The 57,671-nt window shown below is 68.5% G+C and carries 43 protein-coding genes, 8 pseudogenes and 1 riboswitch; of the genes and pseudogenes, 36 read left to right on the top strand and 15 right to left on the bottom strand.

Annotation, left to right across the window (positions count from 1 at the left end; all coding sequences use genetic code 11):
- Positions 1-120: 120 nt before the first annotated feature.
- Positions 121-1,725 carry a malate synthase gene (locus tag AC2W7K_RS10465; RefSeq protein ID WP_211978304.1) on the top strand — a complete coding sequence of 535 codons (1,605 nt, stop codon included), beginning with the start codon at positions 121-123 and terminating at the stop codon, positions 1,723-1,725.
- A gap of 156 nt (positions 1,726-1,881) precedes the next feature.
- Here the strand turns inward: AC2W7K_RS10465 and AC2W7K_RS10460 are convergent, their stop codons facing one another.
- Positions 1,882-2,487: a DinB family protein gene (locus AC2W7K_RS10460; RefSeq protein WP_211978303.1), complete on the bottom strand. Its 606-nt coding sequence runs from the start codon at positions 2,485-2,487 to the stop codon at positions 1,882-1,884.
- An 89-nt stretch (positions 2,488-2,576) separates the two neighbouring features.
- Here AC2W7K_RS10460 and AC2W7K_RS10455 point away from each other — a divergent pair, with 89 nt between their 5' ends.
- Together AC2W7K_RS10455 and AC2W7K_RS10450 are read left to right on the top strand one after the other, a co-directional pair.
- Positions 2,577-3,536 carry a helix-turn-helix transcriptional regulator gene (locus tag AC2W7K_RS10455; protein ID WP_211978302.1) on the top strand — a complete coding sequence of 320 codons (960 nt, stop codon included), beginning with the start codon at positions 2,577-2,579 and terminating at the stop codon, positions 3,534-3,536.
- Positions 3,537-3,580: 44 nt separating this feature from the next.
- Positions 3,581-3,970 (top strand): universal stress protein, encoded by a 390-nt coding sequence (locus AC2W7K_RS10450; RefSeq protein ID WP_140955366.1) that lies wholly within the window; start codon positions 3,581-3,583, stop codon positions 3,968-3,970.
- Between the two features lie 65 nt (positions 3,971-4,035).
- Here AC2W7K_RS10450 and AC2W7K_RS10445 read toward each other — a convergent pair whose 3' ends face one another.
- A complete protein-coding gene (locus AC2W7K_RS10445) occupies positions 4,036-6,963 on the bottom strand; it encodes an FAD-binding and (Fe-S)-binding domain-containing protein (protein WP_249120936.1) in 2,928 nt (975 codons plus the stop codon).
- Between the two features lie 332 nt (positions 6,964-7,295).
- On the opposite strand from AC2W7K_RS10445, the gene AC2W7K_RS10440 reads away from it, so the two are divergent.
- The 6 genes and pseudogenes from AC2W7K_RS10440 to AC2W7K_RS10415 all read left to right on the top strand — a co-directional run bounded on the left by AC2W7K_RS10440 (position 7,296) and on the right by AC2W7K_RS10415 (position 12,997).
- On the top strand, positions 7,296-7,511 hold the full coding sequence (locus AC2W7K_RS10440) for a hypothetical protein (RefSeq protein WP_140955364.1): 216 nt from the start codon (positions 7,296-7,298) through the stop codon (positions 7,509-7,511).
- A gap of 376 nt (positions 7,512-7,887) precedes the next feature.
- A complete protein-coding gene (locus AC2W7K_RS10435; protein ID WP_211978300.1) occupies positions 7,888-8,892 on the top strand; it encodes an inositol monophosphatase family protein in 1,005 nt (334 codons plus the stop codon).
- A gap of 151 nt (positions 8,893-9,043) precedes the next feature.
- A pseudogene (locus AC2W7K_RS10430) lies at positions 9,044-10,020 on the top strand (siderophore ABC transporter substrate-binding protein); the annotation flags it as partial.
- 194 nt (positions 10,021-10,214) lie between these two features.
- A pseudogene (locus AC2W7K_RS10425) lies at positions 10,215-11,155 on the top strand (ABC transporter permease).
- A 1-nt stretch (position 11,156) separates the two neighbouring features.
- Positions 11,157-12,248, top strand: a complete 1,092-nt coding sequence (locus AC2W7K_RS10420; protein WP_211978298.1) for an iron chelate uptake ABC transporter family permease subunit — start codon at positions 11,157-11,159, stop codon at positions 12,246-12,248.
- Positions 12,245-12,997: an iron ABC transporter ATP-binding protein gene (locus tag AC2W7K_RS10415; protein WP_486006122.1), complete on the top strand. Its 753-nt coding sequence runs from the start codon at positions 12,245-12,247 to the stop codon at positions 12,995-12,997. Before AC2W7K_RS10420 ends, AC2W7K_RS10415 begins: the two co-directional genes overlap by 4 nt.
- A 63-nt stretch (positions 12,998-13,060) precedes the next feature.
- Here the strand turns inward: AC2W7K_RS10415 and AC2W7K_RS10410 are convergent, their stop codons facing one another.
- A complete protein-coding gene (locus AC2W7K_RS10410) occupies positions 13,061-13,558 on the bottom strand; it encodes a hypothetical protein (protein ID WP_211978296.1) in 498 nt (165 codons plus the stop codon).
- 60 nt (positions 13,559-13,618) lie between these two features.
- Positions 13,619-14,506 (bottom strand): CPBP family intramembrane glutamic endopeptidase, encoded by an 888-nt coding sequence (locus AC2W7K_RS10405; protein WP_211978295.1) that lies wholly within the window; start codon positions 14,504-14,506, stop codon positions 13,619-13,621.
- Positions 14,507-14,528: 22 nt separating this feature from the next.
- Here AC2W7K_RS10405 and AC2W7K_RS10400 point away from each other — a divergent pair, with 22 nt between their 5' ends.
- Positions 14,529-16,391, top strand: a complete 1,863-nt coding sequence (locus AC2W7K_RS10400; protein WP_198500373.1) for an amidohydrolase — start codon at positions 14,529-14,531, stop codon at positions 16,389-16,391.
- A gap of 155 nt (positions 16,392-16,546) precedes the next feature.
- Here the strand turns inward: AC2W7K_RS10400 and AC2W7K_RS10395 are convergent, their stop codons facing one another.
- Both AC2W7K_RS10395 and AC2W7K_RS10390 read right to left on the bottom strand, forming a co-directional pair.
- The gene (locus AC2W7K_RS10395; RefSeq protein ID WP_211978294.1) at positions 16,547-17,032 is read right to left on the bottom strand and encodes a DUF1990 family protein; all 486 of its coding nucleotides are present in this window, start codon (positions 17,030-17,032) and stop codon (positions 16,547-16,549) included.
- Positions 17,029-17,625, bottom strand: coding sequence for a TetR/AcrR family transcriptional regulator (locus tag AC2W7K_RS10390; protein WP_211978293.1), 597 nt, complete (start codon positions 17,623-17,625; stop codon positions 17,029-17,031). Before AC2W7K_RS10390 ends, AC2W7K_RS10395 begins: the two co-directional genes overlap by 4 nt.
- Before the next feature lie 257 nt (positions 17,626-17,882).
- Between AC2W7K_RS10390 and AC2W7K_RS10385 the strand changes: the two genes are divergently transcribed.
- The 17 genes and pseudogenes from AC2W7K_RS10385 (at position 17,883) to AC2W7K_RS10305 (ending at position 38,890) form a co-directional block, all read left to right on the top strand.
- Positions 17,883-19,766 carry a class I adenylate-forming enzyme family protein gene (locus tag AC2W7K_RS10385; RefSeq protein WP_376904152.1) on the top strand — a complete coding sequence of 628 codons (1,884 nt, stop codon included), beginning with the start codon at positions 17,883-17,885 and terminating at the stop codon, positions 19,764-19,766.
- Positions 19,763-20,542, top strand: a complete 780-nt coding sequence (locus AC2W7K_RS10380) for an SDR family oxidoreductase (RefSeq protein ID WP_376871147.1) — start codon at positions 19,763-19,765, stop codon at positions 20,540-20,542. The genes AC2W7K_RS10385 and AC2W7K_RS10380 overlap by 4 nt, the downstream gene beginning before the upstream one ends.
- Positions 20,539-21,881: pseudogene (locus AC2W7K_RS10375) on the top strand (acyl-CoA dehydrogenase family protein). Before AC2W7K_RS10380 ends, AC2W7K_RS10375 begins: the two are co-directional and overlap by 4 nt.
- The gene (locus AC2W7K_RS10370; RefSeq protein WP_376871141.1) at positions 21,878-22,960 is read left to right on the top strand and encodes a phosphotransferase family protein; all 1,083 of its coding nucleotides are present in this window, start codon (positions 21,878-21,880) and stop codon (positions 22,958-22,960) included. The pseudogene AC2W7K_RS10375 and the gene AC2W7K_RS10370 overlap by 4 nt, the downstream one beginning before the upstream one ends.
- Before the next feature lie 237 nt (positions 22,961-23,197).
- The gene (locus AC2W7K_RS10365; protein WP_344250859.1) at positions 23,198-24,550 is read left to right on the top strand and encodes an MFS transporter; all 1,353 of its coding nucleotides are present in this window, start codon (positions 23,198-23,200) and stop codon (positions 24,548-24,550) included.
- Between the two features lie 199 nt (positions 24,551-24,749).
- Positions 24,750-24,859, top strand: a riboswitch (glycine riboswitch).
- Positions 24,860-25,001: 142 nt separating this feature from the next.
- Positions 25,002-27,934: pseudogene (gene gcvP, locus AC2W7K_RS10360) on the top strand (aminomethyl-transferring glycine dehydrogenase).
- Positions 27,934-29,162 (top strand): annotated as a pseudogene (gcvT, locus tag AC2W7K_RS10355) (glycine cleavage system aminomethyltransferase GcvT). The pseudogenes gcvP and gcvT overlap by 1 nt, the downstream one beginning before the upstream one ends.
- Positions 29,163-29,263: 101 nt before the next feature.
- Positions 29,264-29,653: a glycine cleavage system protein GcvH gene (gcvH, locus tag AC2W7K_RS10350; protein ID WP_137826247.1), complete on the top strand. Its 390-nt coding sequence runs from the start codon at positions 29,264-29,266 to the stop codon at positions 29,651-29,653.
- A 209-nt stretch (positions 29,654-29,862) separates the two neighbouring features.
- Positions 29,863-30,275: pseudogene (locus tag AC2W7K_RS10345) on the top strand (serine dehydratase beta chain); the annotation flags it as partial.
- Between the two features lie 372 nt (positions 30,276-30,647).
- Positions 30,648-31,573 (top strand): annotated as a pseudogene (locus AC2W7K_RS10340) (L-serine ammonia-lyase); the annotation flags it as partial.
- A gap of 274 nt (positions 31,574-31,847) precedes the next feature.
- Positions 31,848-33,086 carry an MFS transporter gene (locus AC2W7K_RS10335; protein ID WP_486006121.1) on the top strand — a complete coding sequence of 413 codons (1,239 nt, stop codon included), beginning with the start codon at positions 31,848-31,850 and terminating at the stop codon, positions 33,084-33,086.
- A gap of 2 nt (positions 33,087-33,088) precedes the next feature.
- On the top strand, positions 33,089-33,871 hold the full coding sequence (locus tag AC2W7K_RS10330; protein WP_486006120.1) for a cyclase family protein: 783 nt from the start codon (positions 33,089-33,091) through the stop codon (positions 33,869-33,871).
- Positions 33,868-34,869, top strand: a complete 1,002-nt coding sequence (locus AC2W7K_RS10325; protein ID WP_486006119.1) for a fumarylacetoacetate hydrolase family protein — start codon at positions 33,868-33,870, stop codon at positions 34,867-34,869. The genes AC2W7K_RS10330 and AC2W7K_RS10325 overlap by 4 nt, the downstream gene beginning before the upstream one ends.
- 124 nt (positions 34,870-34,993) lie before the next feature.
- Positions 34,994-35,605, top strand: a complete 612-nt coding sequence (locus AC2W7K_RS10320; protein ID WP_486006118.1) for a TetR family transcriptional regulator — start codon at positions 34,994-34,996, stop codon at positions 35,603-35,605.
- Positions 35,606-36,338: 733 nt separating this feature from the next.
- Entirely contained in the window at positions 36,339-36,833 is a 495-nt protein-coding gene (gene ectA / locus AC2W7K_RS10315; protein ID WP_486006117.1) for a diaminobutyrate acetyltransferase, read from the top strand.
- A gap of 201 nt (positions 36,834-37,034) precedes the next feature.
- Positions 37,035-38,324, top strand: coding sequence for a diaminobutyrate--2-oxoglutarate transaminase (gene ectB, locus AC2W7K_RS10310; RefSeq protein WP_486006116.1), 1,290 nt, complete (start codon positions 37,035-37,037; stop codon positions 38,322-38,324).
- 164 nt (positions 38,325-38,488) lie between these two features.
- Positions 38,489-38,890 carry an ectoine synthase gene (locus tag AC2W7K_RS10305; protein WP_198500388.1) on the top strand — a complete coding sequence of 134 codons (402 nt, stop codon included), beginning with the start codon at positions 38,489-38,491 and terminating at the stop codon, positions 38,888-38,890.
- A 585-nt stretch (positions 38,891-39,475) separates the two neighbouring features.
- On the opposite strand, the gene AC2W7K_RS10300 is transcribed toward AC2W7K_RS10305, so the two are convergent.
- Positions 39,476-40,963 (bottom strand): alanine/glycine:cation symporter family protein, encoded by a 1,488-nt coding sequence (locus AC2W7K_RS10300; protein ID WP_198500389.1) that lies wholly within the window; start codon positions 40,961-40,963, stop codon positions 39,476-39,478.
- A 626-nt stretch (positions 40,964-41,589) separates the two neighbouring features.
- On the opposite strand from AC2W7K_RS10300, the gene AC2W7K_RS10295 reads away from it, so the two are divergent.
- Positions 41,590-42,405, top strand: a complete 816-nt coding sequence (locus AC2W7K_RS10295) for a glycerophosphodiester phosphodiesterase (protein WP_198500390.1) — start codon at positions 41,590-41,592, stop codon at positions 42,403-42,405.
- Positions 42,406-42,457: 52 nt separating this feature from the next.
- On the opposite strand, the gene AC2W7K_RS10290 is transcribed toward AC2W7K_RS10295, so the two are convergent.
- The 4 genes from AC2W7K_RS10290 to AC2W7K_RS10275 form a co-directional block, all read right to left on the bottom strand.
- Positions 42,458-43,351, bottom strand: a complete 894-nt coding sequence (locus AC2W7K_RS10290; protein WP_486006115.1) for a hypothetical protein — start codon at positions 43,349-43,351, stop codon at positions 42,458-42,460.
- Positions 43,352-43,389: 38 nt separating this feature from the next.
- The gene (locus tag AC2W7K_RS10285; protein ID WP_376911630.1) at positions 43,390-43,536 is read right to left on the bottom strand and encodes a DUF2000 family protein; all 147 of its coding nucleotides are present in this window, start codon (positions 43,534-43,536) and stop codon (positions 43,390-43,392) included.
- A complete protein-coding gene (locus AC2W7K_RS10280) occupies positions 43,520-44,377 on the bottom strand; it encodes a hypothetical protein (RefSeq protein ID WP_486006114.1) in 858 nt (285 codons plus the stop codon). Before AC2W7K_RS10280 ends, AC2W7K_RS10285 begins: the two co-directional genes overlap by 17 nt.
- Positions 44,378-44,451: 74 nt before the next feature.
- Positions 44,452-44,922 (bottom strand): pyridoxamine 5'-phosphate oxidase family protein, encoded by a 471-nt coding sequence (locus AC2W7K_RS10275; RefSeq protein WP_198500393.1) that lies wholly within the window; start codon positions 44,920-44,922, stop codon positions 44,452-44,454.
- Positions 44,923-45,099: 177 nt separating this feature from the next.
- Between AC2W7K_RS10275 and AC2W7K_RS10270 the strand changes: the two genes are divergently transcribed.
- Positions 45,100-47,499: a thioredoxin domain-containing protein gene (locus AC2W7K_RS10270; protein ID WP_198500394.1), complete on the top strand. Its 2,400-nt coding sequence runs from the start codon at positions 45,100-45,102 to the stop codon at positions 47,497-47,499.
- Between the two features lie 21 nt (positions 47,500-47,520).
- Here the strand turns inward: AC2W7K_RS10270 and AC2W7K_RS10265 are convergent, their stop codons facing one another.
- Positions 47,521-48,762, bottom strand: a complete 1,242-nt coding sequence (locus AC2W7K_RS10265) for a P-loop domain-containing protein (protein WP_486006113.1) — start codon at positions 48,760-48,762, stop codon at positions 47,521-47,523.
- 62 nt (positions 48,763-48,824) lie between these two features.
- A pseudogene (locus AC2W7K_RS10260) lies at positions 48,825-49,223 on the bottom strand (ABC-ATPase domain-containing protein); the annotation flags it as partial.
- A 96-nt stretch (positions 49,224-49,319) separates the two neighbouring features.
- Here AC2W7K_RS10260 and AC2W7K_RS10255 point away from each other — a divergent pair.
- The 3 genes from AC2W7K_RS10255 to AC2W7K_RS10245 all read left to right on the top strand — a co-directional run bounded on the left by AC2W7K_RS10255 (position 49,320) and on the right by AC2W7K_RS10245 (position 51,547).
- Positions 49,320-49,829: a toxin-antitoxin system HicB family antitoxin gene (locus tag AC2W7K_RS10255; RefSeq protein WP_198500396.1), complete on the top strand. Its 510-nt coding sequence runs from the start codon at positions 49,320-49,322 to the stop codon at positions 49,827-49,829.
- Positions 49,817-50,665: a DUF4097 family beta strand repeat-containing protein gene (locus AC2W7K_RS10250; protein ID WP_198500397.1), complete on the top strand. Its 849-nt coding sequence runs from the start codon at positions 49,817-49,819 to the stop codon at positions 50,663-50,665. The genes AC2W7K_RS10255 and AC2W7K_RS10250 overlap by 13 nt, the downstream gene beginning before the upstream one ends.
- A gap of 156 nt (positions 50,666-50,821) precedes the next feature.
- A complete protein-coding gene (locus AC2W7K_RS10245) occupies positions 50,822-51,547 on the top strand; it encodes an ABC transporter ATP-binding protein (protein ID WP_486006112.1) in 726 nt (241 codons plus the stop codon).
- Here AC2W7K_RS10245 and AC2W7K_RS10240 read toward each other — a convergent pair.
- On the bottom strand, positions 51,525-51,887 hold the full coding sequence (locus AC2W7K_RS10240; RefSeq protein WP_486006111.1) for a hypothetical protein: 363 nt from the start codon (positions 51,885-51,887) through the stop codon (positions 51,525-51,527). The two genes, AC2W7K_RS10245 and AC2W7K_RS10240, sit on opposite strands and share 23 nt — an antisense overlap.
- Before the next feature lie 38 nt (positions 51,888-51,925).
- Between AC2W7K_RS10240 and AC2W7K_RS10235 the strand changes: the two genes are divergently transcribed.
- Complete coding sequence (locus tag AC2W7K_RS10235) at positions 51,926-52,756, top strand: ABC transporter permease (protein WP_486006110.1); 831 nt, start codon at positions 51,926-51,928, stop codon at positions 52,754-52,756.
- A 60-nt stretch (positions 52,757-52,816) separates the two neighbouring features.
- Here AC2W7K_RS10235 and AC2W7K_RS10230 read toward each other — a convergent pair whose 3' ends face one another.
- Positions 52,817-53,776, bottom strand: a complete 960-nt coding sequence (locus tag AC2W7K_RS10230) for an amidohydrolase family protein (protein WP_198500400.1) — start codon at positions 53,774-53,776, stop codon at positions 52,817-52,819.
- A gap of 493 nt (positions 53,777-54,269) precedes the next feature.
- Here AC2W7K_RS10230 and AC2W7K_RS10225 point away from each other — a divergent pair, with 493 nt between their 5' ends.
- From AC2W7K_RS10225 to AC2W7K_RS10215, 3 genes are all read left to right on the top strand, one after another.
- Complete coding sequence (locus AC2W7K_RS10225; RefSeq protein ID WP_198500401.1) at positions 54,270-56,420, top strand: TRAP transporter permease; 2,151 nt, start codon at positions 54,270-54,272, stop codon at positions 56,418-56,420.
- 101 nt (positions 56,421-56,521) lie between these two features.
- The gene (locus tag AC2W7K_RS10220; RefSeq protein ID WP_486006109.1) at positions 56,522-57,232 is read left to right on the top strand and encodes a TAXI family TRAP transporter solute-binding subunit; all 711 of its coding nucleotides are present in this window, start codon (positions 56,522-56,524) and stop codon (positions 57,230-57,232) included.
- Entirely contained in the window at positions 57,229-57,513 is a 285-nt protein-coding gene (locus AC2W7K_RS10215; RefSeq protein ID WP_486006108.1) for a TAXI family TRAP transporter solute-binding subunit, read from the top strand. Before AC2W7K_RS10220 ends, AC2W7K_RS10215 begins: the two co-directional genes overlap by 4 nt.
- Positions 57,514-57,671 lie beyond the last annotated feature (158 nt).

Here is a 57,671-nt window from a genome sequence, read left to right as displayed (position 1 = left end):
ACGGTGTTTTCACGGGGTTTGCACCGCCGATCCGCGCCGGCACCTCCTACTTCCCCAGCCCCGCACCATCACCATCTCATCAGTCCCGCACAGCACTCACGACGAGTGAGGAGAAGTCCCATGTCACGCATCACGATCAACGCCCCTCTCGACTCCGGTTCCGACGCGATCCTCACCGCAGACGCGCTCGACTTCGTCGCCGACCTGCACGAGAAGTTCGGTGACCGCCTCGGCGCTCTGCTCGCCAAGCGCGACAACCGTGCGGCCGTGATGAACGACGGCACGCTGCCCCGGTTCACCCCCGACTACGCAGCCGTCCGCGCCGACCGCACCTGGCAGGTCGCCGGGTCGACGAGCGCCCCGGGACTCGAGGACCGCCGCGTCGAACTCGTCGGCCCGGTGACCGAACCCGAGGTCGTCGCAGCGCTCAACTCCCAGGCCAAGGTGTGGCTCGCGGACTTCGAGGACTCGACGTCCCCGACGTGGGCGAACATGATCGGCGGTCAGCACGCCCTGTACCTCGCGATCCGCGATCGGCTGCCCGGGGTGAGCAACCGCAACCAGCCGACGATCGGCATGCGCCCCCGCGGCTGGCACCTGCCGGAGAAGCACCTCATCGTCACCGCTGAGAGCGGCGAGCAGTCGCCGGCGATCGGGGCGCTCGTCGACTTCGGCCTCTACTTCTTCCACAATGCGAAGCAGCTCATCGACTCCGGATCGGGACCGTACTTCAACCTCCCGAAGCTCGAGTCCTCGCTCGAGGCCCGCCTGTGGAATCAGATCTTCGTCTTCGCCCAGGAGGCACTCGGCATCGACCAGGGCACGATCCGCGCGACCGTGCACATCGAGACGATCGACGCCGCGTTCCACATGGAGGAGATCCTCTGGGAGCTGCGCGACCACTGCGCCGGCCTCCAGGCCGCCGGCTGGGACTACCTCTTCTCCGTCGTCAAGAACCTCCGCCACTCCCCGGAGTTCGTCCTCCCCGACCGGGAGCGCCTGACGAACGCGCTGCCGCTGATGAAGGCGTTCACCGACCGCCTCGTGTGGACGTGCCACCGCCGCGGAGCCCACGCGATCGGCACGATGAGCAACCTCATGACCGACCACCCGGACGAGGCCTTCGTCGCCTCCGAGTTCGCGCGGATGCGCGAGGACAAGGCCCGGGAGGCCTGGCAGGGATTCGACGGCACGTGGGTGGCCGATCCCGGCCTCGTGCCCGCCGCGCTCGCCGTCTACGATGCCGCCCTCGGTGAGCGTCCGCACCAGTTGGACAACCTGCGACCCGACGTCCGCGCGTGCGCCGAGCATCTCCTCGACATCACCGGTCTCGAGCCGATCGTCACCGAGGAGGGGGTGCGGGTCAACATCCGCGTCGCCATTGGCTACCTCAACGAGTGGCTCGGCGGCAACGGCAACGTCGCGCTCGAGAACCTCCTCGAGGACGTCTCGACCGCGGAGATCTCCCGTTCGCAGATCTGGCAGTGGATCCACCACGAGGTGACCCTCGACAACGGACAGCAGGTGACCCGTGAGCTCGTCGAGCGCTACCTCGGTGAGGAGCTCGCCGTCCTCGAGCAGCAGCCCGCTGACCACCTCGCCGAGGCGGTCGAGATCTTCCGTGCCAGTGCCCTGACCGACGAGTTCCCCGAGTACCTCACGGTCCCGGCCTACACCGAGCACCTCGTCGACCGGGTGGCCAAGGGCGCCGTCCACGCCGCCTGAGCCCTTCGGCTCGACCGGCCCCGTTCAACCGGCCCGGTTCGACCGGCCCGCACAACTGAAGAGCTCAGCCCCGATCCGCATCGGCACCCTGAACCCGTCCGACTCGTCCTGCACAGCGAGTCGTCACGGGGCGCGGGTGCCGATGTGCGTCGGGGCTCAGCTCTCGTCTCCGCCCCAGCCCTCCGGCGGCCACGGCTGGCCCTCGGCCTGGGCGTTGAGCTGGTAGGAGATCGCACCGTCGAGGGATTCGCGGATGATGTCGGCATGACCGGCGTGCCGGGCGATCTCCGTCGTCAGGTGGTTGAGGATCCAGCGCAGACTCATGTCGAAGTCCGGCGGCATCCACGGATTGGCCACGGTCACCCGTGTGTCGAGGTCGATGCCGGAGTCCGCGACGTCGCGGCGGGCGGCGGCGATCTCGGTGACGGCGCGGTCGAAGGCGGCGAGCACCTCGGCGAGTGTCTGGTCCGGCAGGGTCCCGCCGTCGAATGAGCCGGAGAGCCCGAGCTCCGCATTGAACGCGGCGTAGTCGGCCTCGGTGGGGACGAAGTCCGGACGGCGGACCTGCTGCAGCCAGCTGTAGACGACCTGGGCGCTGTGGGCGAGCAGCCCCATGATCGACAGGGCGCTGACCGTGGGCGTGCTGCGCGCCTGCTCCTCGGTGAGGTCGAGGGCGGTGAGCCGCAGCTGCCCGCACTGCTGCTCGAGGAACGAGAAGAGGGCGTCGGCTTCGGTGGTCACGGACGGGGCGAAGAACGGCATGGCTGACTCCTTGGCGGTTGAGCGGTCGGACAGTTGGCACTGATCGAACACCACAAGCGTCTGCGGTTTTGCGGACATATGATGTCCGCATGCGAACCGAGGTCAGACTGCTGCGCATGCTCGCGCTGCTGAGCTCCGGGCGCGGTCTCACCGCGGCCGAGCTCGCCGCCGAATTCGGCGTCACCACACGCACGGTGCGCCGGGACATCACGGCGCTGCGTGATCTCGGGTATGCCATCGACGCGGCGCCCGGCGTCGCCGGCGGCTACCGTGCGCACAGCCGGACCCTGCTCCCGCCGCTGCAGCTGGCGGCCGGGGAGGCGATGGCCACCGGCCTCGGACTCGCCCTCCTGCGCGGGGCCGGACTGAGCACGGCGACCGCCGAGTCGGCCGGGCGGAAGCTGACAACGATGCTGCCGCCGACGATGGCCGCGACGGTCCGTGCCGTCGAGACCGCGGTCACCGTCGCCCCCGGCCACGCACCCGACGTCGACCACGAGACCGTCGTGACGATCGCCTCGGCGATCTCCTCCCGCCACCGCGTGACGTTCGCGTATGCGAAGCCGTGGACCGACGCCGAGGCGGAGCAACGTCGCGTCGAACCCGCCCAGCTCGTCGTGCTCGGGGCCCACTGGTACCTCTTCGGCTGGGACCTCGACCGCGAGGACTGGCGCGTCTTCCGCCTCGACCGGATGAGCGCGGTCCGGGCGACGACGTTTCCGATCCCGGCCCGCACGGTCCCCGACGCCGAGGCGGCCGTCCGGCGCGCCGTCACCGCCGCCGCGTACGAGCACACGGTCATCCTCGACGTCGATGCTGTCAAGAGCGAGGCCGAGTCCTGGTTCCCGACCCGGGCCGCGACGATCACCGAGGTGCCCGGCGGTGTGCGCATCGAGTTCGGGGTCACCGACCTGCGATGGGCGGCCGCGCTGACCGGGAGCATCCCCGCCGCCTGCCGGATCATCGCGCCCGGTGAGCTCATCGCCGAACTGCGCGCGCTGCGAACCCGGGTCGACGCGATGTGCAACGCCGAGGTGTCCGGGAAGTGACCGCGCGGTGAACCGCCCGTGCGGTCATCCATATACTTGAACCCATGACGATACTCATCGGCTATCTTCCTGCCCCGGAGGGCGAAGCGGCACTGCGTGCGGGATTCGCGGAGGCGGCACTGCGCTCCTCGAGCGCGGTCGTCGTCAACTCCCAGCGACGCGGAGCCAGCGGCGCTCCCACCGAGATCGACCAGGACGACATCGATCGCATCGTCGCCCTCGGCGAGGAGTCTGGTGTCGCCGTCAGCGTCCTCCAGCCCGACCACGAGGACGACGTGCCGGGCACCCTCAACGACCTCGCCGCCGAGCATGACGCCCAGCTCATCGTCATCGGGCTGCGGAAGCGCTCGGCGATCGGGAAGTTCATCCTCGGCTCACAGGCTCAGCGCATCCTCCTCGAAGCCGAAGTCCCCGTCCTCACCGCGAAGGCCTGAGTCTCACCGCAAAGGCCTGAGTCTCACCGCGAAGGCCTGAGCCCGACTGTCCCCGGAGGCACAGCTCACGGGCGGGGTGTGTCGAGGCCGTGACCCCACGCGAGGAGTTCGGCGAGTGAGACGCCCTGAGCGTCGCTGAGATCGGCGATCTGCGTGCGGCACGAATAGCCGTCGGCGAGGACGACGATGAGCTCGCGGTCTGCTCCGCCTTCTGCTCCGCCGTCGCCTGCGTCGCGCAGCGCCGGGAGCAGGGCCACCTCGGCGACGGCGACCGAGGTCTCGTAATGGCCCTCCTCGACTCCGAAGTTCCCCGCCAGCCCGCAGCACCCGCCGAGGAATCGCGCCGTCGCCCCGGCCCGGGAGAGCAGCTCGCGATCGGCGGCGGTGCCGAGCACCGCGGACTGGTGGCAGTGCGGCTGCACGGTCGCACTCACCCCGCGCAGATCCGGCAGTTCGGCTCCGACGGAGAGGAGGAACTGCGCGAGCGTCTGCACGCGCGATCCGACCCGGGCGGCGGCCTCCCCGCCGAGGAGTTTCTGCGCATCGTCTTTCAGCGTGGCCAGACACGAGGGCTCGACCCCGACGATGGGAACGTCGCCCGTCGCATCGAGGGCCGCGATGGTCTCACCGAGGTTCGTCCGCGCGACATCGAGCTGACCGGTGGAGATGAGCGGCAGACCGCAGCACACCGTCTGCTCGACGACCCGGACCGTGACGCCGGCGTGCTCGAGGACCGCGACGGCCGCACCGAGGATCCGCGGGGAGAAGTGATTCGACCATGTGTCCGCGAAGAGGACGACCTCGCCGAGGCGGTCCGCACGGGCCGCGGCGCCCGCACGGGATCTGCCCGCCCCCGCCTCGGCGAGGGAGGACCACCACGACCGGAATGTCGTCGACGCGAACACGGGAATCGTCCGGCGGGCGTCGATCCCGGCCAGCCGCTTGCCCACCGTGCCGATCCCGGGCAGCCGCGCCACCCGGTTGACCAGGGACGCGAGCGGGGTCACGGCCCGCGCCAGCTGCGGGAGGAACCCGAGCGAGTAATGCGAGCGCGGCCGCAGCCGTCCCCGGTAGGACTGGTGGAGGACCTCGGCCTTGTACGTCGCCATGTCCGTGCCGGTCGGGCATTCGCTGCCGCACGCCTTGCACGACAGGCACAGGTCGAGCGCCTCGGCGACGGCGGGGGAGTCCCACGCGGTGGCGAGCAGATCGCCGGAGACCATCTCCTGGAGCACCCGTGCCCGGCCCCGCGTCGAATGCTTCTCATCCCGTGTGGCCTGGAACGACGGGCACATGGTCCCACCGGTCGCGGCGGAATCCGCGCGGCATTTGCCCACCCCGGTGCACCGGTGGACGGCTGAGGCGAAGCCGTCGGCGTCCCCGGGATAGGCGAACGCGAGCTCACCGGGGAGCCGCTCGCGCTCGGGCAGCCGGGTCAGCCGGATCGCTGCGTCGAGCGGATCGGGATCGACGATGACGCCGGGGCCGAGGAGATGCCGCGGGTCGAAGAGCTCCTTGACCGCGCGGAAGAGGTCGATGACCTCGGGCGGGTAGAGGAGCGGCAGCAGCTCCGACCGGGCCCGTCCGTCGCCGTGCTCGCCGGAGACCGACCCGCCGTAGCGGGCGACGAGCCGCGTCGCGGCGACGAGGAAGTCCCGCATCACCGTCGTCCCGCCGGCCGCCTCGAGCGGGAAGTCGACGCGCATGTGCAGGCACCCGTCCCCGAAGTGCCCGTAGGGGATGCCCCACAGACCGTGCTCGTCGAGCAGATCCATGAGATCCCGGAGATAGTCGCCGAGGTGCTCGACCGGGACCGCGGAATCCTCCCACCCCGCATGGGCGTCCCGTCCGTCGGGGGTGCGGGAGACGAGTCCGGCCCCGTCGGCGCGGATCGCCCACACCTCGGCAGCGGCCTCGGCATCGAGGACTGCGGCATCGCCGGCACGCGCCTCGGCGATGAGCCGCTGCGTCTGACCGGCGAGCACGGCCTCGTCGTCGCCGGTGAGTTCGACGACGAGCCAGCCCGCGCCGTCCGGCAGCGCGGGAACCGCCTCGGCGCCCTTGGCCGCGACGACGCGATCGAGCATCCGCGAATCGAGCCCTTCGCACGCGGTGACGGGGAAGTCGCTCAGCAGCGGCGCGTCATGGGCGGCGGCGACCATGTCCGGGTACCCGAGGACGACCGCTGCGGTGTGGGCCGGTTCCCTGACGAGCTGCATCTTCGCCGCGAGCACGATGCCCCACGTGCCCTCGGAGCCGGCGAAGGCGCGACGGACGTCGAAGCCGTTCTCCGGCAGCAGGGCCTCGAGTCCGTAGCCGGAGACCTGCCGGGAGAACGTGCCGAGATGGGTGCGGATGACGCCGAGGCGGTCGGCGACGAGCGCGTGGAGGCGCGGGAAGAGCGCTTCCGGGTTCGTCTCGTCGAGGTCGACGATCGTGCCGTCGACGAGCATGACGGTGAGCGCCAGGAGGTTCGCGCCGGTCCGGCCGTAGCCGAGCGCGCGCGGGCCACACGCGTTGTTGCCGATCATGCCGCCGATCGTGCAGCGCGTGTGCGTCGAGGGGTCGGGTCCGAAGCGCAGACCGTGGACCCGGGCTGCCGCCTGCAGGGTGGCGTGGACGCAGCCGGGCTCGACCCAGGCCGTCTGCGCGGCCGGATCGAGGTCGAGGACCGCGGTCATATAGCGGGAGAAGTCGAGGACGATCCCGGTGCCGATCGCATTGCCGGCGATCGACGTGCCCGCACCCCGACTCGTCACGGGCACGCCGAGGCGGCGGGACACCGCGAGGACCGCCGCGACGTCGTCGGCACCCCGCGGGAAGACGATGGCCGCCGGCACGAGACGGAAGAGCGAGGCGTCGGAGGAGTAGGCGGCCCGGTCGGCGGGATCCGCCGTGACCTCGAGACCGGCCCGGGCGAGTTCGGCGACGATGTCCGCGACGGCGGGAAGAGCGGCAGACTGCCCGGTGAGCGGGCGCTCCGAAGTCGTCATGGTGTGCATTCTGCCACCGTCAGCGCAGGCGATCGAGTGCACCGAATGGGCAAATAGCGTTGCCATAAGGTGCAATTGCACTCCGTTACCGTTTTGTAACTATTCGGTGGAGCATAAGCTCCCCCGCTTCCAGTATTCGGGAAAAATTGGCGTCGCATAGGCGTCGTGGTATTTAATGGAAGGACATTTTCCTGTGGCGGTGGGCCACATGTGCAGGCAAGGAAAGAACAATGTCACGTCGCGCTCGTGAATTAACAGTAGATCAGACAGCCCTGGTTGCGGCTGTGAGGAGAATTTCCCGACAGCGGACCAAGATCAACACGAATTACGTCATGTCGATCCTCCGCGCTCGCGAGGAGGGAGCGACCTTCGGCGCCATCGCCGAGGCCGCCGGCACCTCGTCTCAGGCGGTGCAGGAGATCGTGCGGCGTCATGGTCGCGTCAAACGCGCAGAGAACTCTGGTGAGAAGGCCGGATCGCAGGCCGGAGCGGCTGGCTCCGGTGCCTCGGTCCCGGCCGCTGAGACATCGGCCGTCGCTGCCGAGTGAGTCATGTGAACGCGTGAAGCGCGGGGCCGCCGTCGGCGACCCTGCGCTCGCGCGCGCTCTCCGGCGCCCGGTGCGGCGCGGAGGCGGCACCGCGGGATGCGGAAATCGACAGTTCCCATGTATTGTCCCGGAATAATCTCTCCGAGTTTTCCGAATTGATATTTACACGGTAAAGCAGGATTAATTCTCGGCGTTAAACTAACCCATTCCGCTGGACTTTGAGTGGACGGAAGCTGAGCGTTCGATCCATGTCAGGTGAACGATAGCGTCGCGGAGATTCCGCGCGTCCGAGAATTTCCGATTGTGATGATCGTGTGACATTCGGCGGGCTCGGGCGGCCCGGCATGCGCGTGCGACCGCGCGTTAAGGTGGCCGCATGACAGCATCCGGTTCGCTGCCGCGCAGCCTCTCCGATCACCCGCTCGTCCGCATCGCGGCAGATCTCTCCGTCATCGCCTGGGAGCAGATGTCCCAGTGGCGTGCCGTCCTCGGCGCCGACCTCGATGCCTCGGTCGTCGACACGAAATCGTCTCCGAACGATCTCGTCACGGCCGCGGATGCCCAGATCGAAGCGCTCGTGCGCGGATATCTGCGCGCCGTGCGCCCGGGTGACCTGATGATCGGCGAAGAGGGCGCCGAGGCGATCGGCCCTGTCGACTTCTTCGGCCGCGTCCTGCTCGGGCGGCTGAGCTTCTTCGACCCCGGAGCCGGCGCGCTCGTCGCGGCCGACCTCGATGGCGATCAGCAGCTCGAGTGGCACGTCGACCCCATCGACGGCACGGTCAACTTCGTGCGCGGCATCGAGCACTTCGCGTTCTCCGTCGGCGTGCGCCGCGGTGCCGACGCGAACTTTGAGGGCACTGACCCTGAGGCCGCTGTGCCCGGAAGCGAGGACGAGGGCTGGCTGATCGGGCTGGTGGCGTCCCCGGGACTCGGGGCGACCTGGCTGGCCGGCCGCGGACACGGTGCCTACCGCGTCGACGGCCGCCTCGTCGATCGGCTCCCGGAGCCCGGCGACTCCGCTGCCGTGATTCCGGCGACCCGTCTGACCGGTGAGCCTGCGGGCTTGAGCGGGAGACTGCTCGCGACGGGATTCGCCTACACGGAGGAGGGGCGGGCGGCCCAGCTGGCGAAGCTGCCCGAACTCCTCTCCGGCTACAACGACATCCGCCGGTGCGGATCTGCGGCGATCGACCTCTGCATGGTCGCCGAAGGCAAGGTGACGAGCTACGCCGAGCGCGGACTCGGGATCTACGACTACGCCGGGGGAGCGCTCATCGCCGAGGAGTCCGGCGCTGCTGTGCGCCGGGGAGGCAGTCGCGGCGCGACCGCTGCCGCGGATTCGCCCGCCGAGCTCGACCGCCTCCTCGCCGTGGTCTGAACCCTGCCGGAGTCTGAGGATCCCGCGCGGGAAACTGTGACCTGAATAACGCAATATCGACGTCGTCTATTTCTTGAAGCTTAGGCTAAGCTAATGCGCAGATGGTTCACATCTGACCACGCACGCTGTCCCCTGAAGGAAGTAGAACACGATGATCTCGACCCGCCTCCGCCTCGGTGCCGCTGTCGGCGCCCTGGCCCTGGCCCTGTCCGGTTGCGCTGCCAGCGCCGAATCCAGCGAGCAGAGCACCTCGGGTGCCGGCACGTCGAGGTCGAGGACAACAACGGCACGCAGACCGTGACGACCCCGCCGACCTCCGTCGTGGCCACGGACAACCGCACGTTCGAGACCCTCGACTCGTGGGGCGTCGAGCTCAGCGGCGCCGCCGTCAGCCTCATGCCCGAAGGCCTCTCGTACACGACGGACGAGACCATCAAGAACCTCGGCAACCACCGCGAACCCGACCTCGAGCAGGTCGCTGCCGCGAAGCCCGACCTCATCGTCAACGGGCAGCGCTTCGCCCAGTACCACGACGACCTGCAGAAGCTCGCTCCCGAGGCCGTCGTCCTCGAACTCGATCCGCGTGACGACCAGTCCTTCGACGAGGAGCTGCGCCGCCAGACGACGACCCTCGGCGAGGTCTTCGGCAAGCAGGACGAAGCAGCCAAGCTCGTCGAGGACTTCGACGCCTCGATCGAGCGCGCGAAGGCCGCGTACAACGGCAGCGACAAGGCCATGGGCCTCATCACCACCGCCGGCGAGATCGGCTACTCCGCACCCGGCGTGGGACGCACCGTCGGCCCGGTCTTCGACATCCTCGATCTCGAACCGGCCCTCGAGGTCGAAGACGGCAGCGATGTCGACAAGGGCGACGACGTCTCCGTCGAGGCGATCGCCCAGTCGCAGCCCGACCTCATGCTCGTCCTCGACCGCGACGCCTCCTTCGCTCCCGACGAGCGCGAGAAGGGCTCGGCCCCGGCGGCCGAGGTGCTCGAGAAGTCCGAGGCGCTCAAGGACGTGCCGGCGATCAAGGACGACAAGATCGTCTACTTCCCGCAGGACACCTACCTCAACGAGGGCATCCAGACCTACACCGAGTTCTTCAACTCCTTCGCCGACAAGCTCGAAGCGGCGAAGATAACGGCAGGCCGCCGCGGCACAACGGGAAACGGCAGGATGACGACACCAGAGAACACGTCCCGGTCACGGGTGACGGCGACCGCCTCGGCAATGGGGATTCCCCCGCCGAGGCGGTCGCCGCCGTCGCCGGTCCACGCCCCATCCGATCAGCCGGGTCCACCGGCACCGCGGGCGGGAACCGGCTGCTGAGCTGGAAGCTCGTGCTCGCGACGATCGGGGTGCTCGGGCTCATCGCCGCCTCCCTGCTCACCGGGGTCTACGACATCTTCGGCGCCGCCGACGGTGCGGAGATGTTCCAGATCACCCGGGTGCCGCGCACGATCGCGCTCATCCTCGCGGGCGCGGCGATGGCGATGTGCGGACTCGTCATGCAGCTGCTCACGCAGAACCGCTTCGTCGAACCGACGACGACCGGCACGACCGAGTGGGCGGGCCTCGGCCTCATGCTCACCGTCATCATCTACCCCGACGCGACGATCGTGCAGCGGATGATCGGCGCGATCCTCGCCGCATTCATCGGCACGATCGTCTTCTTCCTCTTCCTCCGCCGCGTCTCGCTCAAGTCCTCCCTCATCGTCCCGATCGTCGGGATCATGCTCGGGGCGGTCGTCGGGGCGGTCTCGACGTTCATCGCGGTGCGCACGACATGCTCCAGAGCCTCGGCATCTGGTTCGCCGGCAGCTTCACCTCGATCCTCCGCGGCCAGTACGAAGTCCTCTGGATCGTCGCCGTCGTCGTCGTCGCCGTCTTCATCACCGCCGACCGCTTCACCGTCGCGGGCCTCGGCAAGGACATCTCGACGAGCATCGGACTCAAGTACAACCAGGTCATCCTCATCGGCACGATCCTCGTCGCGATCGCCACCGGCGTCGTCACCGTCGTCGTCGGCTACCTGCCGTTCCTCGGCCTCATCGTCCCCAACGTCGTCTCGATGGTCCGCGGCGACGATCTGCGCTCGAACCTGCCGTGGGTGTGCCTGCTCGGCATCGCGATCGTCACCGTCTGCGACCTCATCGGCCGGGTCATCATCGCCCCGTTCGAGGTCCCGGTCTCACTCATCCTCGGCATCGTCGGCGCGGCCGTCTTCATCGCCCTCCTCCTGCGTCAGAGGAGGCGCGGCTGAAATGAGAGACACGAGCATGAACGCCCCCGACCCCCGTCCCCGGCTCAGCGCGGAAACGGTCCCGGGCCCCGCCTCGGCGCCCAGGACGACACCCCGGCACTCCGGTGCGCTGACGACCCCACGGGCCCGGCGCCGGTACTGGACGATCATCGCAGTCCTCGCCGTCGCCGCGATCGCGATCGCCTTCGGGCTCCTCGCGTGGGACAACCCGCTGCCGATCACCGACGAGGGATTCTGGCTCATCGCGGGCCTGCGGGGGCGCAGCCTCGTCGTCCTCATCATCGTCGCCCTCTGCCAGGCCTTCGCCACCGTCGCCTTCCAGACGGTGACGAACAACCGGATCATCACGCCCTCGATCATGGGATTCGAGTCGCTCTACGTCGCGATCCAGACCTCGGCGATGTACTTCTTCGGGGTCACCGCCATCGTCGAACTCCGCGGCCTCGTGCCCTTCACCGTCCAGCTCGTCGTCATGGTCGGGCTCTCGCTCGCCCTCTACGGCTGGCTGCTGTCGGGGAGGTACGCGAACGTCGAGGTCATGCTCCTCGTCGGCGTCGTCATCGGCGGCGGGCTGGGATCGGTGGCGACGTTCATGCAGCGGACCCTGACGCCGAGCGAATTCGACGTCCTCTCCGCCCGCCTCTTCGGGTCGATCGCGAACTCCGACGCCTCGTACCTGCCCGTCGCGATCCCGCTGTGCCTGGTCGCGTGCGCGGCGATCTACCTCCGCTCCTCGCGCCTCAACGTCCTCGCCCTCGGGAAGTCCGTGACCGGCAACCTCGGGCTCAGCCATTCCCGCGAGACCATCACGATCCTCTTCTTCGTCTCGATCCTCATGGCCGTGTCCGTGTCGATGATCGGGCCGATGATCTTCCTCGGGTTCCTCGTCGCGATGCTCGCCTACCAGCTCTCCGACACCTACGACCACCGGTACGTCCTGCCGATGGCCGCCCTTCTCGGGTTCGTCATCCTCGGCGGCGCGTACTTCATCCTCAAGAACATCTTCTACGCCGAGGGTGTCGTGTCCATCATCATCGAAGTCATCGGCGGAGGCGTGTTCCTCTTCGTCATCATGCGGAAGGGTCGACTGTGATCACACTGTCCGGCGTTGCCAAGAACTACAGCGAAGCCACGCAGATCGGCCCCGTCGACCTGCAGATCCCCCGCGCGGTGACCGCCCTCGTCGGCCCGAACGGGGCGGGGAAGTCGACGCTGCTGACGATGATCGGGCGCCTCCTCGGCCTCGATGCCGGAGCCATCGAGGTCGCCGGGTTCGACGTCGCGGCGACGAAGTCGAAGGATCTTGCGAAGATCGTCTCGATCCTGCGCCAGGAGAACCACTTCATCACCCGGCTGACGATCCGCCAGCTCGTCGGCTTCGGCCGCTTCCCGTACTCGAAGGGCCGGCTCACCGTCGCCGACGAGGAGATCGTGTCCCGGGCGATCGACTTCCTCGAGCTCGGCGAGCTCGAGGACCGGTTCATCGACGAGCTCTCCGGCGGCCAGCGGCAGCGCGCTTACGTCGCGATGGTGCTCGCCCAGGACACCGACTACGTCCTCCTCGACGAACCGCTCAACAACCTCGACATGAAGCACTCGGTGCAGATGATGCAGCACCTGCGCCGGGCGGCCACGGAGATGGGGCGCACGATCGTCATCGTCATCCACGACATCAACTTCGCCGGCCACTATGCCGACCACATCTGCGCGGTGAAGAACGGCGCGGTCGTCGAGTTCGGAACGCCGGAGGAGATCATGACCACCGAGGTGCTCAGCCGCGTCTTCGACACTCCCGTCGAGGTCGTCGACGGTCCGCGGGGGCCGCTTGCCGTTTACTTCTGAGGGGGACTGCCCTTAGCGCCGCCCTCAGCGGGGCCGTTGTTCTCGGGCTTTCGCGCGTCTCCGTCAGCGGTTCGCGGTCGGAGCGGTCGCCTCGGCGGGGGCGGGGATCGAGGTCCGCACGGCGAGGATGACGAGGGCGATGAGCCCGACGATGAGGAGTCCGTCGGCCGCGATGTAGGCGAGATGGAGTCCCGACCCGCCGTCGTCGACACCGGCGAGGACGGCATCGGTGCGCTCGTTGAGCAGCGGTCTGATGGCCGCGACCTTGACGATGAGGACGCCGATGACGGTGCAGGTGAGCGCCCGGAACGCGGTGCCGACACCGTCTTTGAGGATCGCCCAGAGCAGGACCGCGGCGATGACGATCTCCACCCAGTTCATCGCCGTGAAGACGAGGCGGCCGATGCCGAGCCCGAGCGGGATCGTGATGCCCGGCGCCTGGAACTTCAGCGGCGCCTCGATGAGCGAGATGCCGATGATGAGGCCGAGCCACACGGCCGGCAGCACGACGCGCGCACCCGCGGACAGTCGCGAATCTTGGGGACCGAGAACATTGACCATGCCCAGGATTCTACTCCGCGTAGAAAACCGGTCGGCTTGTGTCTCACAGGTCGACGGCGGTCAGTTCGCAGCGGTCGGCGAACCGCCTCGGCGCCGCCAGAGGATGACGCCGAGGACCAACGCGCCGAGCGCGAAGAACGGGGTCGACGCGAGATCGGGGAACGAGAGGTTGTCGGGATCGGCGACGTCGCGGAGGCCGAGGCCGCGCTGGCCGACGGCGAAGAAGACGACGTTGTAGCCGCCGTGCACGCCGATCACACCCCACAGGTGTCCCTGGATGATGACGAGGAGGGCGGCGAAGAGCGCGAAGACGATGACGAAGAGCGCATAGAGCGGGGTCATCGTCGGATTGCCGAGGTGGAGGGCGACGAAGAGGAGCGCCTGGACGGCGACGGCGGGCCACAGTCCGATCCACCACGCCGTGCCGCGCAGGAGGAAGCCGCGGGAGACGATCTCCTCGCCGGCGCCCTGGAGGACGTAGGTGAGCAGGTAGAGCAGTGCGACGAGGACGAGTGCGGCGCCGCCGGGCATCTCCGCCGGCTGGGTGGGCCGGACGAGGTCGCTCGACCAGGCGATCGCGGTGCCGAGTCCGCTGATCGCCGCCCCGAGGAGGAGGCCGGTGGCGAAGGCGCCCCAGCGCGGTCGGCTCAGACCGATCGACGCGAGCCCGACCCCCAGACGCGCCCGCAGGTAGATCGCGATGACGGCGACGGTGCCGAGCACGCCGACGAGATAGCCGATGGCGCGGGCGGAGGCGTCGGTGAGCGACCACGGCAGCGGGTCGATGACCCCGGCGGCGAGGAACGGGATGAGGCCGATCGCGTTGAACGCGAAGCCGAAGACGGATAGCACGGCGGCGATGATGAGGATCTCGGTGACGCCGAGCACGCGGCGGGGGAGTCGAGCGTCGGAGGCGGCCGCGGGGATGGGGAGGGGAGGGGCGGTCATCGGCCCATCATAGACTGAGCGCATGCGTCTGTTCTCCCACGCCGTCGTGCGCACTCTCGACCCTCCCGCGCCGACTCCGACCGCACCGGCGGACGCGATCCTCGTCGACGGGGGAACGATCGTCGCGATCGGGACGCGGGACGAGCTGCTCGCCCTCGCGACCGCCGGAGCCGAGGCGGCGACAGGGGTGCTGACCTCGGACGATGGCGGGGCGACCGCCTCGGCGGGGGCCGCTGCGGGGGTCGAGGAGATCGACTGCGGGGGACGGGTCATCCTCCCCGGCCTCGTCGATGCGCACATGCACTCCGTCGCGTATGCGGCCTCGCTCGTCGACCTCGATCTGTCGGGGACGACATCGCTCACCGAGGCGGTCGCAGCCATCCGCGAGCGCGCGCAGACCCTGCCGGTGGGCACCTGGGTGGTCGGCTCCGGCTGGGACCTCAACCGCTGGGCGGACCCGCGGTATCCCGACCGCGCGCTGCTCGACGCCGAGGTGCCCGACCACCCGGTGGCGATGTGGTCGATCGACCTCCACACGGTGTGGGCGAACGGGCACGCGCTCGAGATCGCCGGCATCGACGAGGCGACCCCCGATCCGTCCGGAGGTGAGATCGTCCGTGACGCCGAGGGCATCGCCACGGGTCTCATCAGGGAGGACGCTGCGGATCTGCTCATTCGCTTCATCCCGGAGGTCTCCCGGGAGGAGCAGGTCGAGATGCTCGACCGGACGCAGCGGCTCTTCCTCTCCCTCGGGCTCACCGGGATCCACGACTTCGACGGCATCGCCTCGACGCTGGGGTGGAACGATCTGCGCGAGGCCGGCCGGCAGGACATCCGGGTGACGAAGTTCCTCCGCGGGCCCGAGGTGCCGTGGGCGATCGAGACCGGGTGGCAGACCGGCGGCGGGGACGACTGGCTGCAGCACGGCGGGCTCAAACTCTTCGCCGACGGGGCGCTCGGCTCGCACACGAGCCACATGTCCTCACCGTTTCCGGCACCGGAGCCGGCCGGGGTGGGCGTCCACGGCGCCGAGGCGCGGGAGGCGGCAGCCGATTCGGCCGTCGCGTCAACCGGTGCGGGGACGGCGGCGCCGGTGGCCGAGACCCACCTCAACTACGGCATCGCGCAGATGAGCGAGGACGAGCTCTTCGAGCAGGCGCGGATCGCGACGGAGGCGGGGATCTCCGTGGCGATCCATGCGATCGGCGATCAGGCGAACCATCATGTGCTCGGCGTTTTCGAGCGGCTGCGGCCGATCACGCTCTCAGTCGAGGCGCGTCTGGGCAGGCGCCTGCGGCACCGGGTCGAGCACGCGCAGTTCATCCAGCCGGCTGATGTCGCGCGGTTCGCCGCCCTCGACGTCACCGCGTCGATGCAGCCGCGCCACTGCATCTCCGACCTCCACCTCCTCCACCTCATCGACGAGTCCGCGCAGCTTGCCGCGTATGCGTGGCCGGATCTCGTGCGGGCCGATGCCGCGGTGATCTTCGGCTCCGACGGGCCGGTCGAGCATGCGAATCCGTTCGCGGCGATCTACGCGGCGATGACGCGGGCCGACATCGCCGGCGATCCGACGACGACGTTCCAGCCCGAGCGGCGGATGTCGGCCGTCGAAGCGCTGCGACTGCACACCCGGGCACCTGCGGTCGCCGCCGGCCTGGGCGAGCGGCGGGGACGGCTGGCACCGGGCATGGATGCCGACTTCATCGCCGTCGACACCGATCCGTATGTCGCCGACGGCCTCATCGACGCCGAGGCGCCGGCCGGTCCCGTCGGTCTGCTCGGCTATGTCTCGGAGGCCGCGCTCTTCGCCCACGCCGAGGCGATCCGCGACACCCGTGTCACCCTCACCGTCGTCGGCGGCGAGGTCAAGCACTCCGCGTGAGGCGCGCTGGCTCGGGAGGCGCGTCGCCACGCCGGCTCATGTCGGCCAAAAGTGAAATTGCCACTCGACTGGTCGAGCGCATTTGCACTTCTGGCCGACAGACACCGCGTGTCGCGCCGCGCCGCCGCTCATGGTTCGTCACCGACCGCCGCCGCTCACCCCGCCGCCCGCTCCACCAGCCGCTCGAGGGCGGCGGCGTAGCGGGCGGCCATCATCTTCTGGGAGGCCACCGACACGGGTTCGACCGCCTTGAGCAGCGGGTTGCCGGGCACCGACCGTGCGGTGATCGAGGCGATGAGGCGCTCGTCGTCATCGATCGAGACGAGGAACGTCTCCACGCCCGTCTCGAGATGACCGGGCAGCGTGCGGTAGACGAAACCCGCCTGCCGGTCGGTGTCGATGACGTCCTCGACGATGCACGAGCCGACCGGCACGATGAGGTCCTCACCGCGCAGCCGCCTCGGCGGGGCGGGCCAGAGCGGATTGAGCCAGAGGTCGACGATCATCCCCTGACGCACGGGCCGCTGCGGGCGGACGATGACGCCGGCACCGGCCTGCAGCTGCCACGAGAGGATCGCCTCGCGCGCGATCGGGAAGCCTGCGGCCGGGCCGATGTCGCGGATGTGCTCGAGAGCGTTCACGGCGCCACCCCGGCCGCGTCGCGGCAGATGTCGCCGTAGCGGGCGGCGACCCCCTCGGCGTCGAGTTCCCCGCCCGGGCGATACCACTGCGCGACACCCGTGCAGATCGTCGTGATCGCCCGCGCGGCATCCCGCGGGAACGGCGTCGTGAACACGCCCGCGGCCACGCAGGCGGCTACGGCATCGTCGAGGAGCTTCTGCTGGCGGTCGCGGGCGGCGATGTGGGACTCCCTGGCATCGGCGGGCAGGCTGCGGATCTCACTGAACGCGATGAACGCGATGTCGGCCTGGTGGGCGTGGAAGAGGAGGAGGTTCTCGACGAGGCGGTCGAACCGCGAGAGCGGATCCTGCGGGCCGTCCGCGAGCGCCGCAGTGCTCCGCGCCCACAGATCGGACATGGCCAGGCGGTCGATCTCCGTCAGGATCGCCTGCTTCGAGGCGAAGTGATGGTAGAGACCGGGCACCGAGAGGCCCGCGGCCTGCGCGACCTGGCGGATCGAGGTGCCGTGGAAGCCGCCGCGGACGAAGCAGTCGAGAGCAGCGGTGAGGAGGGGAGGGAAGAGGGGAGTGTCGTAGGTTCTCCAGGCGGCCACGTCGTCATCCTTGTCTTGAGCCGGCGGGTGGGGCGCCGGCGAGCGTGCGCGAAGCAGCCCGAATCCGGTGCTGCCTCCGACACCAATCTACGTCCCCGGTGCCCGGTCGGCGGAGTAGGGGAGCAGGAATGTCGCCGAGGCGGTCCGGCGGATCCGAGAACGACCCTTGTGCCGGACCGGAATGTGACCTAAGCTACATCAGTAACCGAGCGAGCGCTCGGTCGGGCAGGTGCCCGAGACTGCGAAGTGGAAGTTCGATGACGAGTCAGCAAAGCGGATCAGCCCTCAGCGCTCCCGTGTGGACGCAGCTCTACCCGGATCGCGTCGACGTCGACCTCGACGTCCCCTGGGAGTCGGTGGCCCACGCGTGGAACGCCCGGGTCGCCGCCGCCCCCGCCCAGACCGCCGTCCTCTACCGCGGACGGGCCATGACGACGACGGAGGTCGACACCGACGCCGAGGCGCTCGCCGCGGGCCTGTTCGACCTCGGCTGCCGGGCCGGGACGATCGTCGGCTTCTACCTGCAGAACGTCCCGCAGTTCGCCATCGCGCTGCTCGCGGCGTGGAAGATCGGCGCCGTCCCGCTCGTCCTCAACCCGATGTACCGCGGACGTGAGCTGTGCGCCCTCATCGACGACTCCGGGGCCGCCGGCCTCATCTGCGACGCCTCCGACGCCGAGGCGGTCACGACGACCCTGTCGGACAGCTCCGTCTCGTGGGTGCTCACGACGACCGACGTTGAGTATTCCCCGCCGGCTGTCGATGACAACGCGTCTGCGGCCGGGGTCGAAGTCACGCCAACAGACGAGCTGACCGCGACGGTGAACGAGGGTGCGATCACCGTGATCGCCTGGGCGGATCTCCTCGACCGCCACCGCCCGGCCTCGGCGAACAGCGCCGCCGACCCCGCCACCACCTCGGCGGACTCACCCGAGCACCGGGCCGATCTCCTTCCCGGACTCGACGATCCGGCGCTGCTCACCTACACCTCGGGGACGACGGGCCCCGCGAAGGGGTCGGTCGCCACCCACTGGAACGTGCTCTCCGTCGCCCTCGGGTACGGGCAGTGGCTCGGCCTTGCCGACGGTGACGTCATGCTCGCCGTCGCGCCCCTCTTCCACATCACCGGCGCCGTCGCGTGTGCGGCGACCTCTCTCGTCTTCCCCGTCGCCCTCGACTTCATCGGCCGCCCCGACGCCGAGTCGATCGTCTCCGCCGTCCGCGACGACGGCGTCACCGTGACGATCGGATCGATCACCGTCTTCAACGCGCTCCTCGAACACCCGAGCGCTGCCGCAGCCGACTTCGCCTCCATCCGGTACCTCTATTCCGGCGGGGCACCCGTCCCACCGGCCACGGTCGAGCGGTTCCGGGACCGGTTCGGGCACTACATCCACAACATCTACGGGATGACGGAGACCGCCTCGGCGGTCATCGGGGTCCCGCCCGACACCGCCGCGCCGGTCGACCCAGCCACGGACACGCTCGCGATCGGGGTGCCGTTCCCGGGCCTGAGCGCCCGCGTCGTCGACGTCGCCACCGGCGCCGTCATCACCGACGGGACCGCCGGCGAACTCGAACTCCGGGGACCCCAGGTCACCCCCGGCTACCTCCACAACCCCGAGGCGAACGCGCGGGCCTTCGACGACGGCTGGCTGCGCACCGGCGACGTCGCCGTCATCGACGCCGCCGGATGGATCTACCTCGTCGACCGGATCAAGGACCAGATCAACGTGTCCGGGTACAAGGTGTGGCCGCGCGAGGTCGAGGACGTCCTCTACGAACATCCTGCCGTGCTCGAAGCCGCCGTCGTCGGCCAGCCCGACGACTACCGCGGCGAGACCGTCGTCGCGTTCGTCTCCCTGCGGGCCGGGGAGACGACGACGCCGGCCGACCTCATCGCCTTCGCCAAGGAGCGCCTGGCAGCGTACAAGTATCCGCGCCGCATCCACATCATCGGCGACCTGCCGAAGACCCACACCGGCAAGATCCAGCGGCGCCTGCTCCGCGATTCCGGCACCGAGGCGGCCCCACCAACGGACACAACCGCAGACCCGGCCGGCTCAGCCAACCCGCCGACATCGACTGCAGTGCCATCGACCTCGACGACATCCACCCCGACGACAGAGGAGACATCATGACCGAACCCACGAGCGGCCGCCGATTCGACGGTGAGGTCGCACTCGTCACCGGAGCCAGCCGCGGCATCGGACTCGGCATCGCGCAGCGCCTGGCCGCCGAAGGCGCCACCGTCGTCCTCACCGCCCGCAAACCCGACCCCCTCGCCGAGGCGGTCGCAGCCTTCCCAGAGGGCACCGCGGTCGGCATCGCCGGGAAGTCCGACGACCCGGCCCACCGCGCAGAGGTGTACGACACGATCGCCGAGCGCTTCGGCCGCCTCGACGTCCTCGTCACCAACGTCGGCATCAACCCCGTCTACGGGCCGACGATCGACATCGACCTCGACGCGGCGCGGAAGATCCTCGACGTCAACGTCATCGGCACCCTGGCCTGGGTGCAGGGCGCCGTCCACCACCCCGGGCTGCGCTTCCGGGAGAACCGGGGGCGGATCGTGAGCATCTCATCGGTCGCCGGAATCGTCCCGAGCCCCGGCATCGGGTTCTACGGGGTCTCGAAAGCCGCGGTCTCCCACCTCACGCAGACCCTCGCCGTCGAACTCGGCCCCGACATCCGCGTCAACGCCGTGGCCCCGGCCGTCGTCAAGACCCAGTTCGCCGCCGCCCTCTACGAGGGCCGCGAAGCCGAGGTCGCACAGACCTATCCCGCCGGTCGCCTCGGCACGCCCGAGGACATCGGCGCGGCCGTCGCCTACCTCGCCTCCGCCGACGCCGACTGGATCACCGCCCAGGTGCTCACCGCCGACGGCGGACTCGTCACGGCAGGGGGAACGGCATGACCACGCTGCCCCCGGACGTCGAAGCGCTGCGGGTGCGGACGCGGAACTTCATCCGCGACATCGTCATCCCCGCCGAACCGAGACCCGGCGTCTACCTCGCCGAGGAGGTGCTCTCCGACCTGCAGGCACAGGCCAAGGCCGCCGGTGTCTTCGCCCCGCACGTGCCGACCGAATGGGGCGGCCAGGGGGTGCCGATCGAGCACTGGTCGCCGATCTTCCAGGAAGCCGGCTACTCGCCGATCGGTCCGGTCGTGCTCAACTGCATGGCCCCCGACGAGGGCAACATGCACATGCTCGCCCGCATCGGCACGCCCGCGCAGAAGGAGCGGTACCTGCGCCCGCTCGCGGCCGGGGACATCCGCTCGAGCTTCGCGATGACCGAACCCCATCCCGGTGCCGGGTCCGATCCCTCGGCCCTGGCGACCCGGGCGGTGAGAGACGGTGACGACTGGGTGATCACCGGCGACAAGCGGTTCATCTCCGGCGCCGAGGTGTCCGGCTTCTTCATCGTCATGGCCGCCACCGACCCGACTGGAGGCACCCCCGCCGAGGTGGCTGCCGGATCCGGGTCTGCGCAGGAGCGGCGCGGGCAGGCGGCGACGATGTTCCTCGTCGATCGCGACACCCCCGGCGTCGAGGTCGGACGGTCGATCCGCACCGTCGATCGCACGATCGCCGGCGGACACCCCTATGTCCGCTTCGAGGGTGTGCGGGTGCCGTCGTCTGCCGTCCTCGGCGAACCGGGCAGGGGGTTCGCGTACGCGCAGGTCCGCCTCGCCCCGGCGCGTCTGACCCATTGCATGCGCTGGCTGGGCCTGGCCCGGCGCGCCCTCGACATCGCCCTCGACCGGGCAGAGCATCGGGAGGTGTTCGGCGCGGTCTCGCCCGTCAGGGGCTCGCCCAGGAGCTCATCGCGCAGTCGGTCATCGACATCGAGACCGCGGACGCGATGATCACGAAGACCGCCCTCGTCCTCGAGGGCGACCAGGCCGAAGCGAACTCGCTGTCGTCGATCGCAAAGGTGTACTGCTCCGAAGCCGTCTACCGCGTCATCGATCGGGCCGTGCAGCTGACCGGCGGGGACGGGGTCTCCGACGAGCTCCCGCTCATCCAGTACCTCAACGAGGTGCGGCCGTTCCGGATCTACGACGGGTCGACCGAGACGCACAAGTTCGCGATCTCCCGCCGTGCGTCCTCGCGGCGGCGCCGAGAGGTCGCCGCCGGCGCGCCGCGCCAGGACCTCGTCGCCGGGCCGGGTGCCGCTGGCGCTGACGACTATGGACCTGGCTCGGTCGGGTCGGAGGCCACTGATCCTGCCACGACGGAGGTCGCACGATGACCGCGCAGCTCGTCGACGTCGTCGAGACCTCGGCCCAGGCCGCCGAACTCGACGCCCCGCCGCTGCTCGTCCTCGACGCGGTCACCGATCACCTCGATGCGCGCGGCATCGGCACCGGGCCCGTGCGGTGGGAGCGGATCGGGGAGGGCCAGTCGAACGTCACGTTCCGGATCCGCCGCGACGACGTCGACATCGTGCTCCGGCGCGGGCCGCGTCCGCCGATCCCGCGCTCGACCCATGACATGGTCCGCGAGGCGAGGATCCAGACCGTGCTCGGCGGGCAGGGCATCGCGGTGCCGATGATCGTCGACGTCTGTGAGGACGAATCCGTCCTCGGCGTGCCGTTCTATCTCATGGACTTCGTGCCCGGGACGGTCGTCACCGACACTCTGCCGGCGGTGCTCGAGAGCCCGGACCGGCGCCGCCGGTTCGGCGAGGCGCTCGTCGACCAGCTGGCGGCCCTCCACGACGTCGACGTCACCGTGCCTGCGGTCGCCGCCCTCGGCCGACCCGAGGGCTACCTCGAGAGACAGGTCGCGCTCTTCTCCTCCCTGTGGGAGAAGAACACCCGGCGTTCGCTGCCCGCGGTCGGCCGCCTCGGCGCCTGGCTCGAGGCGAATCGCCCGGACACGCAGCGTCATTCCGTCGTCCACGGCGACTATCGGGCGGGCAACGCGATGATCGCGGCCCAGCCGCCGGTCGCCGTCGCGGCGATCCTCGACTGGGAGATGTCGACGCTCGGGGATCCGCTCGCCGATCTCGGGTACTTCCTCGCGACCTACTCCGACGGGCGGCATCCGCGCACGGTCATGGACCTCACCCCGGTGACCGGGCAGCCCGGCTTCCCCTCGCGGGCCGACCTCACGGCGCGCTACCGGGACCGGGCGGGCCTCGATCTGACGAGCCTGCCGTGGTACCAGGCGCTCGCCCTGTGGAAGGCGGCGATCTTCTCCGAGGCGATCTACACGCGCTGGCTCGCCGGTGAGGCCCCGGCGGCCGGTGACTTCACGGGCACGCTCGAACACGGGGTGCCCGCCCTCCTCGACGCGGCATCGGAGGTGGCGGCGACGCTGAGGTAACCCGCGCACGACCGGACACGCACCACCTCGACGCCGCTGCCGCACATCACCACCGCGGCGCACCAACATCGCCGGGCACCACCTCGGCGCGCACCACCTCGGCGCGCACCACACCAGCACGACGGCAGCTGCGTCGCGCCCACGCACATCGCATGCACCACCTCCGCGCCCCGAGCACCCCGTGCTCGGGCGGGGACGGTGGCCGACCGAACCGGAACACCCAGTGGAAGGACTGACATGACCGCACAGATGGCGGGGACGACGGTGTCCCTGCGCGAGAAGAGGAAATCGGTGGCGGCGAGCACCGTCGGCAACATCCTCGAATGGTACGAGTGGAGCGCCTACGCGGTCTTCACCCCGTTCATCGCCGCCGCGATGTTCAACAGCGAGGACAGCGTCTCGGCGGTGCTCGCGACCCTCGGCGTCTTCGCCGTCGGCTTCCTCATGCGACCCCTCGGCGGGATCGTCTTCGGACGCATCGCCGACCGGAAGGGGCGCAAATTCGTCCTCATCACGACGATGCTCATCATGGCAGCGGGATCGCTCATCATCGCGGTCATGCCCGGCTACGCGCAGATCGGCGCCGCAGCCTCCTTCGTCCTCCTCCTCGTGCGCGTCGCCCAGGGCTTCGCCCACGGCGGGGAGTCGGCGACGGCGAACTCCTACATCGCCGAGATCGCGCCGGCCCACCGCCGCGGCCTCTGGGGCAGCATCGTGTTCATCGCGATCTTCGGCGGCTCCGTCCTCGCCTACACCGTCGGCGGGGCCGTGACCAACCTCTTCTCCGCGGACGCCGTGTCCGAGTGGGCGTGGCGGATCCCCTTCGCCCTCGGCGCACTGCTCGCCCTCGTCGCCCTCTACATGCGGCGCGGAATGATCGAAAGCGACGTCTTCGCGGCCGCGGGCGTCGGCGGTCAGGACGGCGCCGCTGCCGCAGTCGGCAGTGCGGGTGCCGGTGACGCCGCTGCCGGTCGTTCCGTCACCGAGGCGGCTCCGCTCGATCGCGGGCGCGTGACCCGGTCGATCATCCTCATCGTCCTCATGACCTCCGGCATCACCGCCGCCCACTACACCTGGTCGTCCTACGCCTCGACGCTCGCGATCACCGAGCGCGGCATGGATCCGCAGGCGGCCTACTGGGCGACGGTCGGGGCGCAGGTCATCGCGCTCATCTCGCTGCCGTTCTGGGGTGCGCTGTCCGACCGGATCGGCAGGCGTCCCGTGCTCATCGGATTCGGGGTCCTCATGGCGGTCCTCCAGTACCCGCTCATGGGCATGATCACCTCGGCGGGATGGACGCTCTTCGCCGCCTCGGCGATCGCCCTGCTCGTCGTGTCGATGGCAGGCGCCCTGCTCTCGGCGGTGCTGTCCGAGGCGTTCCCGACGAAGGTGCGCACGCAGGGGATCGGCTTCGCCTACTCCGTGTCCGTCGCCGTCTTCGGCGGCACCGCGCCCTACCTCAACGGGCTCTTCAACTCCCTCGACCTCCGGTGGCTCTCGAGCGGCTGGGTCATCCTCCTGTGCCTGGCCACGATCATCGCGGTCGCGCTCCTGCCCGAGACGAAGGGCAAGGACCTCGGCGAGATCTGACCCGTCACCACGTGAAGGGTGCTCTGCGCGGCGGTTGCGGCAGAGCACCCTGCGGGGTGCCGGGAGACCCGCGCCGTCACGTGGATGGGTGGCCGTGCGGGACGGCTGCGGCAGGTGCTCGCGTCCGTGAGCGCGCACCCCGGTTGTCGCCGCGTGCTCCGGGTCATACAATGGGTGCGGACAATTTCATACGCCGTTACGACATGACGTGGGAGAGCTGCCGGAGCTCCGCAAGGAACTCGCCAGGGCAGCGCCGTAGGTGCAATTCCCTCCCCGGGAAACTCTCAGGCCCAGTACCACCGAATGCAGGCATATCTGGAGGACTGCCGCACGCCGCCGCGCAACCCGCGACCGCGTCGCTGCAGAGCAGATCCGACAGATCGGGGAGGACTCTGCACCGCTCAGTGCGTCCTCCCACCGGAGGGCGCCGGACCGAAGGACCAGAACGGCAATGACCAGTTCACTCGCCCACACCACGCAGGCCACGGGAGACACGGCGCGACCGTTCTCCGACCGTCACATCGGACCCCGCGCCGACGACACCGCGGAGATGCTCGCCGAACTCGGCTATGACTCCCTCGAAGCACTCTCCGAGGCGGCCGTCCCCGCCTCCATCCAGATCGACGGCCTTGATCTGCCCGGCGGTAAGACCGAGACCGAGGTGCTCGCCGACCTCCGCGACCTCGCCTCCCAGAACGTCATGCGCAAGCAGATGATCGGCCAGGGCTACTACGACACGGTCACCCCCGCCGTCATTCGCCGCAACCTCGTCGAGAACCCCGCCTGGTACACCGCGTACACCCCCTACCAGCCGGAGATCTCCCAGGGCCGCCTCGAAGCGCTGCTCAACTTCCAGCAGGTCGTCGAGGACCTCACCGGCCTCGACATCGCCAACGCCTCCCTCCTCGACGAGGCGACCGCCGTCGTCGAAGCGGTTCTCCTCATGCGCCGGTCCGTGAAGAAGGGCTCGACGGTCGTCCTCGACTCCGAGCTCCACCCGCAGGTCATCGCCAACGTCCACGTCCGCGCCCGCGCGCTCGACTTCAACGTCACGGTCGCCGACCTCTCCCAGGGACTCGTCGGCGAGGACGTCTTCGGCATCGTCTGCGCCCAGCCCGGCACCACCGGCGTCATCCGCGACTTCTCCGCCGCAGTGGCAGGCGCGCACGAGCGCGGCGCCCTCGTCACCTTCGACTCCGACCTCCTCGCCCTCACCCTGCTCAAGGACCCGGCCTCGCAGGGGGCCGACATCTCCGTGGGCTCGGCCCAGCGCTTCGGCGTCCCCCTCTTCTTCGGCGGACCGCACGCGGCGTTCATGGCCGTGAAGTCCTCCCTCCAGCGCCAGCTGCCCGGCCGTCTCGTCGGCGTCTCGAAGGACGCCCAGGGCAAGCCCGGGTACCGCCTGGCCCTGCAGACCCGTGAGCAGCACATCCGCCGTGAGAAGGCGACGAGCAACATCTGCACCGCCCAGGCCCTGCTCGCCAACGTCGCCTCGATGTACGCCGTCTACCACGGCCCCATCGGCCTGACCCGCATCGCCTCCCGCATCCACCGCCTCGCGCAGGCGTTCGCGACCGCCGCCGACACCGCCCCCGGCGCCGAGGTGGTCTCCCGGGAGTTCTTCGACACCGTGGCCCTGCGCGTCGCCGACGCCGAGGCGGCCCGCACCGTCGCCGAGGCCGCGGGCTTCAACATCCGCGTCATCGACCCGACGACGGTCGGCGTCTCCTTCGGCGAATCCCACACCGTCGCCGATGCCAACGGCCTGCTCGAGGCCCTCGGCATCATCGCCCGGATCGATGCCGATGACTACGAGGCCGCCTCGGCGGGAACCTTCGGAGCCAACCAGGTCCCGGCCCCGCAGTTCGCCGCCGACCTCCACCGGGACACCGAGTTCCTCACCCACCCGATCTTCAACACGCACGGCTCCGAGACGTCATGATGCGCTACCTGCGCACCCTGGCCGACCGCGACCTCGCACTCGACCGGACGATGATCCCGCTCGGCTCGTGCACGATGAAGCTCAACTCGGCCATCGAGATGGAGCCGATCACGTGGCCGGAGTTCGCGACGATCCACCCGTTCGCCCCGATCGAGCAGACCCAGGGATGGCGCACGCTCATCGGCCGCCTCGAGGACTCCCTCGTCGAGGTCACCGGCTACGACCGGGTCTCCCTCCAGCCCAACGCCGGCTCCCAGGGCGAGTTCGCGGGCCTGCTGGCGATCCGCCTCTACCACCGTGAGAGCGGCAACCCGCAGCGCACCGTCTGCCTCATCCCGCAGTCGGCCCACGGGACGAACGCCGCCTCCGCGGTGCTCGCCGGACTCGAGGTCCAGGTCGTCGCGACCGCCGAGGACGGGTCGATCGACCTCGACGACCTCGACGCGAAGATCGAGAAGAACGGCGACCGCCTGGCCGCGATCATGATCACCTACCCGTCGACGCACGGCGTCTTCGAGTCCGAGGTTCGCGAGGTCTGCGACAAGGTCCACGCCGCCGGCGGTCAGGTCTACGTCGACGGGGCGAACCTCAACGCCCTCGTCGGACTGGCCAAGCCCGGCGAGTTCGGCGGCGACGTCTCCCACCTCAACCTCCACAAGACCTTCTGCATCCCGCACGGCGGCGGCGGTCCCGGCGTCGGTCCGGTCGCGGTCCGCGAGCACCTCGCCCCGCACCTGCCCGGCAACCCGGTCAACCCCGACCTCGTCTCCGGGGACATGTCGACGACCGACCTCCCGGTCTCCGGATCGCTCTACGGCTCGGCCGGAGTCCTGCCGATCAGCTTCGCGTACCTCGAGCTCATGGGCGGCGAGGGTCTGCGCGAGGCGACCCGGGCGGCCCTCCTCGGCGCGAACTACATCGCGAAGAAGCTCGGCGACGTCTTCCCGGTCCTCTACTCGGGTGAGAACGGGCTCGTCGGCCACGAGACGATCCTCGACCTCCGGGAGATCACCGCGAAGACCGGTGTGACCGCCGAGGATGTCGCCAAGCGCCTCATCGACTTCGGCTTCCACGCCCCGACGCTCGCGTTCCCCGTGCCCGGCACCCTCATGGTCGAACCGACCGAGTCCGAGGACAAGGTCGAACTCGACCGGTTCATCGAGGCGATGCGGACCATCCGCGCCGAGATCGACGCGATCGGCACCGACTACGAGTACGCGGAGTCGCCGCTCAAGGCGGCCCCGCACCCGGCGACCGTCGTCATGGACGACTGGGACGGCAAGTACTCGCGCGAGACCGCGGTCTTCCCCGTGCCCGGCCTGCGCCTGACGAAGTACTTCCCGCCGGTCAGCCGCATCGACGGCGCGTACGGCGACCGCAACCTCGTCTGCTCCTGCCCTCCGCCGGAGGCCTTCGAGACCACCGACACCGAGGAGAAGTGATGACAGAGACCGACACCCAGGCAGCCGGCCAGATCAAGGAGACGCCGCTGCATGATGCGCATGCGGCGCTCGGGGCGAGCTTCACCGACTTCGGCGGCTGGGACATGCCCCTGAAGTACGGTTCCGAACTCGCCGAACACCGCGCCGTGCGCGAAGCGGCGGGGATCTTCGACCTCTCCCACATGGGCGAGGTCCGGGTCACCGGCGCCGTGCCGCGGCCTTCCTCGACTACGCGCTCGTCGCGAAGTACTCGACGATGAAGGTCGGCAAGGCGAAGTACGGGGTCATCGTCAACGCCGAGGGCTACCTCCTCGATGACCTCATCACCTACCGGATCGGTGAGGAGGAGTTCCTCATCGTCCCCAACGCCTCGAACACGCCGGTCGTCGTCGCCGCCCTCACCGAGCGTCTCGAGAATTTCCTCACCGAGGTCGAGCCTGGCGCGGACGTGCGCATGGTCGACGAATCCGGGGACACCTCCCTCATCGCCGTGCAGGGACCGAACTCGCAGGACATCATCCTCACCGCCCTCGACAAGGGTGCCGACGGAACCTTCGGACCGCGGACCACCTCGGCGGATGCAGCCGATGACGCCGAGACCCGCACGGTCGGCGAAGCCGTGGCCGAACTCGGCTACTACGCGTGGATGCCGGTGACGATCGCCGGCATCGACCTCGTGCTCGCCCGCACCGGCTACACCGGCGAGGACGGGTTCGAACTCTACGTCCCCAACATCGCCGCGACCCGCCTGTGGGACACGCTGATGACCGCCGGCGCCGGCCACGGGCTCGTGCCCGCAGGCCTTGCCGCCCGCGATTCGCTCCGCCTGGAAGCGGGCATGCCGCTCTACGGCAACGAGCTGACGCTCACGACGACGCCGTTCGACGTCGGCCTCGGCCGGATGATCGGCTTCAAGTCCAAGGGCGATTTCGTCGCCCGCGAGGCACTCGCCGCGCTCGGGGAGACCGAGCCCAGCCGCGTCCTCGTCGGGCTCGTCTCCGACGGCAGGCGCGCCGCGCGGTCGGGATCGGCGATCATCTCCGACGGTGCGGAGGTGGGTGTCGTGACCTCGGGGCAGCCCTCGCCGACGCTCGGCCATCCCATCGCGCTCGCTTTCGTCGACCGTGAGCTCAGTGCTCCCGGCACCGAGGTGGCCGTTGACATCCGCGGCAAGTCACACGATTTCACCGTGGTCGAACTGCCGTTCTACAAGCGTTCGGGAAACTGATGCTTATCGACCAGTGAGACTTGTCCGGATGACTCGTACACTGGTCACACCTGCTCGCCACAACCGCTGTCCCACAGCAGAAAGGGAAGATCATGGCTGATCTGCCAGCACTTCCGAAGGACTTCTCCTACTCCGCCGAACACGAATGGGTCAACCAGGGTCCCGACACCATCGCCGGGCAGACCGTGAAGATCGGCATCACCGCGGTGGCCGCCGACGCCCTCGGCGAGGTCGTCTACCTCAACCTGCCGAGCGTCGGCGACGGCGTCAAGGCTGGGGAGACCTGTGGTGAGGTCGAGTCGACGAAGTCGGTCTCCGACCTCTACTCGCCCGTCGGCGGCGAGGTCACCTCGATCAACGAGAAGGTCCTCGACTCCCCGGGTCTCGTCAACTCCGATCCCTACGGCGAGGGCTGGCTCTTCGAGGTCAACGTCGACGAGGTCGGCGTCGTCATGGACGCCGACAGCTACGCGAAGAACAACTCGCTGTAACGCGTTCTCGCCGCCTCGTCGTCGCTGGTGACGGCGTTGGTGGCTCAGCAGTGTGACATACCGACGGGGTCGGTCATATCCGAAGAAGTCCGGATGGGACCGACCCTGTCGTCTGTCCGAAACGCCCTCCCCTCACCCCGTCATCCCCCTCGTCCCGCCCCGTCATCCCTGTCACGAATGCTCCCTCCTCAAGAAACGGTGGACCCACCATGCCACTGAGCGTCTTCGATCTCTTCACCGTCGGCATCGGCCCCTCGAGTTCGCACACCGTCGGCCCGATGCGCGCGGCCGTGAGCTTCCTCGATCTCATCGGCGATGACCTCGACTCCGTCGCGAGCCTGCGCGTCGACGTCTTCGGCTCGCTCGCCGCGACCGGCGCCGCCACGGCACCTTCGACGCGATCCTCCTCGGCCTCGAGGGCTGCCGCCCCGACGCCGTCGACGGCAACGAACTCACCGCCCGCCGCACCCGGATGGCCGAGACCGGTGAGATCATCCTCGGCGACTCGACCGGCAACGGCGTCGAACTCGAGTTCACCGAGACTGACATGGTCAAACGCCCACTGACCGTGCTGCCGCGGCACACGAACGCCCTCACCCTGGCCGTCTTCGACGAGGCGGGTCAAACGCTGGCCGAGGAGACCTACTACTCCGTCGGCGGCGGCTTCGTCACCTCGGAGACCGAGTTCGTCGAGAAGGAGCAGGCCGCCGAGGCGCTCGTGTCCACCGAGACCGCGCTCGCCGAGGCGGCTGCCGACGAGGGCGCCGGCGGGGACGCCGTGAGCGGGGCCGGAGGGGTCGGTGCTGCTGGTGCTGGAGGTGGTGCTGGCGGTGCCGGCGGTGGCCTTACCGGTGGGGAGTCCGACGATCTCGACGTCGCGGCGCTCACCGACGATTCGCTCTACGTCGAGGACGCCGACGATGCCGATGAGGGCTTCGACGACGAACCCGATGACCCGTCGAATGCCGACGAGGACCAGGTGTTCGCCGTCGCCGAGGCGGTCGTCGACGCCGAACTCGAAGCCGCGAGCGAGGAGCTGCCCTTCCCGTTCCACTCCGGCGTCGAACTCCTCGAGCAGTGCCGGACCAACGAGCTGTCGATCGCGGAGCTGATGCTCGCCAACGAGCGGACGATGCGCGATGAGGACGAGATCCGCCACGGCCTCCTCCACATCTACTCCGTCATGGAGGAGTGCGCGTCCAACTCGCTCGACCGGTCGGGTCATCTGCCGGGCGGGCTCAAGGTGCGCCGACGCGCCCACGACTGGTACCTCAAGCTCAAGGCCGAGGATCCCGACCGCGATCCGAAGTTCTACCTCGAATGGGTCAACCTCGTCGCGATGGCCGTCAATGAGGAGAACGCCTCGGGCGTCGGGTCGTCACCGCCCCGACGAACGGCGCGGCCGGCATCATCCCCGCCGTCCTCCACTACGCGCTCAACTACGTCGACGAGGTGACCGCCGGGGGAGAGGCCGCCAAGCACGACGCGATCATGACGTTCCTCCTCACGGCCGCCGCGATCGGCGTCCTCTACAAGGAGCGGGCCTCGATCTCCGGCGCCGAGGTGGGCTGCCAGGGCGAGGTCGGATCAGCCTCGTCGATGGCCGCCGGGGGACTGGCCGCGGTCATGGGCGGCACCCCGGAACAGGTCGAGAACGCCGCGGAGATCGCGATGGAGCACAACCTCGGGCTGACCTGCGACCCGATCGCCGGACTCGTCCAAGTCCCGTGCATCGAACGCAACGCGATCGCCGCGGGCAAGGCGATCAACGCCTCCCGGATGGCGCTGTGGGGCGACGGGCAGCACCGAGTGAGCCTCGACGAGGTCATCGAGACGATGCGCCAGACCGGTGCCGACATGTCCTCGAAGTACAAGGAGACCGCGCTCGGCGGGTTGGCCGTCAACGTCGTCGAATGCTGAGGGCAGGGCGTTGAGAGCGGCGCGCTGCGGGCAGTGCGCTGAGGGCGGCGTGCTGAGATCAGCGTGCTGAGGACGGCCGGTGGCGCGGGGGCGTCCGCCTGTCGTTTGTGGTCACAGAACCGAGGAGATTGAGCCGATTCGCACCGTCGGCCTCGGTTCTGCGACCACAAACGGGGCGGCAGCCTCGACGCGAATACCGCACCCCTCGGGAGGATATTGACTTCTAAACTGGACGTACGTACAGTTGGAGAACTTTCTTCCACAGAAGGGCTCAATGATGCATTCTTCTTACAAGTGGGTCGTGCTCTTCGGCTCATTCATCGTCTACCTCTTCGATGCCCTCGAGATCTCGATCCTCTCGTTCGCCATTCCTGCCGTCTCTCAGGAGTTCGGTCTCGAACCGTTCCAGGCTGGACTGCTGGCGACTGCGACGCTGCTCGGCATGGGTGTGGGAGGCCCGCTCATGGGCTGGCTCGCCGATGCCCGGGGGCGCAAGACCGCGCTCATCGTGTGCCTGACGATCTTCGTCGTGCTCACCAGTGCTGTCGCCCTCGCACCGAGCTACGCAGTATTCCTCGTGCTGCGGTTCTTCGCCGGGATCGGCCTTGGCGGTGTGTGGAGCATCCTCTCCGCGTTCGTCCACGAGGCATGGCCGCCGGAACGCCGGGGAATCGCCGTCACCTTCGTCCTCTCCGCGTTTCCATTCGGCGCGCTCGTCGCCGCCCAGCTGAGCGGTCTGATCCTGCCCGACTGGCGCCTCCTCTTCCTCATCGCCGGCCTCGGCGGAATCCTGCCCCTGCTCATCATCGTCTTCCTCTTCGTCGAATCCGCGGTCTGGCGCACCGATCGTCAGAAGGCTGCCGCGGAACCAGGCGGTCAGGAGACTGCGGCGATCGGTGAGATCTTCACTGGTCCGCAGTTGCGGATCACCATCATCGCCAGCTGCGTCGCGGCCCTGGCCTTCATCAGCTACTACGGGGTGACCACCTGGCTGCCGAGCTATCTCGAGCTCGAACGCGGACTCGACGCGAAGGCGGTCGGGCAGTACATGACCTGGCTCAACCTGGGAATGTTCGTCGGCTATCTCGTCTTCGGCTGGCTCGCCGACAAGGTGGGCAAGCGGTCCGCGCTGGTCGCCTCGCTGCTTGGCGCGGGAGTGCTCATGCCGGTCTACGGCCTCGTCACCGATCAGTCCGCGCTGCTGTGGCTCGGGCCGCTCTATGCATTCTTCATGACGTTCGCAGGCCTCTTCGGCCCCTACCTCGGCAGCCTCTATTCGACCCGGATGCGGGCCACCGGCGCCGGGTTCTGCTTCAATGTCGGACGGGGAATCTCGGCCTTTGCCCCGATGATCTTCGGCGCTATCGCGGCCGTCGCCTCGTTGGCGGCAGGACTGGTCATCAGCGGCGGACTCTTCCTCATCGCCACCGTCCTTGTGCTCTTCCTCCCCAAGATCCCCAACGACCACAACCGCGCACAGGATGCGCCCGCGACCGCACTTCAGAAAGGCTGACAATGCCCGAGATCATCGACCTCTCCGTGGCTCTCACCGCGGGAATCGCCTCCGACCCGCCCGGTTACGAGCCGAAGATCACCTACATCGACCACCAACAGTCGGCCGGCGACGTAGTCGCTTTCTTCCCCGGCGCCTCGACAGAGGATTTGCCCGACGGTGAGGGTTGGGCGATCGAGAAGATCGAGGCGAGCACCCACACCGGCACGCACCTCGATGCTCCCTACCACTTCGCGACGACGATGGACGACGGTCAGCGTGCTATCACCATCGACGAGGTGCCGCTGGAGTGGTGCTTCCAGGAGGGAGTCAAGCTCGACTTCCGGCACTTCGACGACGGCTACGTCGTCACCCCCGACGACATCGACGCCGAGTTGGAGAGGATCGGATATAAGATCAAACCGCTCGATATCGTCGTCATCAACACTTCGGCGGGCGTCCGCTACGGTGCGGAGGACTACGTGTCGAAGGGCTGCGGCATCGGACGAGAGGCGACCCTGCACCTGCTGCGCCAGGGTGTTCGCGTCACCGGGACCGACGCGTGGAGCTGGGATGCGCCGTTCGTCTTCACTGCCGCCCGCTTTGCCGAGGACGGCGATCCGAGTGTCATCTGGGAAGGTCACAAGGCCGGCCGGGAGATCGGCTACTGCCACATCGAGAAGCTGCACAACCTCGAATCGCTGCCGCCCTTCGGCTTCCGCATCTCGTGCTTCCCGGTGAAGATCGATGCGGCATCGGCGGGGTGGACCCGAGCCGTGGCGATCGTGGAAGGAGACGGAGAATGAGGTTGGCATCGATGATCGTCGGTGGTCAGCGCCGGTTCGGCCGGTTTGACCCCAGCGGTACCGGGCCCAGTCAAGCCGAATCCGGTGGGGGCAACCTCGGCAGCTTTGCACCGCTTGAGCGGGGTCTCGACCCGCGCATGCTGCTCGACCCGGATGCGGAATCAGCCCTCGCGTTCGACCGTTCGGTTCAGGTCGACGCAGGCGAGCCGTTCGAGGTGCCGGTGCCGGTCGCCTCGGTAAGGGACTTCATCACATTCGAACAGCACACGGCGGGTTCGCTGCGGGCGGTCTCAGGCACGAGCGACATCCCGTCAGCCTGGTTCGAAGCACCGGTCTTCTACTTCACGAACCCGCACGCGCTCATCGGCTCGGGGCACCCGGTGCCGATGCCGCCGGGCAGTGAGCGTCTGGACTTCGAACTCGAGGTTGCCGCGGTGATCAGCCGCGACGGATTTAACCTCAGTGTCGACGAGGCGTGGGACCACATCTTCGGACTCACCGTGTTCAATGACTGGTCGGCCCGTGATTTGCAGACGCGGGAGATGAAGGTCGGGCTGGGGCCAACGAAGGGCAAGGACACGGCGACCACGGTCGGTCCGGTGGTCGTCTCGCTCGGCGAACTCGCACCTCGGCGTCAAGGTGATCGCTTCGATCTGCGCATGGACGTCGCCGTCAACGGCACGCCGATCGCCGCCGATTCGCTGGCGAACATGGCGTGGTCGTTCGCCGAACTCGTCGCCTACGCAAGCCGAGGGACCTGGGTGAGACAGGGAGATCTCATCGGCAGCGGCACCGCCGGTGGGGGCTGCCTCGCCGAATTCTGGGGATGGTACGGACAGGATGCGCTGCCGGCCATCGGTGTGGGCGACACCGTGACGATGACTGTTGAGGACATCGGCACGATCAGCAATCAAGTCGTCGCCGGACCCGAACTCCACCCGATTCCCGAAGCGCGGCGGATCCCGTGGAAGCAGCCGCCGCTGCCTGAACAGGGTTAGGGGAGCGGGGTAGGGCGATTCAGCGACGCCGGCAATGCAGGGATGGGAGCCGCTTAGGGAATCGCCTCGGCGACGGTACAGTACCTGCGCATTGGTGTCTCCTCTCAGATGAGACACTGGGTCAATGGCTGCAGTGAATCGCAAGGACCTCGCTCTCCAAAGTGCTGAGAAGATCTTCGCCGACTTCGGCTACGACCGTGCGACAATGCGGATGATTGCCGACGACGCGGACCTCAAGCTTGCGCTGCTCACCTACCACTTCACGACAAAGCTCAATCTCTACCGGGCGGTCTTCGAGGAACATCAGCACCTCAATGAGCTGCGCCGGGAGCGACTGCGGGAGGTCGATCTTGCAGCGCCCCAAGCACTGGAGGAGATCGTCGATGCCTTTCTCGTTATCGGCGATGCCGCCGAGGAAGGAGTCCGGAAGGAGCGGTATCTCAAGCTTGTCCTGCGTGAGGCCGCGGATCCGCGCGCTTACGAGCGCGGCATCATCGCGGACCTCTTCGATCCGATGGCCGCAGAGTTCATCGAGGCGCTGGGAGCAGTTCTGCCCGGGAAACCGAGGTCGTTCGTGCGGTGGGACTATCTCTTCTCGGTCGGGGCACTGATCATGTCCAATTCCGATGACCGGGCGCGCGCGCTCGGTGGCGGCGAAAGCGACGCCGTTGATCGCTTGGAGCACCTCAGGGAGTTCATCGTTGCGGGCCTGCGAGCCGGTACAGCCGGAAACTGAATTCGTGCGGAAGAGGGTAACGCCGGACGCAGGGCTCGCGCTCGGAAGGACAGCCGTCGCTCAGTTGGCCCTATCGCGGGTGAGGCAGTCTATGAGCTGGCGAGTCGCGGCTTCGACCCGAACCGGATTCTGGCCATCGAGTGCACCGGAGTGAACCACCTGAGCGACGTTGTCTTCTCGACCGTCGCCGTAAACGACGGAGCGGTCGAAGTTGGCGGTCCCGCCGTGTTCTCGCGGAGAGTACCGAGCTCGGACTTCTTCAATGCGACGAAGTCTTCGAGTCCAGGAGTCGACGTCAATGCCGTTGTTGCCAAGCGCGTGGGCTTCGTGGCCGCCGGCATAGTCGCGACGATTCTGCAAGGCCTCTCCACGCGACTAGGTGAAGTTGACCGCGCAGTTCACGGAATCCGGACACCCGAAAAGCGGCCACAGGGGTACAGCCTCGGTGGGGTGACCATGGACGGAGCTGCGACGTCTCGTTCAGCGGATCGCCGTTCCACCGCCGGCTGGAACTCGTGTTCCACGTCTCGAGAAATGTAACGAACGGATAACGAAGGGTGCTTCGTCACGCAGCCGTAGTGGCGAGCACGACGATCCCCAGAGATGCCATGGGGAAACCCCGGGACCGCCTCGGCGAGGTTCCTAACCCCACCCCTGCGCAACGGGAGCGGATTCGGGGTGAAATCGCCGAGGTGAGATTGACGCTCATGCTCATCTCGTTAGGTTTGTGGGCGTGAGAAACGCACTCGCTCAACCGAAGACGGAAACCGACGTCCGCCCTCCCTCGCTCGAGGACGGACAGCATCTGTGGCGGCTGGCGAAGGACTCGGCCGTGCTCGATCTCAACTCCTCCTACTCGTACCTGCTGTGGTGTCGTGACTTCGCGGACACCTCGGCGATCGCCTGGATCGACGGCGAACCCGCAGGGTTCGTCACGGGCTACACCCGTCCGGACAACCCGGACACCCTGATGATCTGGCAGGTCGCCGTCTCCGAGGCGTTCCGCGGACACGGTCTGGCCTCGACGATGTTGCACGCACTCGCCGACCGGACCGGAGCGCTGCGGCTGGAGACGACGATCACCGACGACAACGCGGCCTCGAACCGTCTGTTCCAGGCGTTCGCCGAGCAGCGCGGAGCCGGGCTCGACCGGCGCCCGCTGTTCACCCCGGACCTCTACCCGGACGGCCACGACACCGAATACCTCTACGAGATCGCCCCGCTCTGAGCGCGGGTCGGGATCGGCCCCTCCGGTCGCGGAGTCCGGGCCATCCCGATGTCTGCTCGACTCCAGCTCTCAACGGACGATCTCCCGCGGGCCCCGCATGGGTGGGTCCGCACCCGGCAGGCTGATCAGCTCAGCTCTGCACCTCGCAGGCCAGCCCTGCATCCGCAGTCGAATCTGCACCATGTCGAAAGGAATCATGCGATGACTGACACCACGACGACCACCCCTGACATCTTCGAGACCCGCGAATCCGCGGTGCGCGGCTACTCACGTTCGTGGCCGGCGACCTTCGCCAAGGCCCAGGGCCCGCGGCAGTGGGACGAGGACGGCAACGAGTACCTCGACTTCTTCTCCGGGGCCGGTGCCCTCAACTACGGGCACAACAACCCGGCGCTGATGAACCCGCTCGTCGAATACCTCCAGTCCGGTGCCGTGCTCCATTCGCTCGACATGAAGACCCCGGCCAAGCGGGAGTTCCTCGAGACGTTCGAGAAGCTCATCCTCGAGCCGCGCGGACTCGACTACACGGTGATGTTCCCCGGACCGACGGGGACGAACACCGTCGAGGCGGCGCTCAAGCTCGCCCGCAAGGTCACCGGCCGCCAGCACCTGCTCTCGTTCACGAACGCGTTCCACGGCATGACCCTCGGGTCGCTGTCGGTGACCGGCAATTCGATGAAGCGCGAGGGTGCGGGCATCCCGCTGACGAACAGCTCGAAGATCCCCTACGACGACTACTTCGACGGGGAGACCCCCGACTTCCTCTGGCTCGAGAAGGTCCTCGAGGACTCGGGCTCCGGAGTCGACAAGCCGGCGGCGATCATCGTCGAGACCGTCCAGGGCGAAGGCGGCGTGCGGGCGGCTCGGGCCGAATGGCTGCGGGAGCTCTCGGCGCTGTGCAAGAAGCACGACATCCTCCTCATCGTCGACGACGTCCAGGCCGGCTGCGGTCGCACCGGCACGTTCTTCAGCTTCGAAGACGCCGGCATCGAACCGGACATCGTCTGCCTGTCGAAGTCGATCTCCGGGTCGGGACTGCCGATGGCGCTCACCCTCTTCCGTCCCGAACTCGACGCGTGGGAGCCCGGTGAGCACAACGGCACCTTCCGCGGCAACAACCCCGCGTTCGTCACCGCGACCGCGGCGCTGAAGAATTTCTGGGCCGACAATGCGTTCCAGAACGAACTCGCCGACACGATCGCCCACCTCCACCAGCGTCTCGACGCCATCGCCGCGAAGGCCGAGGGAGCGACGGTGCGCGGACGCGGTCTGCTCGCCGGGCTGCTCTTCGACGACCCGGAGGTTGCCGGGAAGATCGCCGCCGAGGCCTTCGCCACCGGCCTCCTCATCGAGACCTCGGGCCCGCGCGACGAGGTCGTGAAGATCATGCCGCCGCTGACGATCACCGAACACGATCTCACCGCCGGACTCGACATCCTCGAAGCCGCCGTGCTCAAGGTCGCCCCGGCTGCGACGCCGGCGATGGCCTGAGCCTTGCCGGCGCCTCGCTCGACGCTGGGTGAGCGCGGGACCACTTGTGGAGGGACCGCCTCGGCGCTGTGGCCTGCGGAGGACCGCCTCGGCGAGATCGGGATCCGCAGCCTCGGCGAGGAGTTCAGGGATACGACCCCACTGACGATACGAAGGGACACGAAATGTACGTAGTCAATCGCGATGACCTCAACGGAACCGACCGGGACGTCCAGTCGGAGACGTGGCGGAGTCGGCGGATGGTGCTCGGCCGGGAGGGAGTCGGATTCTCCTTCCACGACACCGTCATCTACGCGGGCACGCGCTCGACGTTCCACTACCAGAACCACATCGAAGCCGTGTACTGCGTGCAGGGCGACGGCACGCTCACCGACGAGGAGACGGGCAAGACGTACCCGCTCACCGACGGGACGATGTACCTGCTCGACGGGCATGAGAAGCACACCGTCGTCGCGAACACCGAGCTGCGCATGGCCTGCGTGTTCAACCCGCCGGTCACCGGCCGCGAAGTCCACGACGAGAACGGCGTCTACCCGCTCATCATCGAGGAGACCGCCGCCGTCTGAGCGATCGGTGGTCGGCTGAGTCGGTCGGTTGAGTCCCAGGGCGCGGTCGGCTGACTGGCTTCCGGGCTAGTGGCGTTCGGGCCGGTTGGCTTCCCCGCCGGTGGCATCAGGCCGGGTGTCTGGCGTCTCGACCGACTGCGGCTCACTTCAGTTTGAGGGGCTCACGTTTTTGGCGTGAGCCCCTCAAACTGAAGTGAGCCCTGAGCCCGAACCGGTGGCCTGAATCCGCGATTCGAACCCTCTGCTCGACCTCACGGCCGCGCCGGGCGCCCGGGGGCGCGGCTCGCAGGTGGGCCCGGTGCAGGGCCCCTCCGACAAACGGGCGGGTTGCCGCGCTGCTGCAGGGCGCCACTCACGAAAATGGCCAGTCTGATCTGAGATGGACACATATTTACCTGTCCATCTCAGATCAGACTGGCCAATTCGACGCCGAGGTTGAACCGAGAGGCGCGAGGGAGGCCGGCTGGCTCAGCCGATCGATCCGTCGGGCAGGCCGAGACCGCAAGAACTCAGACTGCCGGCCCGCCCCGCGGCCCGCCCCGCGGACCGCCCTGCCGGCACTACCGACCCCCGCGACCCCTCACCTCACTGGGTCTTCGCTGCCTTCTTGGCGTCCTTCTTCGCGTCCCAGTAGGCGCGGGTGGTGACCTCGTCGGAGCCGTCCCAGGCGTCGATGCCGTCGACGCCGGGCAGGTCGTCGCGGTTGAAGACCGGCTCGAGGCCCTGCTTGCGCTGGTTCGTGTAGTTCTTCAGCACCTTGAGCGCGATCCCGCCGAGGAGGAAGACGGCGACGAGGTTCGTCAGCGCCATGACCGACATGAACACGTCGGCTGCGGACCACGCGAGCGGCAGGGCGATGACCGAGCCGGTGAACACGGCGGCCATGACGATGATCCGGTAGATGATGATCGCCGGACGCGCGTTCTTCTTGAACAGGTAGGAGATGTTCGCCTCGCCGTAGTAGTAGTTGCCGAGGATCGAGGAGAACGCGAAGAGGAAGATCGCCACGGTGAGGAAGTGGACCGCCCACGAACCCAGCTGGGAGGCCAGCGCGGTCTGCGTCAGCGACGCACCCTGCGCCTCGTCGTAGACGGGGTTGGAGAGCAGGACGATGAACGCGGTGATCGAGCAGACGAGGATCGTGTCGAAGTAGACCCCGAGGCTCTGCACGAGGCCCTGCTTGGCCGGGTGGGAGACCGACGAGGTGGCGGCGGCGTTGGGCACCGAACCCATGCCGGCCTCGTTGGAGAAGAGACCGCGGCGGATGCCCTGGAGGATGACGATGCCGATGCCGCCGCCGACGACGGATTCGATGCCGAACGCGTTCCTGATGATGAGCATGATCATGTCGGGCACCTCGGTGATGTTCATCGCGACGACGAGAACACCGAGGAAGAGGTACGCGACGGCCATGACCGGGACGATGACCGAGGACCAGGCCGAGATCCGCTGCACTCCGCCGAGGAAGACCGCCCCGGTGACGAGCGCGAGGAAGATGCCGAGGCCGACGGGCAGCCAGAAGCTCTGCGTGGTGTCGATGTTGAGGCTCGTGGCCGTGGCGTCGACGATCGAGTTCGCCTGCAGCGAATTGAAGACGAGGCCGTAGGTGACCGTGATGATGACGGCGAAGAACGCTCCCATCAGCGGCTTCTTCAGTCCCACGCTCATGTAGTAGGCGGGGCCGCCGCGGTAGGAGTCCTTGTCCTTGACCTTGTAGAGCTGGCCGAGCGTCGACTCGACGAAGGCGGTGGCGGCACCGAAGATCGCCATGAGCCACATCCAGAAGACGGCTCCCGGGCCGCCGATGGAGATCGCCAGGGCGATGCCGGCGATGTTGCCGGTGCCCACGCGGGAGGCGGCGGAGATCCAGAACGCCTTGAACGACGAGATCGACTTCGTGCCGTCCTTGTTGCTGCCGGGGCTCTCGCCGATGACGCGGAACATCTCCGGCAGCAGTCGCAGCTGGACCATGCCGGTGCGGATGCTCAGGTAGAGGGCGACGCCGATGAGGACGACGATGAGCACCCACCCGAGTCGGTCATTGACGAATGCGATGAGGTCTTCGAGGGACATGCCGATCGTTCCAATGCTTGTGCGGTGTTGTGCGTTTTCACAACTCATTGTGCCACCACTCACATCATCGGGTGCGCGGCAGGGGCGTGCGCAGTGCGGCAAGAGGGATTGCATCGCCGAGGCGGTTCGCCGCGACCGCGTCCACCCCACTTCAGACGTGGTACTATTCCTGTGATCTGCCGCACTTCGAAAGACCTGTACCGTGCCGACGACGCTGACTGGGATTCCTGCTCCCTGGGCCGCAATCGCCCGTTCCCCTGTGGAGGAGTCTCGTTGAGGACCGTTCGTCGCGCGCCCGCCGCTGAGCCTGATGCTCGCGGATCCGCCGGTTCAGCATTCGTGCGCCCACGCACCCTGTCGCGTTCGCCCTCCTGTCCCGCACCGAGGCGGTTCGCCGTCACCGCGCACCGAGGCACTCAGCGCGGGGTTCCCTGGGGCAGATCCGTGCACAGCGAACTCCCGACGGAAATCAGCCGACTCCGATCCCGGATTCACCGGCACGCAACCCTGACAACACCCGGGCATTGCCCGCAGCGCCTAGGATAATCCGCAATCGCCCTTGAGGTAACACGTTGACGGCTCCACCGGCACCGCCTCGGCGAACATCCCCATAAGGAGTACCCACCATGCCGATCACCGTTCTCACCCATCCTCCCGCAGGCGGCGTCAGGACCCCGGTCCCGCCGCTCGTCATCGCGCACCGCGGCGCGTCGCAGGGGTGGCCGGAGAACACGATCCCGGCGTTCGTCGCCGGCATCGACCAGGGCGCGGACATGATCGAGGTCGACGTCCACATGAGCGCCGACGGCGAACTCGTCGTCGTCCACGACATCACGTTCGATCGCACGACCGATGTGCGCACGGTCTTCCCCGACCGCGCCGACACCCACGTCTCCCAGATGACCGCTGCCGAGATCGCCCGGCTCGACGCGGGCAGCTGGAAGCACGAGGCATTCGTCGGTCTGCAGGTGCCGACCCTCGCCGAGGTGCTCGCCCTCGTCCATACGACGCGCACCGGGCTGCTCCTCGAGGTCAAGCATCCCGAGCTCTACCCCGGGATCGCCGAGGCGATCGTGGCCGCCTGCGACAACGTGCCCGACTACCTCGACCGGTCGCTGGCCGCGGGGCTGCTCGTCGTCCAGTCCGCCGACTGGGACTTCGTCCGCGAGTTCCACGAGCTCGCTCCCGAGGTGCCCGTCGGGCTCCTCGGCCGTCCGACGCCCGAGCAGCTGCGGGACTTCGCCGCGTGGGTCGATCAGATCAACCCCGAGTACGTCGACGCCGACGCCGAGTACCTCACGCTCATCCACGAGCTCGGCATGTCGAGCCTCGTGTGGACGATCGACGCCGTGCCCGACATGGAGACGGCGATCGAGAACGGTGCCGACGGCATCATCACGAACGTGCCCGACGTCCTCGTCGAGGTCGTCGAGGAGCTGTAGCCGGGCGCACAGATTTATGCACAAGCGCCGGGAGTCTATGTGACGCAGCGGCTCAGGGAATGAAGCGGTTGGGCGATGCGGTCGCGAGTCTGCTGCGCAGCTGGGGCCCGACGATGCCGAGGTACGTCGCGCCGATGACGTAGCCGGCGAGCGCGCAGAGCAGAAGCAGGATGTCGCCGATGCCGGTGCCGATCGTGTCGAATCGCGTCGCCGTGGCGAGGATGCACAGATGCATGCCGCAGACGAGTGCGACGAACCCGGCGATGCGGTAGATCGTCGTCGCGGTGCCTCCCGGTGGGAACTTCTCGTAGGCCCTGAGGGCGACGATGGCGACGAGAAGTCCGAGGAACGCGACCGCGGACACCAGCGCCGAGAGTGCGATCCCAGACGAGTCCCAGTCGAAGGCCGTTGCCATCATCGAAGAGAGAAACGGACTGAAGACGAGCACGAGCACGGTGGCGATGAGGGTCAACCCACTCGCCCGGTTCGCTGGCACGGGCTGATTCGGCACCGCGCGTCGGTCGGCCGTTGCCGATTCGTGAGCTCGGCGGAGGACGGCGGCTGCAATGAGGAAGGGAACGATGAGCGTCGCCGCGTACGGGAACGGCTGCCCGATGGTCCACACCCAACTGTCCTGAGATGCTGGAACCAAGCTGTAGGCCGCCTCGGCGATTCCGGAGATCCCGTACGCGGCGACGATGACGACGGTGACGATGATTCGCGGCAGCGGCGGTTCGCGGCGAACGATGAGGACGGCGGCGACCAGGGCGATCAGCGCGAAGGCACAGAGCGCATACCCCGACCATGCCCCGAGGTCGGAGCTGAGCGCTGCCGTCTTGAGCGAGCAGAACGCCGTCCACGCGATGAGGTGGATGGCGAACGCAGCGAGGAGAGGTGCGATCCGACTCGACGGCAGCCGCGTTCGGGTCGGGGAAGTCTCAGCCATGCGGCTATCGTCTCACGGCGCTTGTCGTCGAGGAGGCGTCACGGGTGCATGCGGGCACCTTTGACCGTGCGGTGGACGGCGTTCTTCGGTCCGTGCAGGGCAACGCCGACGAGGTTGAGGTCGGCAGGGGCGGCTCGCGGACGGGAGGCCCGACGAGCGCGGAACGACTCAGACGAGAGCCTCACGGCGACGCCGAATCGGCGACTTCCGCGGCGGTGCGAGGCTGGTGACAGTGAGGACGCTCGACGCAACTAGGTAGCCGATGACGACAATGGGGATTGCGGCCCCATCGCCGACCAACGATTCTTCAGCACCGATCTGAAGCAGGACTCCGATGATCACCGCGTCCATTGCGAAGAACAGAGTGAAGAAGCCTGAAGCACCGAGAAGCCAGTCCCCGAGCGACTTGCGGGAGACATCGAATGCGAGTCGAATTGCAAAGATGCCTGCGACTGCACCGACGGCTGCCAGCAACGACAGGATCCACGTCCACGTACCTGTCGAGAACTCGACGATCGTGCCGGCCGGCGAGGTGAGAAGACCCGCTGCAACTATGAGTGCCGCCGAGCCGAACAGGGTGATGGCTGCACCGTGCGGCTTTCGCCGACCGCGATCCGCCGAGTTCTCAGCCGAGGCCATCGTGCGAAGAGTGCGAATCGTCACCGGTATCAGGAGGACGGGCGCGCCGAGAATGGTGAGAAACGGCACGGCTCCCGCAAACTCCGAGAGGGGTCCAGCGAGGACCGCCGAAGGCACCAGCCGAAGAACGAGTGCCACGACTCCGGAGAGACACCAAACGATGACGAGTGCTGCGGCGATGACGCTGGCAGTGGTGCTCGGTTGACTCCGCGCGATGGCCCCCACCGCTGCCGCTGAGACGAGAGCCAGCACGAGCAGAGGGATTCCAACCCAGAGCGGTTGACCGGTTCCATAGTCCGGGGCGGTGAAGAAAAGTGCTGAGAAGCCCACCCATGCGGCGAGGTGGACGACGAAGCCGACGACGAGGACAGAGAGACGTATCGACATCGACGGTGGCTGTAGTGCGCTGTCCATGAACCCATCGTGCCATATCGACAATCATCGTTGCCGTGGTCGGCGCCTCACTCCCGCGGGGCGCGCTGGGTGCCGGTCAGCGGAGAATCCCAGGTCCCGGGCTCGGTCACGGGGAAGCGGCGGCCGGTGACCTCCTCGGCGAGGATGCGCACGAAGCGATTCTTCTTCCCCGCCTGCCACGGGGTGACGTCGAGTGAGATCGTGTCGAGCAGCTCATCGGTGCGGTTGATCGGCTTCGCCGTGCCCTTGACGACGACGCTCCACGCCTCCCCGGCCTCAGGGTCGAAGCCGTCGACCTCGAAGGCCACCTGCGGGTGGTCGTGGATCGCGTCGATCTTCGTGCCCTCCCCGGAGCGGAAGACGATCGACGAATGCTCGAGAGCGTAGTTGACGGGGAAGATCTCCGGGTGGAGGTCCTCGCCCTCGCCGACGATGACGGCGAGGCAGCCGATCGTCGTGCTGCGCAGGCTCTCCCAGGCTTCGTCCGCGTCGAGGACCATATTCGGATCAGCGTTCATCGCGTTGCCTTCCCTTCGGCGCGGGCGGCGGGACGTCGGAATCGCTCGCCATCGCCGCGCTTTTCTACAGAGTGTAGAAGAGTTGGCGGCGGAGCGACAGTGAATGCCGCGATGCGACCTCAAGAGTCTCGAAGTCGCCCCCTCGCGGTCTCCGGCGCGAAGTGAGAGGGTGGAGACATGGCCAACGAACTTGCCGCATCGACGAGCCCGTACCTCCGTGCCCACGCCGACAATCCCGTCGACTGGCGGATGTGGACGAAGGAGTCCCTCGCCGAGGCGGCCCGCCGCGACATCCCCCTCCTCATCTCAATCGGCTACTCCACCTGCCACTGGTGTCACGTCATGGCCCACGAGTCCTTCGAGGATCCCGCCGTCGCCGAGATCATCAACGCCGGATTCCTCCCCATCAAGATCGACCGCGAAGAGCTGCCCGACGTCGACTCCCACTACATGAACGCCCTCCAGGCGATGCGCGGGCAGGGCGGCTGGCCGATGACGATCTTCGCGACCCCGACCGGCAGCCCGTTCTACGCCGGCACGTACTTCCCGCCGTCCCCGCGCGGCAACGTCCCCTCGTTCACGCAGGTCCTCGACGCGGTGTCCCAGACGTGGACGGACCGCCGCGCCGAGGTGACCGGGATGTCCCAGCGCATGGACCGCGGCCTGGCCGACATGGCCACCGCCGTCACCGATGCGATCCCCGCCGAGGCGGCTGCCGAGGCCCTGACGCCCGAGGAGCTCGACGTCGCCGCCTCGGCGCTGCTCGACTCCTATGATCCGGCGTGGGGCGGGTTCGGCACTGCGCCGAAGTTCCCGCCGTCGATGAACCTCATGCACCTGCTCGCGACGTTCGTCCGCCACGGCGGAACCACCTCGGCGAAGGAGACGGAGGGGCTCGCCGTCCTCGGCGCCGACGGCCATCTCACCGGCGACCTCGCTCTCGACTGCCTCATCGCCGCCCGCAGCACCTTCGCCCACATCGCCTCCGGCGGCATGCGCGACCAGGTGCGCGGCGGCATCGCCCGCTACAGCGTCGACCGGCAGTGGTTCGTCCCGCACTTCGAGAAGATGCTCTACGACAACGCTCTCTACCTGCGGGCAGTCGTGCGCTGGGCCGAGGTCGAACGCGCCCTCAACCCGGCATCGAAGTGGCTCGCGCTTGCCGAGCGGGAGCTCGCTGACACCGCCGATTTCATGATCGCCGACCTCTCTGCTGGGGACCGGTTCATCGCCGCCCTCGACGCCGATTCGCCCGGCGCCGACGGGCGGCTCGAAGAGGGGGCTGCCTACGTCGTCACGCACGACGAATTCGCCGAGGTGGGTGGGGCGGGAGTGCTCCAGCTCGTCGATTCCCCGGCGGGCGCAGACCTGCCCGGCCTCGTCGTCGCGGCACCGCGGATCGTCGACTGGCTCGGCATGGACGACGTGCCCTTCGACGCCGACCATCCCGCACCGTGGGCGACCGAGGCGACGCAGGCGCAGGTCACAGCGCTGCGGACGCTCCTCGACGCGCGGCCCCAGCCGGCCAGGGATGAGAAGACGATCACCGAATGGAATGCGCTCGCCGTCACCGCACTCGCCGAGGCGGCCCTCTACTCCCATCCGAGTGCGGCGTCGACGGCGTGGGGGAGCGTCGCGACGATCTTCTGGGAGTCGATGGTCAACCGCTTCATCACCGGGTCCGGCGATATCGAGTCCGAACCCGCCGAGATCGTGATCCCCGGCGTTGGCGACCTGCCGGTGCGGCGCAGCTTCACGGGTGCCGATCCGGGCCCGGGGGCGGCGGGGCTGACGGACTGGGCGCAGATGATCGTCGCCGGTGCCACCGTGCTGCAGCTGCGCAGCGCGGGCCTCGCCGAGGGTGCCGGCAATCGCGCCGACACCGGTGTCGGACTCGACGACACCCTTCTCACTCCGGCCGGGCTCGCCGAGCTCGGCACCGAAATGCTGCGGAGGTTCACGAACTGGGACACCGAGGCGGAGGCCGGGCGCGCGGCACCGGAGGTCGATGCAGGTGCTTCGGGCGGCCGGGGAGAGGCGGTCGAGACGCTCGAGGTCTTCGATGCTGAAGCCGACGACATCCTCGGCGTGCGCGGATCCGATCCCGTCGACAACGCCACGCCCTCGGGGCGCGCGGCCGCTGCGGAGGCGATGCTGCTGATCGGCGAGCTGGGAGTTGACGGCGGCACCCCTGCTCGGGGCCGCCTCGGCGAGGAAGAACCGAGCGTCGGTCAGGCCGAGGGAACGCTCACGAGCAGTCAGGCGATCGATGTGCGCGATCGTCTGCTCGGGGTCTACCGGGCGCTGGCCGGTCGGGCGCCGCGCGGAGCCGGGCATGCGCTGTGGCAGGCCGAACGCGCCCTCGCTCCGGTCCGGGTCGCCAGTCGCGACGACGCTCTGCTCACGTTCGCCGCGAAGCACCCCGCGGTCACCCTCCTCACCGACTCGACCGGTGTGCCCGGGCCCGACGGGGACGAGATCCCCGTGCCCGAGGGGGCGGCGATCGTGTGTCGTGGCACGGTCTGCTCGCTGCCGGTGACGACGACGGCGGAACTCGCCGCGCTGCTCAATGGGTGAGGGCGAGGCGGCCGCGGCCCCTCACTCGGGGATGAGGCTGAGCCCCCGGTAGCGGTTGAGCGCGGCGGCCATCTCCTGTGCGCGCGGCCGGGCGACGTGACCGGGATGCCTCCGGTGCCCGGTGAGGCCGTCGATGCCCTGCGCGTCGAGCATCGCCTCGATCTCCGCGAGCGCCTCGACGACGGAGACCTTCCCGTCGAAGATCCTCGCCATGTACTCGAGCGACTCGGCGATGCCGTTCGTCTGTTCGGGGTCGACGAGCTGGGAGACGGCGGCGAGGTCGATGAAGCTCTTCCCGAACTGGATGAGGTCGAGCCCCTTCGCCTTCGCCGTCTTCGTCTTCCCCGCGGGATGGAGGGCATCGGCCGTGGGGATCCGCGGCGGCGGATCGCCGAAGACATCGGGCCCGGCATCCGAGCTCTCGATGGCCAGCTGATCAGGCGTGACGCCGACGAGTTCGTGGGCCTGCTGCGTGACGTCGGCGGGCACGTAGGCATTCATCGCGATGACGAGGTCGGCGACCTCGAAGAACGCACTCGACCCGCCGGCGACGAGCACCGTGGAGACCCCGCGCTCCCCGAACAGGGGTCGGACCCGGTCGACGAACGGGGTGATCGGCTCCCGGTCGGCGGGGATGAGCGCGCGCATCCGCTCATCGCGGATCATGAAGTTCGTCGCCGAGGTGTCCTCGTCGATGAGGAGGGAATGCGCGCTCGCCTCGACGGCTTCGACGAGGTTGGCCGCCTGTGAGGTCGATCCGCTGGCGTTCGTCGTCGAGAAGAATCTCGTGTCCGTGCCGGATGGCAGATTGTTGATGAACGGTGAGATGTCGTCACCGGTCACTGCGCGTCCGTCCTCGGCCCGGATCGCGGTGGCCGTCGGCTCGGTGATGACCCATTCCCGCCCGTCACCGGCGACGTGCGGATAGACGCCGCGCTCGAGCGCGCGCAGAATCGTCGATTTGCCGTGGTACCCGCCGCCGACGATGACGGTGACACCACGGGGGATCGCCATGCCCGTGACTTGGCGTCCGCTCGTCAGGTCGAACGTGCGCTCGAGACTTGCCGGGCTGCGGAAGGGCACGGCCGCCGCAGCGTCCATGGGCCGATCCGAATCACCCGAGCGGCGGGGCAGGAGCGCGCCGTTGCCGACGAACCCGACCAGGTCATCCTCGCCGAGGCGGTCCCGCAGCTCCGTCTGATCGCGCAGGAGCTGCACGTGGTCGGCCAGCGCCTGGCCGTCGATGTTGTCGTAGAGGAACATCGCCCGGCGAGATCGATGACGTCGCGGGTGACGGTGTCGGCGGCCTGATGACCGAGGATGCGGCGTCCGCGGGCCGGCAGATTGACGAGCAGGCGGGCCTCGAAGCCGTCATCGTCGATGATGACGTTCGTCCGTTCGAGCACTTCCTGGCCCGGACGGCCGAGGTTGATCGACCGCCCGTGGTCGCGCCGGATGACACCATTGCCCACCCGCAGGAGGTAGTCGGAGGCGGCGATCCGATCGAGGCGGCCGGTCGTGAGATCGGCGGGGAACCCGGCATCGGCGCGGCTGACGCGCACACGCACCTTCGACGGAGAGGCGAAGGGATCGACCTGGACGCGATCGACGATGAGGGTGACCGGGCCGAACGTGTACTGCCCGGTGATCTGCTTGTAGTTGCCGTAGCTCTTGCCGTCGAGACGATGGAGGGTATCTGCCAGCTGCGATCGTTGGGGACTCATCTTCGCCATGCTACGCGACAACTGTCGTTGCGCACCGAGAAATTTCTGGTGTCATCGGTCTTGCATGTGACACCATAATGGTGTCATCATGGACTCATGAACATCACGCGCCATGTCGAGCAGCTCCAGAACCAGCTCACCGCCGCAGCCGCAGCCGGCGATGACACCACTCGCGATGTCGCCGAGCGACTCGTCACCGCCCTCGAACCTGCGGCGCGCGTGACGATTCTCGATGCGCTCACCGATGCCAGTGCGGAACTCACCTCGGCGATCGCCCCGGCCGTCATCGATGTCCGCCTCCGCGGGCGCGACATCGACTTCGTCGTCGACGGGCTGCCCGCACCTCGGGGCGACGGGGGCGATGCGACGATCGCGCAGCCGGCGGCTGAACAGGCCGCCGCCGACGTTCCCGTCGACCTCGACGACGCCAGCACCTCGCGGACGACGCTGCGGCTGCCCGACTCGATCAAGGCGCGCGCCGAGCAGGCGGCGAAGGCCGAAGGCATCTCGCTCAACGCATGGCTTGTCCGTGCCGTGGCCGCAGGTCTCGACACTCGCGGCACCGAGCGAACCCGAACCAGCAGAATCTCAGGATGGATGCGATGACTCAGTACACGACCATGACACGACCGGCGATCACCGTCGACATCCCGGCCGGCGCTCTCCTCGTCACCGCCGGTGAACGCGACGGCGTCGACGTCACAATCGAACCGACGAACCCCGACCGCGCCGTCGACTGCGAGGCCGCCGAGCGGATCTCCGTGACCGAGGGCGATGGCACTCTCGGCATCGTCGGGGAGAAGCGGCTCCTCCTCGGCGGCAAGGGCTCGGCCGATGTCCGGCTCGAGGTCCCCACCGGGACCGACCTCGACGTGGCGATCGGCGCGGGATCCATCCGGCTGCGCAACCACGTTGGTGCCGTGAGAGTGAAGGCCTCCGCCGGCGACGTCACTGGTGACACCATGGTGTCACTGACGGCGAAAGTCAGCGCGGGAAGCCTCGCGGTCGACGAGGTGACCGACGGCGTCGATGTCCGACTCTCCTCCGGAGATGCCCAGCTCGGACGGATCGGCGGGGAGGCGCACATCAGGTCGGCTCACGGGTCGATCCGCGTCGGCGAGTTCGCCGGCACGGGAGAGCTCGCCACTGCGACCGGCACCATCAGCCTCGACGGCGTCGACGGCGATGTCAGGGCCGCCTCGGGGCACGGCTCCGTGCGGGTGCGCCGGGCCGGCAGCGGCCGCCTCGATCTCGAATCGTCGTTCGGCACCATCGAGGTCGGCGTCGCGGCCGGCGCGCCGGTGTGGATCGACGCGGACTCGAAGAACGGAGTCGTGCGCACCGACCTCGAAACCGACTCCGGACCGCTCGGCGACGAGCTGCCCGTCGAAGTCCACGCCCACACGAAGTTCGGCGACATCATCATCGACCGCGCCCAGTAACCCACCGACCTCCCCGAGGTCGAGCCCATCAGCCGCTGTCGCGGCACATCATCACAGCGCACCAGGTCAAGCGACCGGGCGTGGCGTCGTGCACCCGAAAACAGGTCGGCGCACCGCCGCCGGCCCACAGAAGACCATGAGAACAAGGAGGATCCCATGTCGGATCTCGCCACCGAACCCGGAACCACACCAACCACCAGACCTGCCATCAGCGTCCGAGACCTGCGGAAGGCCTACGGCGACAAGACCGTCCTGGCAGGCATCGACCTCGAGGTCGCCCGCGGCGAAGTCCTCGCCCTGCTCGGTCCCAACGGGGCCGGGAAGACGACGACGGTGAACATCCTCTCCACACTGCAGCGCCCCGACAGCGGACGCGCCGAGGTGTTCGGTCGTGACGTCGTGTCCGCGGGGGCCGATGTGCGCCCGCTCATCGGTCTGACCGGGCAGTTCTCCGCCGTCGACGGTCTGCTCACCGGCCGGGAGAACCTCGCCCTCGTCGCTGCCCTCGCCCACCTTCCGGCAGCGGAGCAGACGGCGCGGGTCGACGAGATGCTCGAGCGCTTCGACCTCGGTCCCGCGAGTCGAAAGCAGGCATCGACGTACTCCGGCGGCATGCGCCGCAGGCTCGACCTCGCGATGACCCTCATCGCCCGGCCGAGCCTCGTCTTCCTCGACGAGCCGACGACCGGCCTCGACCCGCGCAGCCGCCGCACGATGTGGGACATCGTCGGCGAGCTCGTCGCCACCGGGGTGACGATCTTCCTCACGACGCAGTACCTCGACGAAGCCGACGAGCTCGCGGATCGCATCGCCGTCCTCGACGATGGGAAGATCGTCGCGAACGACACCCCGTCCGGGCTCAAAACGACTCATCCCCGGTAGTCGCATCGACCTCGCCTTCGCCTCGGCGGCCGATCTCGATCGAGCGCAGAGCCTCTGGCCGCAGGCCGTCGGCCGGGCCGAGGCGCTCGCGCTCTCCGTCCCCGGTGATGGGGGAGCAGCACACCTGCGGCAGGTCCTCGGCGGATTGGAGTCCGCCGGCATCGAACCGTTCGGACTCACCGTGGAGACGCCCAGCCTCGACGACGTCTTCTTCGCTCTCACTGGGCACGGGGCACGCGCGACCGATGCCGATGCCGGCCCGAACGACACCGGAGACGACGAGGTCGATGCGGCCGCGGATCCGGTGGACAACCTCGGCGAGAGAAGTGATGGCACCCACCCGACCGGCACCTCGACACGGCACGGAAGGACCGAACGATGACTCAGACCCCCACGACACCGCTGACCGCGGCAGCTCCTGAGCCGGCGCGCCACCCGATCCGCTGGGCATGGGCGGACACGGCGACGATGGTCAAGCGGCAGTTCGTCCACGCGGTGCGCTACCCGGTGTTCATGTTCCTCGTCGGAGCCCCGATCGTCATCCTCCTGCTCTTCGTCTACGTCTTCGGGGGAACCCTGGGGCGAGGGCTCGGCGGTGATTCCGGTGACTACCTCGCCTACGTCATGCCGGGCATCATCGTGCTCACCTTCGTCGGCGGCATGCAGCTGACGGCGCTGTCGATGTCGCAGGACATGAGCGAGGGGATCGTCACCCGGTTCCGGTCGATGTCGATCTCGCGCGGCGCGGTCATGGCCGGTCACGTCATCAGCAATGGCCTGCAGCAGGTCGCTGCCGTCCTCCTCGTCCTCGGTCTGGCGCTCATCCTCGGCTTCCGGCCGGCGGCGGACGGACTCGACTGGCTGGGCCTCGTCGGCTTCTGCCTCCTCCTCATCGTCTCCCTCGGCTGGCTGTCGGTCGCACTCGGCGTCATGGCGAAGTCGGTCGAAACGGCGAGCAATGTGCCGAGGCTCTTCATGCTCCTGCCGATGGTCGGCTCCGGGTTCGTGCCCACGGACACGATGCCGCGCTGGATGCAGATCTTCGCCGACGCCCAACCGTTCACGCCGATCATCGAGACGATCCGCGGACTGCTCATGGGCACGCCGCTCGGCAGCAGCTGGTGGATCTCGCTGCTCTGGATCGTCGGCCTCGGCGTGCTCGGCTATGTGCTCGCCCGGGCGGCGTATGAGAGGAGAGCCGCCAGGTAGGACGGGCCGGCGACGGGAGCGTCCCCGGCGATTCTCAGGCCGTTCCGGACGGGCGCCGGCTCAACTCGTGCGGGCTCGTCGCCCGAGGTAGAAGTCGGCGGCGTTGGACCAGAAGACGGCGTCGACTTCTGCGGGCGTGAGCACCTCGCGGACGAGGTCGAAGTCGGAGTCGGCGAACGGGCGACGAGCCCGCGTCGACGGCAGATCGGTGCCGACCATGAGCGCGGACGGGTCGGTGTCGACGATGCGCCGGATCACCTCGGCGGGGTCGAGGTCGACCCGACCGAACCCGGTCGCCTTGACCTTGACGCTCTGTGCGACGAGGCGGAGGAGAGTGTCGACGCCGTCCCGGTGCATCCCGAGGTGGTCGATGCTCACGGCCGGCAGAGCCGCGATCCGGGCGGCAAGATCGTCATCGATCGTGCGCGCGTCGATGTAGAGCTCGGTGTGCCACCCGGCTAGGTCATGGACGCGGCGGGCGAAGCGATCGAGGTCGCCCAAATCCGCGGAGCCGCCGCGGGCGACATTGAAGCGCAGGGCGCGCACGCCGGCGGCATCGAGGTCGAGGATGCGCTCGTCGCTCGTGTCGGCCGGCAGCTGTGTGACTCCGGCGAACGTCGGGCCGAGCTGCCGCAGCGCCTCGACGAGGTAGCCCTGGTCGAAGGCCTGGAACGACCCCGAGACGATCGCGCCGCCGGCGACGGTGAAGGTGGAATCGCTGAGGCCTGAGGCGGCGTTGCCGGGGTCGGCGTCGTTGGGATCTGGTGTGCCAGGGTCACGGGTTCCGGCGTCGGGGGTGCCGGGGACGAAGCCGTCGGGGTCACTGGTGCCGGCGTCGGGGGTGCCGGGTTGATCGTCGCTGACTCCGCCGCCGCGTCCACTGTCGCTGAGTCCACCGACGCGCGCGACGTAGTCGGCGACCGTGAACGGGTCGGGCAGATACCCGTTGTTCTCGACGAGCGGGTGCGCCGGGTCGATGATGTGGAAGTGCGCGTCGAAGACCCGCTGAGTTTCGGCCATGGTCCCAACCTACACAGGGGCTGGGCGACATCTGCGCCGCTCGTTCAACATTTGGCGTGAACATCGACGGGTTGCGTGCAGCAGTGGCCGCTCGTTCAACAGTTGGCGGGAAAAAGTGGTCCCCGAAGACGACTTTTTCGCGGCAAGTGTTGAACGACGCCTGGTGCCGGCATCGGCGCGCAGTTCACGCGTGCCCGGCGCCCCGGCACCCGCCAGTCCCGAATAGCGGCACCCTGCGTAACGATCACGCTAAATCCCGCCCGGATCGTCCCGATCTGCCGGAACCGGCAGGTCCTCTCGGTATATTGTGAGTCAACTCACATTCTCAAGTGCGGTGACCAGCGCCGGTCGACTCCACGAGGAGGTGAGCCGACCCGTGCCGACCGACCACCACACGCCAGACACCAGACACCACACACCACCTGCACACCACCATCGCCCCACACCACCGCCCCACCCCGACCGCCGACCCAGAGAGACCGAAGGGACACCGATGTCCGAGCGTCTGTCCGCGACTGCCACCAGTCCGCTTCCCCAAGCGAACGTCGACGACCTCATCGCCCAGTACGACGAGGAACTCCCGCAGCGCAGGCTCACGCGCCGACTCGACCTGGGTGTGAGCATCGTCTGCTTCCTCATCTCCCTCTACGTCCTCAACCAGGTGTTCTTCCCGCTCCGGCAGGGCAACCAGTACTACCTCATGTGGTTCCTCGCCTTCGTCCTGCCCCTCGTCTTCATCTGCTACCGCCCCGGGTTCGGCCGGCGGAAGGAAGCGGGCGCGCACGCAGCGGAGGCCGCTGCGGAGGCGACCACCTCGGCGCCGGGGACAGCACGGAAAGCCAAGCCTGCCCGCTCGACGGACAACCCCTCGGTCATCGACTGGATTCTCGTCGTCCTCACCTTCCTCACCTGCGCCTACCCGGTGCTGCCGTTCTTCTCCGGCGGGTTCAACGAGTTCCTCAACCGGCAGGGCTCGCTCGACCCGCTCGACGTGACGATGGGCGGCATCCTCATGCTCCTCATCCTCGAAGCGACGCGGCGGACGACCGGCCTCATCCTCCCGATCTTCTGCGTCGTCTTCTTCCTCTACAGCTACTACGGGGCCTACATCCCCGTCGGCTGGCCCGGTTCGCACGCCGGCCAGAACTTCGACCAGATCATCAATGCCCTCTACAACGACGCCTCGGGCTTCTACGGGATCCCGCTCGACGTCGCCGCGACCTACATCGTCCTCTTCACGATCTACGGCGCCGTCCTCGACAAGACGGGAGCGGCGAGCTTCTTCATCGACCTCTCCTTCTCCCTGTTCAAGAAGTCGAAGGCCGCCCCTGGGCGCACCGTCGCCCTCTCCGGCTTCCTGCTCGGCACGGTCTCGGGATCGGGCACTGCGACGGCCGTCTCCCTCGGCGCGGTCACCTGGCCGGTGCTCAAGAAGGCCGGCTACCCGAAGGAGAACGCCGGCGGCATGCTCGCCGCCTCCGGCATCGGCGCGATCCTCTCCCCGCCGACCCTCGGCGCGGCCGCCTTCATCATCGCCGAACTCCTCAACGTCTCCTACGGCCTCGTCCTCCTCTGGGCGGTCGTGCCCACCCTGCTCTACTACCTCGGGATCTTCCTCGCCATCGAGATCGACTCCCGCAAGATCGACGTCGACTACCGCCCGCCCACCGGCCTGCGCTCGTGGCCGATCCTCAAACGCGGCTTCTACCACTTCATCTCACTCGGCATCATCGTCGTCTTCCTCGCCCTCGGCATGGCCCCGTTCAAAGCGGTCGTCTACGCGACCCTGGTGGGCATCGGCTTCGGCATCATCGAGATCGTCCTCGCCCACCGCGGGCAGCCGAAGACGATCCTCCGCGCGATCTGGGACGTCATCTTCGGCGCCCTGTCGACGGGCATCCGCTCGGTCCTGCCGGTGACCAGCGTGTGCGCAGCCGCCGGCATCATCGTCTCGACGATCACGAAGACCGGGCTCGGCCAGGTCATCTCCGACATCCTCGTCAAGGGCGCGCAGGCGATCTCGACGAACCCCACCGCGGTCATCGTCTTCACCTGCATCTTCGCCGCGATCGCCGTGACGATCCTCGGCCTCGCCGTGCCCGTGACCGCATCGTTCATCATCAGCTGGGTGATCGTCGGACCCGCCCTCATCTCGCTCGGCGTCCCCGAGGCGGCGGCCGCGATGTTCATCTTCTACTACGCCGTCCTCTCCGAGGTGTCTCCGCCGACCGCGCTCGCCGCCGTCGCCTCGGCCGCGATCACCGGAGGCCGTGTCATCGCGACGATGTGGCAGGCGTGCAAGTACGCGATCCCCGCCTTCCTCGTGCCCCTGGCCTTCACGTTCACCCCCGAGGGCGCATCGCTCGTCGCCCAGGGCGGATTCCTCGGCGCGCTGTGGACGGGCGTGGTCTCTGCGTTCGCCGTCGCCGCTCTCGCCGCCGGCGCCGGCGGGTGGATCATCCGCCGCGCGGGTTGGCCCGAGCGCATCCTCTGCTTCATCGCCGCCGGCGCCCTCCTCTACCTCCAGCCGCTGTCGATGATCGTCGGCTTCACCGCCCTGATCCTCGCCGTCATCGTCCACCTCATCCTCCGCCGCCGTCCCCGGCAGACGGACCAGACCCCCGCCGAGGCGGCTCTGCCGTGAGCGATGCCCGTGACCTCGATCCCGCCATCGTCCAGCACCGCACCGACCACCCCCGCACCGACCAGCACCGCACCGACCACCACTGAGAAAGGGAAGAGCCCATGAAGAGAACGAAGATGTTCACCGTCACCGCGGCCGCCGTCGCCGCGGTCCTCGCGCTGAGTTCGTGCGGCGGCAAACGCGAGAACACGCCCGCGGCCTCGGGCGGAGACGGCTGCACGGCCGCGTCCGGGCAGATCACGATCGCGACCGGCAACTCGACCGGCGTGTACTACGTGCTCGGCGGCGGTCTCGCCCAGCTCATCTCCGACAACACGGACCTCAAGGCGACCGCCGCCGAGACCGGAGCCTCGGTGCAGAACCTCCAGCAGCTGGCGGCCGGCGACTACGACATCGCCTTCTCACTCGCCGACACCGCCGCCGACGCGGTGTCGGGCAACGCGGACTTCCAAGAGCCCGAGGAGATCTCCGCGCTCTCGCGCATCTACGACAACTACACCCAGGTCATCGTCCGCAAGGATGCGAACATCAAGACGATCGAGGACTTCAAGGGTAAGACGATCTCGACGGGCTCCCCGAAGTCCGGCACCGAGGTCATCGCCAACCGCCTCATCGAATCCGCGGGCCTCGCCGACGCCGATGTCACGAAGCAGCGGCTCGACCTCGCGAAGACCGTCGACGGGATGAAGGACGGCACGCTCGACGGCATGGTGTGGTCCGGGGGACTGCCGACGGCAGGCGTCACCGACCTCTTCACCTCCAACGGCGGCGACGTCGAGTTCCTCGACATCTCCCCCCTCGAGGACAGATGAAGGAGATCAACCCCGTCTATGAGGTCGCCGAGATCCCCGCCGACACGTACACCGGCGTCGGGGCGGTCAACACGATCATCACGCCCAACGTCCTCATGGTCCGCAACGACATGGACGAGGGCACCCAGTGCGCCCTGACGAAGCTGATCTTCGACAAGAAGGCCGACCTCGAGAAGGTCCACGCGGCGGCGAAGGACATCAAGCTCGACACGGCGATGCCGCCGGAGCCGATCCCGCTCGCCCCGGGTTCGCAGACCGCGCTCGACGAACTCAACAAGTAGGCGCGCCACGCGGACGACCCCGGCGCCAAGTCAGCGAGCCCGGCGCAGAGGGGGCGGCGCTGAGTTGGCGGGCAGAGGGGCGAGTGCTGGAGGGGCCAGTGGCTGAGGGGGCGGGCAGCTCCCCGATCACGGCGGAGTGCGGATAGCGGGCGGTGCAC

The organism is Brevibacterium sp. LAARM2_SD2, assembly GCF_057364785.1.
This window is presented reverse-complemented; position numbering and strand designations above follow the sequence as displayed.

Excerpts from the sequence above, each read along its gene's own strand:
- AC2W7K_RS10270 (WP_198500394.1), top strand. The coding sequence starts at position 45,100 with ATGGCCAACGAACTTGCCGCATCGACGAGCCCGTACCTCCGTGCCCAC.
- AC2W7K_RS10330 (WP_486006120.1), top strand. The coding sequence starts at position 33,089 with ATGCCCGAGATCATCGACCTCTCCGTGGCTCTCACCGCGGGAATCGCC.
- AC2W7K_RS10455 (WP_211978302.1), top strand. The coding sequence starts at position 2,577 with ATGCGAACCGAGGTCAGACTGCTGCGCATGCTCGCGCTGCTGAGCTCC.
- AC2W7K_RS10385 (WP_376904152.1), top strand. The coding sequence starts at position 17,883 with ATGACGAGTCAGCAAAGCGGATCAGCCCTCAGCGCTCCCGTGTGGACG.
- AC2W7K_RS10255 (WP_198500396.1), top strand. The coding sequence starts at position 49,320 with ATGAACATCACGCGCCATGTCGAGCAGCTCCAGAACCAGCTCACCGCC.
- AC2W7K_RS10225 (WP_198500401.1), top strand. The coding sequence starts at position 54,270 with ATGTCCGAGCGTCTGTCCGCGACTGCCACCAGTCCGCTTCCCCAAGCG.
- AC2W7K_RS10265 (WP_486006113.1), bottom strand. The coding sequence starts at position 48,762 with ATGTTCCTCTACGACAACATCGACGGCCAGGCGCTGGCCGACCACGTG.
- AC2W7K_RS10320 (WP_486006118.1), top strand. The coding sequence starts at position 34,994 with ATGGCTGCAGTGAATCGCAAGGACCTCGCTCTCCAAAGTGCTGAGAAG.
- ectB (WP_486006116.1), top strand. The coding sequence starts at position 37,035 with ATGACTGACACCACGACGACCACCCCTGACATCTTCGAGACCCGCGAA.
- AC2W7K_RS10305 (WP_198500388.1), top strand. The coding sequence starts at position 38,489 with ATGTACGTAGTCAATCGCGATGACCTCAACGGAACCGACCGGGACGTC.
- AC2W7K_RS10335 (WP_486006121.1), top strand. The coding sequence starts at position 31,848 with ATGATGCATTCTTCTTACAAGTGGGTCGTGCTCTTCGGCTCATTCATC.
- AC2W7K_RS10325 (WP_486006119.1), top strand. The coding sequence starts at position 33,868 with ATGAGGTTGGCATCGATGATCGTCGGTGGTCAGCGCCGGTTCGGCCGG.
- AC2W7K_RS10450 (WP_140955366.1), top strand. The coding sequence starts at position 3,581 with ATGACGATACTCATCGGCTATCTTCCTGCCCCGGAGGGCGAAGCGGCA.
- AC2W7K_RS10250 (WP_198500397.1), top strand. The coding sequence starts at position 49,817 with ATGGATGCGATGACTCAGTACACGACCATGACACGACCGGCGATCACC.
- AC2W7K_RS10420 (WP_211978298.1), top strand. The coding sequence starts at position 11,157 with ATGAGAGACACGAGCATGAACGCCCCCGACCCCCGTCCCCGGCTCAGC.
- AC2W7K_RS10460 (WP_211978303.1), bottom strand. The coding sequence starts at position 2,487 with ATGCCGTTCTTCGCCCCGTCCGTGACCACCGAAGCCGACGCCCTCTTC.
- AC2W7K_RS10295 (WP_198500390.1), top strand. The coding sequence starts at position 41,590 with ATGCCGATCACCGTTCTCACCCATCCTCCCGCAGGCGGCGTCAGGACC.
- AC2W7K_RS10235 (WP_486006110.1), top strand. The coding sequence starts at position 51,926 with ATGACTCAGACCCCCACGACACCGCTGACCGCGGCAGCTCCTGAGCCG.
- AC2W7K_RS10370 (WP_376871141.1), top strand. The coding sequence starts at position 21,878 with ATGACCGCGCAGCTCGTCGACGTCGTCGAGACCTCGGCCCAGGCCGCC.
- AC2W7K_RS10275 (WP_198500393.1), bottom strand. The coding sequence starts at position 44,922 with ATGAACGCTGATCCGAATATGGTCCTCGACGCGGACGAAGCCTGGGAG.
- AC2W7K_RS10440 (WP_140955364.1), top strand. The coding sequence starts at position 7,296 with ATGTCGATCCTCCGCGCTCGCGAGGAGGGAGCGACCTTCGGCGCCATC.
- AC2W7K_RS10290 (WP_486006115.1), bottom strand. The coding sequence starts at position 43,351 with ATGGCTGAGACTTCCCCGACCCGAACGCGGCTGCCGTCGAGTCGGATC.
- AC2W7K_RS10405 (WP_211978295.1), bottom strand. The coding sequence starts at position 14,506 with ATGACCGCCCCTCCCCTCCCCATCCCCGCGGCCGCCTCCGACGCTCGA.
- AC2W7K_RS10465 (WP_211978304.1), top strand. The coding sequence starts at position 121 with ATGTCACGCATCACGATCAACGCCCCTCTCGACTCCGGTTCCGACGCG.
- AC2W7K_RS10435 (WP_211978300.1), top strand. The coding sequence starts at position 7,888 with ATGACAGCATCCGGTTCGCTGCCGCGCAGCCTCTCCGATCACCCGCTC.
- AC2W7K_RS10245 (WP_486006112.1), top strand. The coding sequence starts at position 50,822 with ATGTCGGATCTCGCCACCGAACCCGGAACCACACCAACCACCAGACCT.
- AC2W7K_RS10445 (WP_249120936.1), bottom strand. The coding sequence starts at position 6,963 with ATGACGACTTCGGAGCGCCCGCTCACCGGGCAGTCTGCCGCTCTTCCC.
- AC2W7K_RS10280 (WP_486006114.1), bottom strand. The coding sequence starts at position 44,377 with ATGTCGATACGTCTCTCTGTCCTCGTCGTCGGCTTCGTCGTCCACCTC.
- AC2W7K_RS10365 (WP_344250859.1), top strand. The coding sequence starts at position 23,198 with ATGACCGCACAGATGGCGGGGACGACGGTGTCCCTGCGCGAGAAGAGG.
- AC2W7K_RS10400 (WP_198500373.1), top strand. The coding sequence starts at position 14,529 with ATGCGTCTGTTCTCCCACGCCGTCGTGCGCACTCTCGACCCTCCCGCG.
- AC2W7K_RS10410 (WP_211978296.1), bottom strand. The coding sequence starts at position 13,558 with ATGGTCAATGTTCTCGGTCCCCAAGATTCGCGACTGTCCGCGGGTGCG.
- AC2W7K_RS10220 (WP_486006109.1), top strand. The coding sequence starts at position 56,522 with ATGAAGAGAACGAAGATGTTCACCGTCACCGCGGCCGCCGTCGCCGCG.
- AC2W7K_RS10300 (WP_198500389.1), bottom strand. The coding sequence starts at position 40,963 with ATGTCCCTCGAAGACCTCATCGCATTCGTCAATGACCGACTCGGGTGG.
- AC2W7K_RS10230 (WP_198500400.1), bottom strand. The coding sequence starts at position 53,776 with ATGGCCGAAACTCAGCGGGTCTTCGACGCGCACTTCCACATCATCGAC.
- AC2W7K_RS10215 (WP_486006108.1), top strand. The coding sequence starts at position 57,229 with ATGAAGGAGATCAACCCCGTCTATGAGGTCGCCGAGATCCCCGCCGAC.
- AC2W7K_RS10380 (WP_376871147.1), top strand. The coding sequence starts at position 19,763 with ATGACCGAACCCACGAGCGGCCGCCGATTCGACGGTGAGGTCGCACTC.